Source organism: Bdellovibrio sp. HCB2-146, assembly GCF_047345725.1.
Classification (GTDB): domain Bacteria; phylum Bdellovibrionota; class Bdellovibrionia; order Bdellovibrionales; family Bdellovibrionaceae; genus Bdellovibrio.
In genome coordinates this window covers 682,955-740,625 of sequence record NZ_JBLEQP010000001.1, presented here as the reverse complement: position 1 = coordinate 740,625, position 57,671 = coordinate 682,955, and the positions used below count along the sequence as shown (strand labels likewise).

Annotated in this window: 51 protein-coding genes (2 of these 51 running past the window's edge); 31 read left to right on the top strand and 20 right to left on the bottom strand. The window is 45.3% G+C overall.

Going from position 1 to position 57,671, the window contains the following annotated elements; genetic code table 11:
• Positions 1 to 687 carry the beginning of a protein kinase domain-containing protein gene (locus tag ACLWOR_RS03655; protein ID WP_413939311.1) on the bottom strand. The gene continues 1,263 nt to the left of window position 1, outside the view, so 687 of the gene's 1,950 nt are visible here — the first part of the coding sequence; it begins with the start codon at positions 685 to 687; its stop codon lies off the left edge, out of view.
• A gap of 64 nt (positions 688 to 751) precedes the next feature.
• Between ACLWOR_RS03655 and coaE the strand changes: the two genes are divergently transcribed.
• The gene (gene coaE / locus ACLWOR_RS03650) at positions 752 to 1,354 is read left to right on the top strand and encodes a dephospho-CoA kinase (protein WP_413939310.1); all 603 of its coding nucleotides are present in this window, start codon (positions 752 to 754) and stop codon (positions 1,352 to 1,354) included.
• A 100-nt stretch (positions 1,355 to 1,454) separates the two neighbouring features.
• Complete coding sequence (locus tag ACLWOR_RS03645) at positions 1,455 to 2,474, top strand: hypothetical protein (RefSeq protein WP_413939309.1); 1,020 nt, start codon at positions 1,455 to 1,457, stop codon at positions 2,472 to 2,474.
• Here ACLWOR_RS03645 and ACLWOR_RS03640 read toward each other — a convergent pair whose 3' ends face one another.
• The 4 genes from ACLWOR_RS03640 to ACLWOR_RS03625 all read right to left on the bottom strand — a co-directional run bounded on the left by ACLWOR_RS03640 (position 2,475) and on the right by ACLWOR_RS03625 (position 5,983).
• Complete coding sequence (locus ACLWOR_RS03640; protein WP_413939308.1) at positions 2,475 to 3,503, bottom strand: alpha/beta hydrolase; 1,029 nt, start codon at positions 3,501 to 3,503, stop codon at positions 2,475 to 2,477.
• Positions 3,504 to 3,642: 139 nt separating this feature from the next.
• Positions 3,643 to 4,602, bottom strand: a complete 960-nt coding sequence (locus tag ACLWOR_RS03635) for an HNH endonuclease (protein ID WP_413939307.1) — start codon at positions 4,600 to 4,602, stop codon at positions 3,643 to 3,645.
• A 411-nt stretch (positions 4,603 to 5,013) separates the two neighbouring features.
• Positions 5,014 to 5,298 carry a hypothetical protein gene (locus ACLWOR_RS03630; protein ID WP_413939306.1) on the bottom strand — a complete coding sequence of 95 codons (285 nt, stop codon included), beginning with the start codon at positions 5,296 to 5,298 and terminating at the stop codon, positions 5,014 to 5,016.
• 121 nt (positions 5,299 to 5,419) lie between these two features.
• Positions 5,420 to 5,983, bottom strand: coding sequence for a hypothetical protein (locus ACLWOR_RS03625; RefSeq protein WP_413939305.1), 564 nt, complete (start codon positions 5,981 to 5,983; stop codon positions 5,420 to 5,422).
• 125 nt (positions 5,984 to 6,108) lie between these two features.
• On the opposite strand from ACLWOR_RS03625, the gene ACLWOR_RS03620 reads away from it, so the two are divergent.
• Genes ACLWOR_RS03620 through ACLWOR_RS03600 form a run of 5 tightly spaced genes read left to right on the top strand, consistent with a single transcriptional unit; the run spans position 6,109 to position 14,957 of the window.
• Entirely contained in the window at positions 6,109 to 7,194 is a 1,086-nt protein-coding gene (locus ACLWOR_RS03620; protein ID WP_413939304.1) for a hypothetical protein, read from the top strand.
• Between the two features lie 18 nt (positions 7,195 to 7,212).
• A complete protein-coding gene (locus tag ACLWOR_RS03615) occupies positions 7,213 to 8,073 on the top strand; it encodes a hypothetical protein (RefSeq protein WP_413939303.1) in 861 nt (286 codons plus the stop codon).
• Positions 8,074 to 8,082: 9 nt separating this feature from the next.
• Positions 8,083 to 9,198, top strand: a complete 1,116-nt coding sequence (locus tag ACLWOR_RS03610; RefSeq protein WP_413939302.1) for a hypothetical protein — start codon at positions 8,083 to 8,085, stop codon at positions 9,196 to 9,198.
• A gap of 6 nt (positions 9,199 to 9,204) precedes the next feature.
• On the top strand, positions 9,205 to 11,937 hold the full coding sequence (locus tag ACLWOR_RS03605) for a PD-(D/E)XK nuclease family protein (RefSeq protein WP_413939301.1): 2,733 nt from the start codon (positions 9,205 to 9,207) through the stop codon (positions 11,935 to 11,937).
• Entirely contained in the window at positions 11,913 to 14,957 is a 3,045-nt protein-coding gene (locus ACLWOR_RS03600; protein WP_413939300.1) for a UvrD-helicase domain-containing protein, read from the top strand. The genes ACLWOR_RS03605 and ACLWOR_RS03600 overlap by 25 nt, the downstream gene beginning before the upstream one ends.
• On the opposite strand, the gene ACLWOR_RS03595 is transcribed toward ACLWOR_RS03600, so the two are convergent.
• Both ACLWOR_RS03595 and ACLWOR_RS03590 read right to left on the bottom strand, forming a co-directional pair.
• A complete protein-coding gene (locus tag ACLWOR_RS03595; protein ID WP_413939299.1) occupies positions 14,954 to 18,835 on the bottom strand; it encodes a zinc-dependent metalloprotease in 3,882 nt (1,293 codons plus the stop codon). The two genes, ACLWOR_RS03600 and ACLWOR_RS03595, sit on opposite strands and share 4 nt — an antisense overlap.
• Before the next feature lie 243 nt (positions 18,836 to 19,078).
• Positions 19,079 to 19,927 carry a hypothetical protein gene (locus ACLWOR_RS03590; protein WP_413939298.1) on the bottom strand — a complete coding sequence of 283 codons (849 nt, stop codon included), beginning with the start codon at positions 19,925 to 19,927 and terminating at the stop codon, positions 19,079 to 19,081.
• Between the two features lie 287 nt (positions 19,928 to 20,214).
• Here ACLWOR_RS03590 and ACLWOR_RS03585 point away from each other — a divergent pair, with 287 nt between their 5' ends.
• The 5 genes from ACLWOR_RS03585 (at position 20,215) to ACLWOR_RS03565 (ending at position 23,919) form a co-directional block, all read left to right on the top strand.
• A complete protein-coding gene (locus tag ACLWOR_RS03585) occupies positions 20,215 to 20,565 on the top strand; it encodes a hypothetical protein (RefSeq protein WP_413939297.1) in 351 nt (116 codons plus the stop codon).
• A 122-nt stretch (positions 20,566 to 20,687) separates the two neighbouring features.
• Positions 20,688 to 21,443 carry a ribonuclease HI gene (gene rnhA / locus ACLWOR_RS03580; RefSeq protein WP_413939296.1) on the top strand — a complete coding sequence of 252 codons (756 nt, stop codon included), beginning with the start codon at positions 20,688 to 20,690 and terminating at the stop codon, positions 21,441 to 21,443.
• Between the two features lies 1 nt (position 21,444).
• The gene (locus tag ACLWOR_RS03575) at positions 21,445 to 22,221 is read left to right on the top strand and encodes an SDR family NAD(P)-dependent oxidoreductase (RefSeq protein WP_413939295.1); all 777 of its coding nucleotides are present in this window, start codon (positions 21,445 to 21,447) and stop codon (positions 22,219 to 22,221) included.
• 89 nt (positions 22,222 to 22,310) lie between these two features.
• Positions 22,311 to 23,102 (top strand): substrate-binding periplasmic protein, encoded by a 792-nt coding sequence (locus tag ACLWOR_RS03570; protein ID WP_413939294.1) that lies wholly within the window; start codon positions 22,311 to 22,313, stop codon positions 23,100 to 23,102.
• A 16-nt stretch (positions 23,103 to 23,118) separates the two neighbouring features.
• Positions 23,119 to 23,919: a substrate-binding periplasmic protein gene (locus ACLWOR_RS03565; protein ID WP_413939293.1), complete on the top strand. Its 801-nt coding sequence runs from the start codon at positions 23,119 to 23,121 to the stop codon at positions 23,917 to 23,919.
• On the opposite strand, the gene ACLWOR_RS03560 is transcribed toward ACLWOR_RS03565, so the two are convergent.
• From ACLWOR_RS03560 to nadB, 3 genes are read right to left on the bottom strand one after another with little or no spacing between them, the layout of a single operon-like run.
• Positions 23,914 to 24,498, bottom strand: a complete 585-nt coding sequence (locus tag ACLWOR_RS03560) for a hypothetical protein (protein ID WP_413939292.1) — start codon at positions 24,496 to 24,498, stop codon at positions 23,914 to 23,916. The two genes, ACLWOR_RS03565 and ACLWOR_RS03560, sit on opposite strands and share 6 nt — an antisense overlap.
• Positions 24,498 to 25,349, bottom strand: coding sequence for a lysophospholipase (locus ACLWOR_RS03555; RefSeq protein ID WP_413939291.1), 852 nt, complete (start codon positions 25,347 to 25,349; stop codon positions 24,498 to 24,500). Before ACLWOR_RS03555 ends, ACLWOR_RS03560 begins: the two co-directional genes overlap by 1 nt.
• A 56-nt stretch (positions 25,350 to 25,405) precedes the next feature.
• Complete coding sequence (nadB, locus tag ACLWOR_RS03550; RefSeq protein WP_413939290.1) at positions 25,406 to 27,019, bottom strand: L-aspartate oxidase; 1,614 nt, start codon at positions 27,017 to 27,019, stop codon at positions 25,406 to 25,408.
• Positions 27,020 to 27,137: 118 nt separating this feature from the next.
• On the opposite strand from nadB, the gene ACLWOR_RS03545 reads away from it, so the two are divergent.
• The 14 genes from ACLWOR_RS03545 (at position 27,138) to ACLWOR_RS03480 (ending at position 42,750) form a co-directional block, all read left to right on the top strand.
• On the top strand, positions 27,138 to 29,243 hold the full coding sequence (locus ACLWOR_RS03545; RefSeq protein ID WP_413939289.1) for a sensor histidine kinase: 2,106 nt from the start codon (positions 27,138 to 27,140) through the stop codon (positions 29,241 to 29,243).
• Positions 29,244 to 30,743: a GGDEF domain-containing protein gene (locus ACLWOR_RS03540; RefSeq protein WP_413939288.1), complete on the top strand. Its 1,500-nt coding sequence runs from the start codon at positions 29,244 to 29,246 to the stop codon at positions 30,741 to 30,743.
• 10 nt (positions 30,744 to 30,753) lie between these two features.
• Entirely contained in the window at positions 30,754 to 31,953 is a 1,200-nt protein-coding gene (gene alr / locus ACLWOR_RS03535; RefSeq protein WP_413939287.1) for an alanine racemase, read from the top strand.
• Positions 31,950 to 32,777: an MlaE family ABC transporter permease gene (locus tag ACLWOR_RS03530; protein ID WP_413939286.1), complete on the top strand. Its 828-nt coding sequence runs from the start codon at positions 31,950 to 31,952 to the stop codon at positions 32,775 to 32,777. The genes alr and ACLWOR_RS03530 overlap by 4 nt, the downstream gene beginning before the upstream one ends.
• The gene (locus ACLWOR_RS03525; protein WP_413939285.1) at positions 32,777 to 33,544 is read left to right on the top strand and encodes an ABC transporter ATP-binding protein; all 768 of its coding nucleotides are present in this window, start codon (positions 32,777 to 32,779) and stop codon (positions 33,542 to 33,544) included. The genes ACLWOR_RS03530 and ACLWOR_RS03525 overlap by 1 nt, the downstream gene beginning before the upstream one ends.
• Complete coding sequence (locus tag ACLWOR_RS03520; protein ID WP_413939284.1) at positions 33,541 to 34,902, top strand: MlaD family protein; 1,362 nt, start codon at positions 33,541 to 33,543, stop codon at positions 34,900 to 34,902. The genes ACLWOR_RS03525 and ACLWOR_RS03520 overlap by 4 nt, the downstream gene beginning before the upstream one ends.
• A gap of 3 nt (positions 34,903 to 34,905) precedes the next feature.
• Positions 34,906 to 36,675: a tetratricopeptide repeat protein gene (locus ACLWOR_RS03515; RefSeq protein WP_413939283.1), complete on the top strand. Its 1,770-nt coding sequence runs from the start codon at positions 34,906 to 34,908 to the stop codon at positions 36,673 to 36,675.
• Positions 36,675 to 37,340, top strand: a complete 666-nt coding sequence (locus ACLWOR_RS03510; RefSeq protein ID WP_413939282.1) for a hypothetical protein — start codon at positions 36,675 to 36,677, stop codon at positions 37,338 to 37,340. Before ACLWOR_RS03515 ends, ACLWOR_RS03510 begins: the two co-directional genes overlap by 1 nt.
• Positions 37,340 to 38,305 (top strand): 3'-5' exoribonuclease YhaM family protein, encoded by a 966-nt coding sequence (locus tag ACLWOR_RS03505; RefSeq protein WP_413939281.1) that lies wholly within the window; start codon positions 37,340 to 37,342, stop codon positions 38,303 to 38,305. Before ACLWOR_RS03510 ends, ACLWOR_RS03505 begins: the two co-directional genes overlap by 1 nt.
• Entirely contained in the window at positions 38,302 to 38,808 is a 507-nt protein-coding gene (gene cysE / locus ACLWOR_RS03500; protein WP_413939280.1) for a serine O-acetyltransferase, read from the top strand. The genes ACLWOR_RS03505 and cysE overlap by 4 nt, the downstream gene beginning before the upstream one ends.
• 75 nt (positions 38,809 to 38,883) lie before the next feature.
• Positions 38,884 to 40,674, top strand: a complete 1,791-nt coding sequence (locus tag ACLWOR_RS03495) for a monovalent cation:proton antiporter-2 (CPA2) family protein (RefSeq protein WP_413940747.1) — start codon at positions 38,884 to 38,886, stop codon at positions 40,672 to 40,674.
• Positions 40,671 to 41,201: a hypothetical protein gene (locus ACLWOR_RS03490; protein ID WP_413939279.1), complete on the top strand. Its 531-nt coding sequence runs from the start codon at positions 40,671 to 40,673 to the stop codon at positions 41,199 to 41,201. The genes ACLWOR_RS03495 and ACLWOR_RS03490 overlap by 4 nt, the downstream gene beginning before the upstream one ends.
• A 20-nt stretch (positions 41,202 to 41,221) precedes the next feature.
• Positions 41,222 to 41,779 carry a dihydrofolate reductase family protein gene (locus tag ACLWOR_RS03485; protein WP_413939278.1) on the top strand — a complete coding sequence of 186 codons (558 nt, stop codon included), beginning with the start codon at positions 41,222 to 41,224 and terminating at the stop codon, positions 41,777 to 41,779.
• A 374-nt stretch (positions 41,780 to 42,153) separates the two neighbouring features.
• Positions 42,154 to 42,750, top strand: coding sequence for a hypothetical protein (locus ACLWOR_RS03480; RefSeq protein WP_413939277.1), 597 nt, complete (start codon positions 42,154 to 42,156; stop codon positions 42,748 to 42,750).
• Between the two features lie 91 nt (positions 42,751 to 42,841).
• Here the strand turns inward: ACLWOR_RS03480 and ACLWOR_RS03475 are convergent, their stop codons facing one another.
• Positions 42,842 to 43,912 carry a linear amide C-N hydrolase gene (locus ACLWOR_RS03475; RefSeq protein ID WP_413939276.1) on the bottom strand — a complete coding sequence of 357 codons (1,071 nt, stop codon included), beginning with the start codon at positions 43,910 to 43,912 and terminating at the stop codon, positions 42,842 to 42,844.
• Positions 43,913 to 44,076: 164 nt separating this feature from the next.
• Between ACLWOR_RS03475 and ACLWOR_RS03470 the strand changes: the two genes are divergently transcribed.
• Positions 44,077 to 44,868, top strand: coding sequence for a substrate-binding periplasmic protein (locus ACLWOR_RS03470; RefSeq protein ID WP_413939275.1), 792 nt, complete (start codon positions 44,077 to 44,079; stop codon positions 44,866 to 44,868).
• Here ACLWOR_RS03470 and ACLWOR_RS03465 read toward each other — a convergent pair.
• The 3 genes from ACLWOR_RS03465 to ACLWOR_RS03455 all read right to left on the bottom strand — a co-directional run bounded on the left by ACLWOR_RS03465 (position 44,858) and on the right by ACLWOR_RS03455 (position 47,019).
• On the bottom strand, positions 44,858 to 45,439 hold the full coding sequence (locus ACLWOR_RS03465; protein ID WP_413939274.1) for an SRPBCC family protein: 582 nt from the start codon (positions 45,437 to 45,439) through the stop codon (positions 44,858 to 44,860). The two genes, ACLWOR_RS03470 and ACLWOR_RS03465, sit on opposite strands and share 11 nt — an antisense overlap.
• A gap of 301 nt (positions 45,440 to 45,740) precedes the next feature.
• On the bottom strand, positions 45,741 to 46,586 hold the full coding sequence (locus ACLWOR_RS03460; RefSeq protein ID WP_413939273.1) for an EamA family transporter: 846 nt from the start codon (positions 46,584 to 46,586) through the stop codon (positions 45,741 to 45,743).
• A gap of 76 nt (positions 46,587 to 46,662) precedes the next feature.
• A complete protein-coding gene (locus tag ACLWOR_RS03455; RefSeq protein ID WP_413939272.1) occupies positions 46,663 to 47,019 on the bottom strand; it encodes a hypothetical protein in 357 nt (118 codons plus the stop codon).
• Positions 47,020 to 47,231: 212 nt separating this feature from the next.
• Between ACLWOR_RS03455 and rpsD the strand changes: the two genes are divergently transcribed.
• Complete coding sequence (gene rpsD / locus ACLWOR_RS03450) at positions 47,232 to 47,858, top strand: 30S ribosomal protein S4 (protein ID WP_413939271.1); 627 nt, start codon at positions 47,232 to 47,234, stop codon at positions 47,856 to 47,858.
• Positions 47,858 to 48,082, top strand: coding sequence for a hypothetical protein (locus tag ACLWOR_RS03445; protein ID WP_413939270.1), 225 nt, complete (start codon positions 47,858 to 47,860; stop codon positions 48,080 to 48,082). Before rpsD ends, ACLWOR_RS03445 begins: the two co-directional genes overlap by 1 nt.
• 1 nt (position 48,083) lies before the next feature.
• Here ACLWOR_RS03445 and ACLWOR_RS03440 read toward each other — a convergent pair whose 3' ends face one another.
• The 6 genes from ACLWOR_RS03440 to ACLWOR_RS03415 all read right to left on the bottom strand — a co-directional run bounded on the left by ACLWOR_RS03440 (position 48,084) and on the right by ACLWOR_RS03415 (position 56,140).
• A complete protein-coding gene (locus ACLWOR_RS03440) occupies positions 48,084 to 48,788 on the bottom strand; it encodes a hypothetical protein (RefSeq protein ID WP_413939269.1) in 705 nt (234 codons plus the stop codon).
• 8 nt (positions 48,789 to 48,796) lie between these two features.
• Positions 48,797 to 50,488, bottom strand: coding sequence for a DUF1501 domain-containing protein (locus ACLWOR_RS03435; RefSeq protein WP_413939268.1), 1,692 nt, complete (start codon positions 50,486 to 50,488; stop codon positions 48,797 to 48,799).
• Positions 50,489 to 50,502: 14 nt separating this feature from the next.
• Positions 50,503 to 52,098: a hypothetical protein gene (locus tag ACLWOR_RS03430; RefSeq protein WP_413939267.1), complete on the bottom strand. Its 1,596-nt coding sequence runs from the start codon at positions 52,096 to 52,098 to the stop codon at positions 50,503 to 50,505.
• A 131-nt stretch (positions 52,099 to 52,229) separates the two neighbouring features.
• Positions 52,230 to 54,743 carry an ATP-dependent helicase HrpB gene (gene hrpB, locus ACLWOR_RS03425; RefSeq protein ID WP_413939266.1) on the bottom strand — a complete coding sequence of 838 codons (2,514 nt, stop codon included), beginning with the start codon at positions 54,741 to 54,743 and terminating at the stop codon, positions 52,230 to 52,232.
• A 9-nt stretch (positions 54,744 to 54,752) separates the two neighbouring features.
• A complete protein-coding gene (gene rsmI / locus ACLWOR_RS03420) occupies positions 54,753 to 55,409 on the bottom strand; it encodes a 16S rRNA (cytidine(1402)-2'-O)-methyltransferase (protein ID WP_413939265.1) in 657 nt (218 codons plus the stop codon).
• 2 nt (positions 55,410 to 55,411) lie between these two features.
• Positions 55,412 to 56,140, bottom strand: coding sequence for an HAD family hydrolase (locus tag ACLWOR_RS03415; protein ID WP_413939264.1), 729 nt, complete (start codon positions 56,138 to 56,140; stop codon positions 55,412 to 55,414).
• A 95-nt stretch (positions 56,141 to 56,235) separates the two neighbouring features.
• On the opposite strand from ACLWOR_RS03415, the gene ACLWOR_RS03410 reads away from it, so the two are divergent.
• Positions 56,236 to 57,129: a phosphate/phosphite/phosphonate ABC transporter substrate-binding protein gene (locus ACLWOR_RS03410; RefSeq protein WP_413939263.1), complete on the top strand. Its 894-nt coding sequence runs from the start codon at positions 56,236 to 56,238 to the stop codon at positions 57,127 to 57,129.
• Positions 57,129 to 57,671: the 5' portion of a phosphonate ABC transporter ATP-binding protein gene (gene phnC, locus ACLWOR_RS03405; RefSeq protein ID WP_413939262.1), read on the top strand. Its footprint extends 231 nt past the window's final position; only the first 543 of its 774 coding nucleotides appear in the window; it begins with the start codon at positions 57,129 to 57,131; its stop codon lies beyond the right edge, outside the window. Before ACLWOR_RS03410 ends, phnC begins: the two co-directional genes overlap by 1 nt.

Below are 57,671 nucleotides of genomic sequence, written 5' to 3'. Positions count from 1 at the left end.
TGAAGTGAAGAGGCGGTCATTGGCAAGAAGCTCCCACAACACGATACCCAAAGAGAAAATATCCGTGCGCGGGTCAATGTTCTGACCGTCGGCCTGCTCGGGACTCATGTAGCCGTATTTCCCTTTAAGGGTTCCAGCTTTTGTGGCTTCGATTTGGGTTTCGGCTTTGGCGATACCGAAGTCGATAATTTTAACTTCGCCTTCAAAGCTGACCATGATGTTTTGTGGACTCATGTCACGGTGAACGATATTGAGCGGCTTACCAGTAGTACCGTCTAAAAGACGGTGAGCGTGGTCAAGACCTGCAGCAACTTCCTTCATCATGTAAGAGATTTGTTCAATGGTGAATTGGGTGTTGGCTTTTTTTAGTTCATTCAAGATTTGGCGAAGGTTACGGCCTTCCACATATTCCATAACCAAGAAGAACTGACCTTTTTCCACACCGAAATCGTAAATAGAAACAACGTTCCCGTGATTCAAGTTCACGGCGATCTTTGCTTCTTCTTTAAACATATCAATAAACTCAGGGTTGTCTGAGAATTGTGGGAGGATACGCTTGATGGCAACGAATTTATTAACGCCGACCGCACCTGTCGATTTCGACAGATAAACTTCGGCCATGCCGCCTGCAGCGAGTCTCTCAAGCAGAATGTATTTTCCAAAATGCTCTACTGAAGATTGAGACATGAAATCCTGTTCCCCTTTTGTGAGTCTATCGGTAAAATAGGAAGACTTCTTAAGGAGATAGCATATGAAATGGATAGGACTGACCGGAGGTATTGCTTGTGGCAAAAGCACTGTGGCCCAGCTCTTAGTCCAGCAATCCTATCCCTTGGTCGATGCGGACCGAATTGCTCGCGATGTCGTTGCCCCAGGAACTCCAGGACTTGAGTCTGTGATTCAGGCTTTTGGTCCAGATATACTGGCCCCCGATGGTTCCCTAGATAGAGAGAAACTGGGAGCAAAAATATTTTCTCTTCCTGAGCAGCGACGTAAACTCGAAAGCATTTTGCATCCCTTGATCAGGACTGAAGTCCAGCGTTTGCGTGAGGATCTGGAGCGCGCCGGTCATGTTTTGGCGTTTTACGATATTCCACTTTTATTTGAAACGAAGGCGCAAAGTCAGTTCGATGAAATCGTCGTGGTGACATGTAAACCTGAACAACAGCGCGAACGTCTGCGTAAGCGCAATGGTCTGAGTGGCGAGGAAATTGAGAAGCGCTTGGCCTCACAGATGCCGATGTCACTGAAAGAGGAACAGGCCAACTTCGTTTTGCATAACGACGGCGATCAAGCTCACTTGATGAAAGAATTTCAGCGTTTGGTCGACTGGTTGAAAACTCTCTCTGTCTAAAGTTTTGACGATCTGATCATTATTTTCAGTTTATTTTCGCTCGGTTCCTCTCGAGGAATTTCTGCGATATACGGTGTCCTTCAATCCTGGGGGATTCCAAATGAATAAAGCAATTCGCGTAACACTCTTTGTGGGAGGATTCGTTACAGTCATGGTGGCAACGGCTCCGACTGTTCTTGCTGCTCCTAAAACTGTAACTGATTCTTTGGTGCGTGGTTTGAGCTGTCAAAATCTGTCGGTGAATTCGATTTATAAAGCCATCCGTGAAGATGCCTTTGATGAATCTCGCAATATGCCCATCACAAATTGGGAATACAGCCACAATGGCATTCCGCTTGGCAATTGCTGGGCACTTTCAAGCACACAGCGTATGTTTTCTTATTTGGCTCGTTACAATGAATCAAACTCATTGAGCAATGAAGCGCGTGTGCAACTTGTTTTGGATATGGTTCGTCGTAGTACGCCCAAATTGGTTGAAGACTCCACTCAATCTGTTGAACGCGGTCGCAGTTATGTTAACAAACCGCAAGTGCGTGTCGTGAATTCGCCACTTAAAACTTATAAAGTTTTTGAAGTGGAAGGAGATTCGGTTAACAAGTCTTATGACTTCTGGTGGGCCTTGCGTGATGGGTTCGTTGCAACTCTGGCTCCGAAGCGTACTGTGAAGCGTGCTTTCCGTGATGATATTCAAGTCAATCAAGGCAACCACTTTTTCCGCGCGGGAAATTTAGGAATGGGATTAGGTGGCAGTCCGACGAGTGCTAAAGATAACTATGAGACCATCAAAACTTTGCTACGTAATTTGGATGGCAAACGGTTGACGTTGATGAATCTTCGTATGGAAAGAACGAATCAGCACATTGTGATGGCAAAATCTTACGTGAAGAATTCAAATGGTTTGATTGAGATCAAAGTTTACGATTCCAACCAGCCAGAGAAAGATCAAATTTTGACTTACAACAGCCGTACCGGTGTTTTCACATCTGAAGATATCGCGGGATTGTTCTATGGTCGCACCAATGCGAAATCTCGACCGCTGGGTGTTTTCATCGTGGATGAAGAAGAGCGCGGCGCTTTTGAACAAGCCATGTTGGCTCATTACCGCACTCGTTGTAACTAGTTAGTTTACAAATCCGCGGAGGAATTTAACCACGCGGATTTGCATTGTTCCCCATTTCAAATTGTAATCGCCAGTCTTTTTCTGATAGGCGTCCCCTGGGAATTTGGTGATATTTCCGTGATGGACCAAAGTATTTTTGGGGAAGTACATCACGTCTTTAATGCCTGCAATTGCGTGAGCTGCGCGAGTCAGTTCGTCGGTATCAATGGCCGGATCTTTTTCCGCATAAGCGAGAAATGTCGGTACGGTGATTTTGCGATAGACGTTCACCATGTTACCACCGCCGAATTTATTTGCCGTATAGTCGATCAACTTTTGAATTTGTTTGGAAGCATGAGGCGAATACAGCGGCGTCTCGTCTAAGTTTGCCGAACCCATCACGATATTGCCGTTCAAATGCAAGAAGCCACCAATGGCCATACCCACCGAAGGCAGCGCGCGGAGGTCAACTGCTGGCGCCCATAGCATGAGGGCTTCGGTGATTTCTGGATGCGAAAGAGCCGCCCAAATGGAGAGCAAACCGCCTGCCGAGTGACCTGCGAAAATGATTTTCTTGCCGAAACACTGAGCCATTTTGATGTTGGTGTTGATCTCTTTCATCCAGTCGCGGAAGCTCACGTTTTTAGCGCTGCTCCAGTCGCCTTCCCAGTGACCAGGAAGAAGAATACTGAGTGAGATATAGCCTTGTTCTTGGAACGTCGAATTGATGCCTTTAAAGAAATACGGCGATTCAAACATGCCATGGGTGAAGATCACGACGGTGTCTTTAGGAGTGCCATCGGGAATAAAGAGGCGGGGAAGGTGTTTTTCAGGAACCTTGAGTTTGATTTTCGCGTTCACATGCTCTGTGTATTGATCGACACAAGTCCATTGTTCCGGAGTTAAGACCGCTTCAGCCATAGCCGTCGAACCAGCAAAGACCATGATCAAAGCCGCTGCCAAGCCCTTACTCAAAGCGCCCTTATTTGTCGTCACACGAAGGCTCGTAAAAGCCCCAAAACGCCCTAAATACGCCATAAGCCGTAACATAAACACTCCACCTGTAATGGCTCGCTAATAAGCAAAACGAAGACCAGACGAAGTGTTTAAAGTTTTGGCGGTCGATGAGGGGAGATGATGGACGGGAAGTTAGATAGGGAGGGTTGCCAAAACAGGAGTGATTATCAATCTATCTGGCGGTGAATTCCCATTGCTTTGCTGCCAATAAGTTGTGCGTGCGACAAAGTATACGTAAATTCTGACTCTCATTAGTTCCGCCAAATGCGACTGGAACTTTATGATCGACTTGCAACTGATAGGTGCTATTGCATTTGTGTTGAGTTTTCGGATTGATATATTCGCAGCAGCCTTGAGCGTTTTTATAGATCATTCTCTTCGTTGTGATTTTAATAGCTTTGCGCTTCCGCGCAGCCGTGAAGCTTGGTGTCGATGCAGCGGCAGCTAGATTCCCCTGAAAGCTATCTGATGATTCACTTCGAAGGACTTCTTTAGAAAATGTGCTTGAAGAATCTTTGCCCAAAGACTTTCGAACTTGTTTTTCGGCTAAATGAGTGAAAAGTTCTGCCCAGCATCTGTCAGGAACTACGTGTGACAGTAAATCCATTGCTTGTTCAAGGATTTTCATTTGTTCAGAAGTGATAGTGAACTCCAGACGGATGGTATCATCGCGCTGAGGCTTCATCACTTCATGCTTTTGAATAGGTTGATTGAATTCCACAGCCAATACTTTTTGAGTTTCAAAGGAAGATTTGTCCTGAATTTGTTCCAAAATTTGCAGTGTTTGTGCCGGAGCTATTTGATTTCCATTTTTGGATTCTTGGCGAATGCACTTCTGAACTTGGGTTAGCTGGGTTAAGTTCAAAGAGCCATCTTCAATTTTCCCAGCAGCCTGAGGAACTGATTTTAGTAAACGCGCCGCTTGAAGCCTGCGATATGCACTATCCTCGCCATAACCCAAATGTTGAGTCAGGTATTTGAACACCGAATCAAATCCCATTTCCGCGTAAAGCTTCCGGGACTCAAATTCATTGATATGACAAAGTATCAAATGAGTGATCTTTCGTTCTGTGCGAACTAATTTTTCCAAACGTCCCAATAATTCAAGATTCGAAATTTTTGAAAGATCCATTTGTGCTCCTTTGTTGGAGAAGTTGTATCACGGATTTTAAAAGCTATTTTTTACGGTTTTTCAGAGGAGAATCTGTACTTAGGAAATCTAATTTATTTATAGATGATTGTGGCTATTGAGGCTTGAGGGCGCACTAACTGACGGAATAGAGAAGGATCGCGTATTTCTAAAAGTCGTTGAGCGAAACCAATTCTGGTGCGCCACTAATTACGTCAAGGAATCAATTATTACAATTAATTGAATGACATTGTGTTTCTTGGTAGCGCGGATTTGTTCTGCTTTGTTAGCGGAAGAGGAAACGATAAAAAGAAATTTATTATGCGGAGGTTGTCCGTTCTGAGAGTTCCCGGCCTTCGTAGCCGGGAAAAGTGGTTAGAGGGATTTGATTTTTTTGGGCGGGGACGAAAAGAACTATTTTTCCAAAGCTTCAATCAAGATGTCGAGAGCTTCGTCTTCTGTTAGTTGCGAGTTGATTTCTTGCACTGTTTTGATGGCGCTTACAAGATTGGCTCTTACTTCTTGGCCGTCTGTTGCTAAGTACAAATAAATATCTTCCTGGGCTTGGTGAGCAGCCATTTGGACTTTGTTGTAATCAGATCGGAAAGTCGACATTTGGAAGTTTGAACCAGAGTAAGCTTGAGCAACTCCAGAGAAAGCGAAGATGGCGAATAAAAGAACTTTGGATACTTGTTTCATATAAACCTCACGAGTTAGGTGTTTTCGATGAGGTGATATTAGATCAAGCTTGAATAAGAGACGATTTTTGGGAGGCAGAATCGTTCGCTCTAAGAGAACGGGGAAAAATTAGAAGAGTCGCCTAGAATTTGAACACGTATCCAGCTTGGATATAGAGATCAAAGCCATTTAAAGCGTAGCCGACGCCCGCTTCAGTCGTAAAACTCTGCCCCAGCCCCAATGAACCACGTACGCGCCAACGACTTAAGTCAACAAAACCAGCAAGCTCGCTAAAGCCATCCACGAAAGTTCCTACCGAGACACGAGCATAGGGATCGAACTTATCGCCCGGGCAGCAATACCAGCGGCGGCCCGCAGACAAGCCGACGATGTTTTCTTTGTTCACTTCAAATTGATAGTCCCACTCAATCACATCATGCGGAATGTGGGCATAACGAACAACGAAAGAATAACCATTGATCCATTCGTCGGCGTCGACGTAACTTCCACCAGCGTACCCCGCCGCGAGCAATAAAGAATGACGGGGAGGCTTCACCATGCTTTCCACGGCAGCATTCGTTAATAAAGGATCGGGCTCGGTAGACAGAGGTGTGGTCTCGTAAGTTGTGCTGGTATTTGGGGCAGCCACCGAAGTAAGAGGAAGCGCAGCCAACAGAGAGCAAATAATAAGTCGAGTGATAGACATATAGGATCAATTTAAAGTCTGCGCGAGAAAATTGTTACTGGACGAAGGACCTTAATTGCTCAGAATGTCTCAATGTGAGCCTGTAATCCGCCGATAGAGCAAATGGATTATTAACCGAGGTCTCTATGAAACGGATTTTGTGGATCGCCCTCATTCAAATTCTCATTTGGCTGAGCTTCGCAACAGAAGTTCAAGCACGCGAGCGGCGTAGTTTTTATTCAGGTGCACGATGCCTAGCAATGGGCGGAGCGTGTATAGCAGTAACCAATGACGAAACAGCTTTGATTGTGAACCCAGCGGGTTTAGGTCGTCTCCGTGATTTTTACGGAACGATTTTCGATCCTGAATTAGAGCTGGGCTATCTCACTCAAGACTTCTATCAGGCATCGGCATTTTCCAATCCATTTGAACTTTCAGATGTGAAGCCCGCACTTGATGCTAATAGAGGATCACACTATCACGCCAAGGCGCAGGTCTTTCCTTCATTCGTTGGCAGAAACTTTGGTATTGGGTTGTACGGCAATTACATTTTGGATGCCGAGATGAGTGCAGATGGTTCAACCATTGATACTTTCTATCGCAACGACTTGGCGGCAGTTCTTGGATTTAATTTTAGATTTTTTGATGGGCGTATCAAGTTGGGATTTAATACGAAACTCATCAGTCGTATCGAAGTCGACAATCCAACTTTAAGTTCAGCTGGCTCGATGGACTACAGCAGTATCGCCTCTGAGGGGCTGGGGCTTTCAACTGACGTCGGACTTATCATGACGGCGCCGTGGAAATTCCTCCCTACAATATCAGCAGTGTTGCGTGATGTGGGCGGCACTAGTTTCGATAAAGCCACAGGTGTCAGAATGGACACCGCGACTCGTCCCAATATGATAGAGCAGGATTTAGATGTCGCCGCTGCCATCTTTCCTATTCACACCAATTACGTTAGATCCGCTTGGACGGTAGAGTACCGTGGACTTTTAACATCAGCTGATGAAGAAGATAAAGCAAAGTTAATTCATGGCGGTCTCGAATTGAACTTCGGGGATGTGCTCTTCCTTCGGGCAGGGTATAATCAAAGGTATATCACAGCTGGCTTTGAGTTAGCATCTGAGCGCTTTCAATGGCAATTCGCCACATACGGCGAAGAGATCGGCACCGCAGACGACCCACGAGAAGATAGACGTTATACACTGAAGTTTGCGTATCGTTTTTAAGGACTTTAAGGAAGAAGTATGAAGTTTGTAAGAAAGCTTTTTATCATAACGATGGTTTTGTGCATGACAACCTCATGCGACAAACCAAACGTATTGACGGATTTCTCGCAAACCGACACGGATGAAGCATTATATTTAGAAGCGAAAAAGAAAGTCGATGACCGCGAATGGGACGATGCAATTGATATTATCAATAATGATATCAGTGCGGCCTATCGGAATAACAATGTCGAAGTGAAAGAAACATTAGCTGGCGCCTATGCAGGGAAATGCGGATTGGATTTCGTAAGTCTCGTGCAAAATCTGGGCATGAGTTCCAGTGCGAAGCTTATGACATTTTTTATGAATGCCATGAAAAATCAAGTGGTGAGCCCGGCAGATTGTGATAACGCGAAGGCAGTCATGGACACAATCGCTGTTAAAGACGCGGATCAAACTTTATTCTATACAATTTTAGGAATGGCCAAATCAGGCGCGTGGTTACGCGCTAAGGCCGATCAAGACAACGGTGGCTTAGGTGATGGAGCACGCGATGCGGGTTTTCAAGCTTGTAAAGTGGCGCAGTTGCCAGACGAAAACGTTATCAAGTCTATCGTTGGGTTGGGTATGGTGATTAATAATATTTCGTCTGTCTCAAGTAAGTTAGACCCGAGCAGCGTGACGGATATTACGAATTTTACCAGTTCGTGTGTAACAGCTCTCAATGCTTATTTGGATATCGTCAGTCCTGGGCATCCAGTTTTGACGACGTGTGATCTTTCCAACGAAACTTTTGTAACAACTTATAAAGATGCATTCCGACTCTTAATTGACGATGGAACGTCATTCGGTATTGGCGCATGTATGAATCCTTTGTTTCAGCCATGCGCGTGTCCATAGGGAAGTGTGATGAAGTATTTGGCTCTGGTTCTTATATTAACAACGACTCTGACTGCAAAAGCGCAGGAGATGTATGAGTCCGCACGATCCATTCGCTCTCTGGGAATGGGAGGAATGTATATTCCGATCGTCAGGGATGCTGATGCGTTGTTTTATAATCCAGCGGCTCTGAATCGTCTTGAGGGATTGAACATCCTTCTTGGTAGTATCGGCGTCGGTACAAATTCAATCGACGAACAAACCCTCCAAGTTCTCCAAGGTATCGATCCCAATGATCCAAGTACTTTCAATGATCTTTTCGGTGAAAGATTCTGGGTGAATGCCAACGGCCGTGCGGCGATTGCAATGCCTCACTTCGGAATCGGTTATTTCACTGATTACAGTGTTTCCTTGGAACTGCATAATCCAAGCTTTCCCGAATTTGACACTTACTTTGCCAATGACTCTGGGTTTGTTGTTGGAACTTCTTTTGGAATTGGACCGGGGAGTTCCGTTGGTATTAATTTAAAGCGCCTCAATCGGTGGGGCGGTTACTCTCAAGATTTGGGACTCTCGACTGTTGTCGACGGCGCTTCGATGGAAGAGATCGGCGAGAACTTCAATCGTAAAGGTGTTGGGTACGGAATGGACTTGGCTGTGATGACCGAGATTCCAGCGCCGTTTAGTCCGACGATTGCAGTGGTATGGCAGAACGTCGGTGATGTGGCGTTTACAAAAACAGACGGTGACGATGCGCCTCCTCACATTCCACAAAATTTAAGTGCTGGTGCAGCGATTGGTTTTGATTTGCCAGGACTGGATTGGACTTTTGGTGTTGAGGGACGCCATCTTTTAAATAACGACGTTCAGCTGGGAAAGAAACTACACGTGGGGACAGAAGTCTCATTGCCATTCATAGACGTGAGAGCAGGTCTGAATCAGGGCTATATGAGCTACGGAGTCGGCCTCAATTTCCTTATTTTCCGTCTTGATGCTGTAAGTTATGTCGAGGAGCTCGGCGTCTATCCGGGTCAAACCGCCGACAATCGTTACATGGTAGGGCTCACCATTGATTTAAGCTTTGATGCTAACTTCAATTTCCAGGATAATAACGGCAAGAAGAGAAAACTCAAACAGCGCCGGTAAGAGTAAATGCTAAAGACAGTTTCCCTGGAAAACCGATCTCAACTCTCTGAGATCTTTGCGACCTATAATCCTAAAGAGACCACGTGGTTGGTTTCGGATTTGCGCACAAAATTTGAGTTGCAACAACGTGTACTGGAACGTGATGGTCAGTACATCGACGAATCCGTTCTGCGCGCCAGTGATCTTTGGAAGATTCTTTTAAAGCGTTTAGACCCGCAAGTTCGTCTGGTGAGCAATCCCTTTGCTCGCTCTTTGCTTCGCACGATGATGGATGAGCATGCGGAAGTTCTTGGTGTAAACTCTTCAGCTGAAGAAACTGTTTTCTCTTATATCGATCAGTTAGCTCCGATTTTATTTCATCCAAATGGCCCGGCCCAATTAGAAGAATGGTTTGAAAGCCATCCTGAAGCCAATGGTCGTTGGCGCGAATGGTATCTGCGTGCGCGCTTTTGTGCTTTGAAGCTCGTGAACGAACACCATGTGATCACGGCAAGCTGGATTACATCTTATCTGCAAAATTTTAATGAGCTTGAAAGGGTTTGGACATTTCCATTGATCGTGGATCTGAGCGGTGAGATGTCACGTTCAGAAGCGGAGTTATTGCGAGTTCTCTCTCGATCTGTAGATGTCACAATCCTTGAACCGGTTCCGACGTGGAAAGATGATTTCTCTTACTTGCTTCGCCCGTATTCAGATCTTCGTCAGCAAAGTCAGGAACAAGTAAAATTGAAACCTGTCGCTCGTGTGGAAAAGAAGATTGAAGTGAAGCGTTTCTCAGGAATGCTTGCGGAAATTAAACACGCTGTCGGTCAAGTTCGTCTGTGGTTAGAAGCAGGTCATAGACCTGAATCCATTGCGGTGATCGCTCCTGATATCGAAGTCTATTGGCCAGTTCTGCAAGCATACTTGGAAGAAGAAGGTGTGGCTGTTCAGAAGGACATCACTCACAAGGTGCAAAGTCTTCCTTCAATTACGCGCTGGCTATCTTGGTTACGCTCGAAAAGTGGACGCCTTTCAAGTTCTGATTTGGAAATTTCTTTTTTTGAACGATCTGAAGCGCAAAACGTGCGCTATGAAGAATTCAAGGCTTTGTTTAAGAGTCTTTATGTTGAAGACGATCTCAAGCGTAACGAATGGGTTCATAAGATTTTCCACGAACAAGTCGATGTGACGGGTTGGGTAAGTCGTGACGAATTCGTTGCTCAAGCTTTAAAAGGCTGGGTTTTAAGCGGTCAAGAAAGCGAAGTCGTTCAAATTATTTTGCGCGAGCTTTTGCAAAATGCCGTTGCCTCTACAAAGCTGACTTGGAAAGAATGGCTGAGTTACCTCGAGAGTGTCGTGGCGGCGAAAGAATTTTCGTTGGCAAAAGGGGACTCTACAGGAATTCTTGTCACCAAGTTGATGTCAGCAGATAGCGAGAAGATCCGTTTCCGTATTTTCTTAGGTTTGACGGACGAAGCTTTAAAGGGGCGAAGTAAAACTCAACTTTCCGGACAAGATTTTTTTGAGCTTGCAAAAGACATTGGTTTTTATCTGGAAAATCCCGATCAAAGTGATTTGGAGTTTGAGCTCCGTTTGTTAGCAGAAGCCCATTCTGAAATTGATGTCTATTGCTTCGGGGCCACAGATCTCTCGGGTTCCTTGTGCTCACCCTCGACTTTCTGGATGAATTTGCAAGGTGATCATCACTCTCTTCATATTCCGTTAGAAACTCGTTGGGATGAAGTTCAGCACTCAGACCTAAGGGGTCGTCGCGCGAGCATGGAAAGTCGTAAGGAAACTGTTGAGAAGGCCTTGCAACGCGATTTGGGACACAACGAGACGGAAAACCTGGAACTGCAAAATTTGCCGCGTATTTCAGCGTCTTCACTTGAAAGCTTCTTGCAGTGTCCGTTTGTCTTTACAGCCCAAAGGTATTTTAAACTCAAAGACCTTCCAGAAATTGATTTGGATGTCGACCACAGAACTCGCGGGCAATTGGCCCATGCCTTGTTTGAAAAACTCACGGAAGAACCAATGCGCTTTGATTGGTCGGGATCTGAAATTGATCAGATGCTTGAAAAAATCCGCGAAGAAAAGAAAGTCGTTTTTGCCGATGAACGCCTCTGGCTGCCTCTTAAAAAGAAACACGTGGCTTTGGCTTTGCGCTTTGTGGAGTTTGAAAAAAACTGGCGTGAGGAGTTTCAAAAAACTCGCACACAAGCCCGCGAAAAACGCTTTGAATTTTATCTGAATCCGCAAACCCAAGAGATTTCAAAAATCGCTCAGGACAATTGGTTCCGTATCTCAGGACAAATTGACCGTATCGACTCGGACGGTGAAGGAAATCTTGTTGTTCTGGATTACAAGAGTTCGGCGGGATCGACATCAGCTGCAGGGTCATGGCTTAAAAATCGTGAGCTTCAGTTGTTGTTCTATATGTGGGTTTTAGAAAAATCCTTGATCGAAGATATTGAAGGTGAAGTAATTGGTCTGTTCTATTTCTTCTTTAAGACGCTTGAGCGCCGAAAAGGATTCCGCGTGGATGAATTAGCTGGAAAGCTTTATCCCTTCCCGAAAAAGAAAGACAAGAATTATACACTCGAAGCCAAAGAAAAGATGATGGCGGAATTTAGTCAGCTTTTGATGGAGACCCTGGATCGCATTCGCTCCGGAGAAGCCTCGCCAAAACCAAGTGAATACGATGATTGCAAAAAATGTGAGTGGAGAAGACAGTGTCGAGCGCCTCATCTGAACTAAAAAATACCATTCTACGGGCGGGTGCGGGTGCTGGTAAAACAACTCGTCTCACGAACGACTTTTTGCAGTTTGCCAACGATTTTAAAGATCGCAATGGGCGCTTTCCGCGCATTGTGGTAACGACGTTCACTCGTAAAGCCACTCAAGAATTAAAAGAACGTTTGTTATCAAAATCTTTGGAAAAAGGTCGTCAGGATCTTTTCCATTACGTCAGTTCAAAGTCCCAAGTTCAGATTTCGACAATTCACGGAGTTTTAAGTTTATTCTTGTCTCGCTACGGCTCCGCGATTGGGTTGACTCCGGATTACAAGATCTTGAGTGACTTGGAAGTACGTCGCCATGCCCGTCGTATTTTGCGCAAACACGTGCTTGAGAATCCGGCTCTTCAAGAGTTATTGGAGGAGTACGAGTTTGCCGTTTTAGAATCCGCTCTTATTCAGTATTTTTCTGAAAGCCTTGTTTTCCCCGAAATGAAGTTCGTGGCAAAAGAAGACTTGCAGAAAATGACCGAAGCGCATTTTGCAGGGTTGAAATCAGAACTTCTGCGTGTGGCGCGCGTGATTCAAACAGAGTCCGATAATGATAAGTGGCAGGAGTATGCGCAGGCTTTACTAAGTTTTGCGTGGAACTCTTCCACTTTGGAAAATATCCGCTCGTTTTGGGATAATCTGGACAAGCCTGCATTCCGTAAGGCGCAGGCTCCGTTCTCTTTAGAAGTGAACGATGACTTAGAAGACCTTCGCAAAAAAGTGACAAAGTTTTTGGAAGAGCCACGATACCTGGAGGCCTTCCGGGAAAAACATCAAAAGAACTGTGAACTCTTTGACGAACTCGCTCGCCGTTTTAGCGCGGACTTCTTAAAATTGAAATTAGAGCAAGGCCTGCTCGCCATGAGTGACCTTGAGGCCTTGTCGCTGAAGGCTGCTAAAGAAAATCCGGAAGCAGCAGCGCGTTTTTCCGCTGACTGGGATTTCTGGATGATCGATGAATATCAAGATACCAGTCCAATCCAAGTCGATCTTTTACGTCGCCTTGTTGGCGAAAAACCCGTCTTTATTGTAGGGGATCCGCAACAGAGTATTTATTTATTCCGTGGAGCGCGCTCGGAAGTCTTTCAAGAAAAAATTGAAGAGATCAAATCCGAAAAAGGAAATGTTGAATCTCAACTGACGAACTATCGTTCTTCACCTGAGGTTTTGGAATTCTTTAACTATTATTTTACGCGCCTGGGGCGTCAATTCGCGGCCATGACTCCAGCTCCAGATAAAAAAGTGTCTGAGAGTAGGGACCCGGTTGTGAATGTGATTCTGTCAGAAGAAGAACATCAGGCGACGGTTGCGCGTATTCAGGAATTGCTTCAATCAGGCGTGAGTCCAGAGCAAATCGTGGTTCTGGGAAGAACACATCGAGTTCTCGAAGAAATCGCGAAACTTGCAAAAGACCATGGCGTTCCTTTGCAGTTGCATAGCGGCTCAGGATTCTATGAAAGAAGAGAAGTGCTCGATGCTCTTTCACTTCTGAAATTCCTGTTAAACCCACATGACAATGCCAATTTGATTTCTCTTTTACGGTCTCCGTGGTTCTTTGTGCCAGATAGTGAGATTGCAGAGTACTGCCATCATTCACAACATTCTTATTGGCGTGAAGCTCTTAAGAAAATAGAGGGACTTGCAGAAAATCATCCTCTCAAAGTGCTACGCGCTCTTATTGGAATGGCGGAAGAAAAAGGTCTGACCTACACATTGAAGCGCGCATTAATAGACTATGGCCTTTTTGATTACGCGGCTTATGTTGATTCGTCCGGTCGTAGAGAAGCCAATCTTTGGAAAGTCGTTTCATTGCTGAGCCAAGAAGAACGCCGTCCCGGATTTAACTTCCTTGATTTCTTAGATGCGAGCCTGGAAAGTCTGAGTACCGATGAGGGGAGTGAAGACGCGGATGCGACTCCTGTTATCGAGCCTCAACGTGTGAACTTTATGACAGTGCATGCTTCGAAAGGTTTGCAGTTTGAACATGTGCTATTGCCTGGCATGGGACAAGATCCTCGACAAGCAAATGCACCTCTTTTGACGGTGGATGAAAAAACCGGAACATGGTCACTGAAAGTGCGCGATGAAGAATCGCAAGCCATGACCTATAGTGTGTTTGCTGAAAAATGGGTCGAAGAAATGCGTCAGCGCGAATCTGAAGAGTTCAATCGCGTCTTATACGTGGCTCTGACTCGTGCGAAAACCGGAGTGACATTGCTCTGGGGCGCAAAAGTTGGAAAAAATTCATGGGCGGCGCACTGTCCTTTGATTTTAGAAGAAGGCTTGCACGAAACAGATAAATTTTCTTACGTCGTCAGACGTGATGAATTAAAGCCCGTGGCCATGGAAGTTCATGAGCTGGCGTCAAAAGATGTCAGATCCCCATGGCAAAATAAGAAAGCTGAAAACAAACGCAAATACGTCTCCGTGACAGAGCTTGTGGCTCCTGCGGGATCAACGGAAGGAAGCAAAGGTCCTGATCGTCCATCAAGTGGTGAAATCTTGAGCCGAGGACTTGCTAGAGCTCAGCAGGGAACAGAAGCGCACAGACTTTTTGAAGCTTTGAAATATGCTTCCTATGAAGATCTGCAAAAGGTCTCTGAAGAAGCTCTTAAAAAGCCTTTGAAATTTATTGCTGAAACAACTTCAGCTCCAATTAAAGAGATCATCGAGAAAGGATATGTCGAGTGGGGTTTTGCACTTTCACTGGGCAATTCGCTTTTACAGGGACAGATCGATTTGTGGGGGCAGTTGGGAGAAACACTGTGGGTGGTCGACTATAAGACTGGCTCGCAACGGTATTCCGACGCTGCCTTTGCCCAGCTTGAGATCTATGCCTGGGCTCTTCATAAAATGGGATATGCACCCGGGGCAAAAGAAGTGTGCCTGGCGGTCGTATATCCGATCGATGAAGTTGTGAAAGTTCAAAAAAAGAACGGACCCGCAGAGTGGGGTCCGTCCATTGAAAAAAAGATTCTAGAAAGCAATTAGCGACTAGCGCCTCTTGAAAGAATAGCGAAGATCGATTCAATTTGAGCGTCGATCTCAACTTTGTTTTCCTGATAGTAAAGAACATTCGCATTATTTGCTTCAATATTCTTATCAAGAGTTTCAGCAGTTGGATACGACGTGAGCTTCATAAGCTGTGTTAAAACAGCTTTAAACGGAGCGGCCAAGATTTGCTCGACTTGTTGTTTTGCCTGAGGGTTATCCGATTTTTGAGCGCCTTCAATTTGATCAGCCAATTGGAAGATCGCAGCACCTTCTTGCAAGATACCTAAGGCCATATCTCTGTTGGCCTCATCCATCGTCGCAAGTTTTGATTTCAGAGCATCCATTTTCGAAATCATATCTTTCACCGTGATAGTTTCGAGTTCTTCCGCCGTTGGCAAAGAAGCTTTTGCCGATGCCACAAAGTCAACAATGGAAGCATTTTTCGTGTCAATCAGCTGAGTCTCTCGCAAAGCAGAGAGTTTCTGATAAGTCGACATCAGCGCGTAAGCACCGCTAGTCGCTTCAGGCACGGCAATATAGCCGCCATTCCCAGCGATATAAGATGCAAACTGTTTCAGTGCAGCAGCTTGAGAGAGTGGTACGAATACGGTTCCAACAAAAGCAGTTCTGACTGTAGAAACTTGAGGCTTACCAGGAATTCTCAAACCTGCTTTGTAGATTTCAAAGAAAGTAGAATTGAGCTCTGACTCTGCAGAAAATACGGGGAACGTGTTCTTTTTTAATTTTTCTTTGAGAGCTTCATCTCCACCTTTTAGATCAAGGGCTACGTATGAACCCGGTACGCCTCCGATAAGACGACCTAATGCCCAACCTTGAACGACTTTGCGGAATTGTGGTTCATCCATCATTGACGGCGTGAAACCGCGAGACATGGCATCGTAACCAAGAGGCAAGCGTGCCGCAAGGAACGCAGATGCATTCAAACGGTCACCCATTGTGCCCACGACATCCAAAGGTTCTTTCGCCGCTTTATCAGATAAATCAAAGCGGAAACTATTCAAGAAATGACCGGCCTCTGTGACCAGTTTCAAGCCTTTTTTATCCCAATATCCTGCTTTTGCGGCATCTGCACACGACGAAACCGAAGTCGCAGCGTTGAAGTAGATATCAGAGCGAACTTTTTCAAGTTCGTTCAAAACAAGGTCAGAACCTTTTTCTAGAACACAGTAGCGATTCGACATTGTCGCCGTGTGGAAGAAGAAGTTGAAAATCGCCTTAGAAACCGGCTCGTATTGCGTGACAAAATCTTTCCATTGATTGTCTGCCTTCATCTTATTGATAACGGCTTGAAATTGTTTCTCAGTTAAATTCTCAAGATATTGATTGTCCTCGCCTAAGAAGCGAGCCAAACCAGATCTCCACTCAACATAAAAACGCATAAGTGGGATGAAAGTACGAACCATAGAAATCTGTGCAAGATATTCGGGTGGTAGAACTCTGATACCATCGCCACGGAAATAACGTTTTTGCGTGAAGGCTTCGTGGTCTGCGATAATATTTTTCACCACTTCAAGTGGAGTCACACCTGCGTCGTGACGTTGACACATCGGAGTTGTTGAGTAAGCAACGTCTTCGTCCGTACAGAATTTAAACGAGCGCGCTTTATTGCTACCAAGGTTTTGCGCAATATTTTTTGTCGTGTCTAACGCTACGACTTTACCGTCATTTAATTCTACCGAATCAGCATAGCCAAAGCGAATAGCGGCGATGTCATACGGACCCGGACGAACCAAGCGATCTTCATTGAAAGAAGAGTACTCCATCACAGAAGAGCTACGAACTTGGTGCTTAGTTTGTGTTTCTTCAACAGACATAAAGTTTGCTGAATCGTTGGAAGCGGTAAAGTTATGGCGCAAACCAAAGTTATGACCCATTTCGTGAACCAATGTGCCTAAGAACTTCGTCGTCACGAGTTTACGCGAGCAAGAGTCAAGAACTGAGTTTTCTTTTTCGTTATGAGTTAGACCTTGAGATTTGACTTCTTGGATATAAGCAGTCAAATCAGGACATTGAGCTTCGATTTCAGCGTGAATGTTCCCTGACGCAATTGCCAAGTCAAATTCGCGCGGATTTTTTGCATCTCGAGCACGGAAGTCTACATTTTTAAGATGAAATGTTTTTGGACTTTTCGCGTCTGGAAGATACATTTTCAAACCTTTAACAGACGGGAAAAGGTCTGAAATAGCTTCGATGCCATCTGCCGTCTTCTTATTAATGATCAGATTCATAGAATCGATCATTCCAGCAATACCAGCGCTGCGACCCTCTTCTAAAAGGCCCAACTTCATTTTGATATATTCTTTCATCTCACTGATAAGTGCTTCGCGAATAGGAGTTAGATGCACATTTGTTGTCGCAGAAATAATTTCACCCGTAAAAGGATCTGTCACAGACGGACCGAAGCCAAATAAGCTGGAAGCTGTTAGATTTTCAATAATGTTAATAGCGTTGTAGCGTAAGTCACCAAGTTCAACGTCATGCTCTTCATCTAATACGATCGCAAGGTTTTGTACGCCGGCTTTCGCGAAAGCCTCATTCCAGGACTCAACAGCTTGTTTTACGCTTGGACGAATCCATTGCGGCGTTGTTTTTGTAAAGTTAAATACAATTTTACCTGCTTTTGGATTGAAGCGAGAGATGAACGTATTTTTTTCGATGTCTTCTTGGCGAGAAATTTCGAAGTTATTCACGACTGATTTTTGTGTCGTAAAGAATCCATACGTGCGTCTGTCGTCTTTGAAAAGACGTTTCGCAGTGTAGTTTCTTGGTTTCACGCGCAAGAAAGAGTAACGAACACGGCGTCCTTCTCCATCTTCTGTGGCGAAAGAAAGATAGTCGTCTTTCACTTCCAAAGCAACAAGGCGAGATCTTCCATTGTTGAAAGTGGACAATGATTTATCGAAGTCCACTTGGATAAATGGACGTTTGCTCCAGTGAACTTTACCATCTTCGGCTTCAGACATCGCTTGACCGTTGTTGTTCACTTTATAGGATTTCCATGAAACTGGAAGTGTCAGAGCTGTTTTAAAGTTCGCATCTGCTTTTTCAGCCAGGCGTTCGTCAATATTCAAGTTTACTACTTTCATTGACGTTTCGTTTGAAAGGAATTTAATACGTGTTGATGGAGTTAAAGCAGAGTCATATCCGCCGACAAATCCAAGGTTTTCAGACTCTTCTTCCGGAGCTGCTGTGACCGTTTCAGTAAAGAACCATTCACCAGAGAAATAAGAAGCCGGCAAGACGTCAGTTTTCAAAACTGGTTCAAAGATTTCACCTTTAGACATATCAAAGCGGAAGAAAGCCGCATCTGAAATGTTCACTTCATTTTTTTCAATTTTAGTAGAACTTTTTTCGCCGTATTCGTTCTTCGCACGGTCAATTGAAACGCGGCTTGTGATCGGGTAACCAATAAGAGGAACTGCGAGTTCTTCTTCATTGAGTTTAACTGCATAAGTCGTTTCGCTCAGCGGAAGGTCTGAAGCTTTACCAACTTTGTAAACTTTCAAATAATTCTGTTCAACTTTGATAAGGCCTTTGTATTTCGTATTCGCTTTACCAACGATTGGTGTATCGCCAAGAAGCTTTTTCGCTAGCGGGTCATTGACTTCGTAACTTACAACCGAGAACGACTCATCACCGATGCTTTTTGATTTGATGTCGAGTTTTTGCGCTTTTGAAAAGCTTTGTGTGCGGCCTTCAATCGGAGCACCCGTTGTGATCTCAAAAGTTTTGCCGTTATATTCTGAGACAGTGAGTAAGTTCTCACCTTGACCCTGAGCAAACTCAGCATCACGTTGCTTCGTACATGCAACCGTCAACAGAAAGGCGAATGAGATTAACAACAACTTGTACATAGGTCCTCCCGAGGTTCATCACCCCTTCATATAGAAATAATGCATAGGGGGTGCCATGATCGGAGGGCTGAAAGTGCAATGTATTTGAGATCAGCGAAGGTTTCCCGTTAGAAATCTAACGGCGCCGATAAACGGCAGCACTGTGTAAAGTCTCATCATGAGACCGAAAGAATCTCACGATCTCGCATACTTGCATCTTTATTTTGGATTTATTTTTTGCTGAAAAACGAAGAGCTAAAAGGCTTAGAAAATAACAGTCATCGAAGCGTAAACGACTGACGTGTTTTCGTTGTAGGCGTCGAAGCTATAGTCTTGTCCATTCGGGCGAAGGGCATTACCACTGTTTGAGTGGCCCACGGCGATTCCGAAATTTGAATTCACTTGGTAAGAAAGCTCTTCTGAAATTTCATAGGCCTCTTTGAGAATGCCCTGATAGCTAATTGCATTTTTGTGAACAATATCTGCTGAAATCGAGAAATTGCGAGGGAAGTCATAGTTCAAACTCAAACTTTGCGTAGAAGAATACTGGTTATTAACAGCACCTACTTTGCTGGTTTCAAATTCGTGAAAGTTGCGTGCAACGACGATAGAAGAAACGGCAGAAAATCCCTTAATGAGACGATTTGAATTAATCGCAAGGACGGCTCCCGCGCGAGCAGAGCCATACATGCCCTGAACTTCAGAAGAAACTTTGGAAGTGGGTGCCGCGAAGCCCGCATTGTATGAGAATAAAAATGTTTTTCCCAAATTCATCGGTGTGCTTCGCAGAGAAATAACTGTATCTGCGAAATCATTCTTGGTACTGTCTTTGAGATCTTGGTTATAACCGCCATCCACTCTCAGAGTGAAACTGCTGCCTAAGTTCGCATTCAAGCGGCCTAGGTACGCAACCCCATCGCCACGTGTTCCATCTTGGAAGTCATAAAGATTCGTCGAGCGAGCAACGTTGAAAAAACCACTGAAAATGCTCGTGTCTTTCTTTGGACGCTGGACCAGCGTTGTTGAGGAGTTGATAGACGCATTCGCCAGTGCTAGCGATGAGCACAAAACTAAACAAGCTGAAGTAAGCAAATGGCGGGCAGTGAAAAACATAGTCTCTCCTCAGCTTGGTTAATTGCAGGCAAGATGCCATGGCCGTTCAGTTCTGTAATGTAATGGGTTTCAGCTGAAGCCTAAAAGTTGTCGAGTTTTTTGACAGTGGACGTTTTGAGCTTAGCACCTGAAAACCCTCTCGGTTTTTTTGGGCACAGTGACGGAGAGAGGCGTTTGTTTAAACCATAGGCGTTGAATCTATGTTTCTGCGAAATAAATTCGTTTTAAGAGGGCATATGAATTGCTCTGTGAATCGCGAAACCCAAAAACATACCCCAGGAGTTCTTATGAAAAACGTGTTTGTAGTAGCGGTCATGATGATGTCTTCATTTGCGGCAGAGGCTCGTGTGATCTTGAACGCAATAAATAAAGATTCAGGTGAACGCCAAAAGCCAGTTGTTCTTGAAATCAAGAACATTGCGTTTTCAGGCGGCAATCTGGTGATTCAAACTCCGCAAGGCAACTATAATTTGATGGTTCACCTTATGAGAGGTATTTCTTCGAAGGAAATCTTCGACCTTCTTGTTAAGTATAATAAATCGAAATCTTCTGATTTGGAAATCAACGCGGACTATGTCAACTACCCACATTGGTCTGCAGCGGAATTAACGAATATTTCATTTAGCGCAAAACAATAGAAAATTCGGTCATTTCCTTTTCTCGAAGCGCAGGCGTAAATCCTGTGCTTTTTTTATGCCCAAAGCCCTCAGCCTGGGGCTCCGAGCGTTGACAGCTGATATGTCCGGGTTAAAAATGGCGTGTGTCACAAAATATCAAACGCGATTATATCATGATCTATTCTGACGGAGCTTGTTCGGGAAATCCGGGACCTGGTGGGTGGGGCTCTATCGTTTTGACTCCGAACAACCAAGTTCAAGAACTTGGGGGAGGCGAACGCAGCACCACGAATAATCGCATGGAGATGATGGCCGCACTTGAAGCTCTTCGATATGTGCAACATCAACCCGAGGTCATTCATTTCTATACGGACTCCACTTATCTGATTCGTGGAATCACGCAGTGGATTTGGGGCTGGCGCCGAAACGGTTGGAAAACCGCAGAAGGTCAAGAAGTTTCAAATCGCGATATTTGGGAAGAGCTTGCTCACTTCGTACAAAAGCGTGGAACAACAGGCAAGATTGACTGGCGCTACAGTCGCGGCCACGTCGGTATTCCCGGCAATGAACGCTGCGATCGAATTGCCGTGGCCTTTTCCAAAAATGATTACGTGAATTTATACTCCGGAGACTTTGACCATTACACAGTGAACCTGATGGAAGTCCCGAAAGATACAGCCTTGCCGACAATGAAAAGCCCAACAGAAAAAAAAGCGGCCTTCAGTTATCTTAGCAATATCGGTGGGCTCGTGTACCGACATCGTGACTGGAACTCTTGCCAAAAAAGAGTTCACGGACAGTCTGGTGCGAAATTTAAAAAAGCCCTTTCGCAAGCAGAAGAGCAAGACATCCTGAAGTCATGGGGACTCAGTGCCCAGACAGAAATCAAAGAGGCCTAAGATGGAAATTGCAAATCGCCATATCCTAGTCACTGGAGCCACACGCGGAATTGGTCGCGCTTTCGCAAAAATGTGCGCGGAAGATAAAGCGCATTTGCATTTGGTCGTTCGTAAAAAAGACGATGAATTGATTCAGGAAATGGAAGCTGCTGGCGCCAAGTCAGTGACTTGCTGGGAGGCTGATTTAAGTCAGCGCGCAGAAATTGAAAAGCTTATATCTCAATTGAAAGAAGCTCCTATCGACATTTTATTTAACAACGCGGGGATGTTGACAGGTGGTCTGATCGAGGAGCAGCCAATTGATGATATCTACAAAATGTTTCAAGTGAACGTGAATGCGCTGGTGCATTTAACTCATGGGTTGTTGCCAGGAATGCTGCAAAGAAAACGTGGCAAGATCATTAACAACTCCAGTGTCTCAGCTTATATGCACTTTCCCTGTGCTTCCACTTATGCGGCTTCAAAAGCAGCTGTTCTAGCTTTCACTGACAGCATTCGCATGGAGTTGAAAGGAACAGGAGTCACCACACTTTTGTTAGTCACACCCGGTGTTCGCACACGAATGTTCGATGAGATCGACGTACTGTATTCTAAAAATTTCCAGGTTCCATCAGAAGTTATTTCGCCGACAAAGTATGCCCAAATGATCAGGGAAGCGATTTTGCACGATCTGGAAATCCTTGAACCGTCTGGCTTAACAGGTGTAGGACTTAAGATCGCTAAATTCGCGAAGCCTCTTTTTGAGTTGGAATTGGCTCGCCGCTTTCATCGGTCTTAAAAATAGATTCTCACATTTAGGGGCTTAAAAGTCTGTAATCCTTCAGCTTCAGTGGGCATTTCTTGTTGGACGTCATTAGACTATATCTTATGAAGAAAACTCTGTGGACGTTGGCTGTTGTGCTGTTTTTCTCATGGCAGGCATTCGCTCAAAATCAAGTTTGCAATCGTCGCTATCAAGTTGCTGTGAACAACTATGCTCCCTTCTTTTCTCGGGATAAAAATAATCATCCCGAGGGAATTACTCACGACATGGTCCTAGATCTGCAAAAACGCTTGGGATGTACCTTCATGGAAAAAGAACTTTTCAGGCCAGCGGCTGTTGAGCATATGAAGGGCGGGCGGCTGGACATGGTCTTACTGGTACTGCAGGGGGCTGAGTTTGGAAGTTCTGCTGAATTTGTTTCTCTTTATAAAGTAAAAAGGGAAGTGGTCGTTTTGAAGGATCACTATGCGAAAGACCGGAATGTAGAAAGTTATATCAACGACAAGAAAATGATCTTTGGTAACATCATCGGCACTCGAACTGCGTTGACTCAGGACGAAGAAAAGATGCTGCTCAAGTCACGACGTCTGATGGAGGCGGTGGATTATCAATCGCTCTTTGAACTCTTAGGGAAAGGCCGAATTCAAGCGTTGGCCCTGACTTCGTTCGTCAACTCCCACTATTTGAAGAAAAGTAAAATTGAAGACAAAGTCGTTCGCATTGTCGATGAAGACAACGTGACTGAGGTTGGAGTTTATTTCTCGATTCGCAGAATGGATGCAGAAGAGCGACTCAAAATACAAAAAGCTCTTCAAGATATGGTTGAAGATGGATCTTTTGCGAAAATGTTAGCAAAATATATGTCGAAGACTTCGTTAGGAGAAGTCACTCGCTAAAAGGAGCAATTGATACATGAACAAAGCCATTCTTTGGATTGGGCTCAGCCTTTTCCTTGTTTCAAATGCTGTGGCTGGTGGCAAAGCTTGTAAAAGACGTTTTGAAGTTGGTGTCGCAAGTTATCCTCCATTTTTTTCAAGAAATGCCAGTAACCAACCCGAAGGCTTCACTTATGAGTTAATCGAAGGCATGCAAAACCGTCTGGGAATATGCTTTATCATCAAAGAACTCAGTCGTCCCGCACTCATGGAAAATTTGGCGACACATAGGATTGATGCTGTGATGTTGGTGGCGCAAAACGCTGCCTTTGAAAAGTCAGCAAACTTCATTCAGCTCTGGAATGTCAGTCGTGAAATTGTTGTAGCGAAATCCATTTATTCAAAAGATAAAAAAATTCAGAGTTATATAGACGACAAAAAAGTAATTTTCGGAAATATCATCGGAACACGCACATCGCTGACATCAGACGAAGAAAAAGATCTATTTAAAAACCAAAGGTTGCTTGAAGCGGTAGATATAAAATCCACATTTGATTTGTTAAGCAAGGGGCGAGTGCAGGCCGTCTTATTATCGCCGCTTTTAAATAACTATTATCTTAATATGCTGCCCAATAAAAACGACTTCGTGCGAGTCGGAGATCCCGATGATAAACATCGAGTTGACGCCGGAATCTACACATCAAAGATCAGAGTGAAAGACGAGGATCGCGAAAGCATTCTGAAGGCGATTGAGGAGATTCGCAAAGACGGAACTTTAGCGAAGATTATTAAAAAGTACTATGGCGAAGATGCCACCGAAGCAAACCTCCAATTATAGAGGTTTGAACGTTAGAATTCCTGAGCCGACAGGTCCGGTTACAGTCATTTTCATTTCACGTGTTTCGATAGATTTGATCGCAACCGGGAAAGTGATTTGATAAGGCGTATAGAACCGGTTGTGATAAGGGTAAAGAGCAATCAGTTGTGGAAGCTGCGTTTTCAACTTCACAACTTTTCCTTCAAAGCGTCGGCCGTCAACATCCAAGAAAACGCGCCATACTGTTTTTGGTTTTGAAGCATCGTCGTTTTTCTTGTCAGGAGTAAAAAAAGCCAAGAAAATTTCTGTCTCTTTGCTCATGCGCTCTTGAGCTTTGACTTGCTCGTCTGCAAATTTCTTTTCATCCCACAAATAAAGGCGAGTCATTTGATCCAATTGATCGGCAATGACTTTGCTGTTTAGAACCGTGCCTTCCATATCAATTAAGTTGTAAAGACCGGAGTAACGACGAGTGCTGTCTGAGTACTTATCGATCGTCATGAAGTATTCGCTTTCAGTGCGAAGGGCACGACCGGATGGAGTGACTTCGTAGGAGGCACAAGCGGAAAGCAAAAAACTCAGCAGCAAAATATATTTCATTACTTGGACTCCAAAACTGAATCGAAGAATTTCTTAATGTCGGCAAAAACTGTCTGACGATTGATGTCGTTGATCAGCTCATGTTTTGCTTCGGGATAAATATAGATCTCTTTGCGTGAACTTCCAAGTCTTTCATAGAAGGATTTCGAGACCGGCGTGCTTACGATTGGGTCATTTTCTGGCAAAATAAACAGAGCTGGTTTTTTAATTTCATTCGCACGCGGCACCACATAGTCAAAAGACTCTAGGAAGCCCAAAAAGGCACCTGGTGAAACACGTGTGTGGCGAAGAGGATCTTGCTCATATTCACGAATCACATCTGGATCGCGTGTGAGCATTTTATTTTCAAGCTCGTTATCCATGGTGATCGTTGGCATCAGTTTATTCATCAAGCCTGCACCTTTGGCCTTAATCATCGGCACTGGCATTGAAAGGCCCAAGAAAGGAGCGCTGATCACAATCGCATCGCATGGAATATCGGGATTGCGAAGCATGGTTTTAAGTTGAATTAATCCACCCATCGAGTGGCAGTACAAAATCACAGGTCCTTTGCGAACTTTTTCTTCGCTTAAAACTTGATCCAGGAAAATTTTGTAGTCCTTGCAGTATTCGTCGAACTCACCAACGTAACCGCGTTTGCCACCAGAGCGGCCATGACCACGAAGATCCCAACCATAAAAAGTCCAAGAGTCGTTTTCAAAAGCTTTGATCAAACGGTGATAGGATTCCGAGTGCTCGCCATGACCATGAGTGATGATCACAGTTCCGCGCGCTTTTGGGTTTTCCCAAATTTGAAAAAACAATTCGAGATCTTGATAACCTTTAAAAAAACCTTCTGATCTATTGTACATAGACTTTAGCTTGCCCCTGCCTCCAGGGATGATCAAGCCAAAACTCGTCCCTGCGCTTAGACTAGGCCGCGGACGAGAATGGTGTCTTGTGCTTCCGTCTGGGTTTGCAAGTGGTCCAAATTGTAGTGGATACCACGGGACTCGTGCCGACGGAGGGCGCATTCAACGGAAAGATCGGCCACAATTGCGATATTTCTCAGTTCTAGAATATCGGGGTGGATTTTCATATTTGAATAATACTCTTTGGTCTCAGAAAGAATATTTTTAAGACGGTGCTGTGCCCGAGCCAAGCGTTTGTCGGAGCGAACAATTCCCATATAGTTCCACATCAAACGGCGGATTTCGTCCCACATGTGGTTGATCACGATCATCTCATCGTCATTGGATTCTTGCGGGTGAGTCCATGGTTTTGGCTCTTGTGCCATGAACTGATATTCGTTCCAGTGTGACTTGATTTGTTCAGAGCAGTTATGAGCTGTGGTCAGACATTCCAACAGTGAGTTCGATGCCAGACGATTTGCTCCATGCAGTCCTGTGCAAGCTGTTTCGCCAATGGCCCATAAGCCTGGAATATCGGTTCGGCCATCAGCATCGGTGACAACACCACCGCACAGATAGTGTGCAGCAGGGACCACCGGAATGGGCTGCGTGGCCATGTCGATTCCGTATTCCATGCACTTGTTGTAAATCGTCGGGAACCTTTGCTGCAAAAATTCACGATCTAGTTTCGTCATGTCGAGGTAAACGCAAGCGGCGCCCGTTTTTTTCATTTCGTTGTCGATCGAGCGAGCGACAACGTCACGAGGCGCAAGTGATCCGAGCTTGTGATACTTTTTCATGAAGGCGTTGCCTTGAGCATCGATCAATTCGCCACCTTCACCACGCAAAGCTTCGGAGATTAAAAAATTTCGCGAGTCTTTGTGATACAAACAAGTCGGATGGAATTGCATGAATTCAAGATTGGCGATTCGGGCTCCCACTCGATAAGCCATGGCGATTCCGTCACCAGTCGCGCCACTCCAGTTTGAAGTGTAGAGATAGACTTTTCCTGCGCCACCCGTCGCGAGGGCGGTGTTTTTAGCAAGGAAGGTGCGGACCTCGCCGGTTTGTTTGTTCAATGCATAACAACCGACACAGGTGACGGGTTCCATGTCTGAGGGATCGACCTCTTTGTTAACGATAAGGTCGATGGCGTAAAATCCTTCGAGCAGCTCAATATTTTTATTTTCGCGGACGCGGGCTAAAAGAGTGCGGTGAATTTCTAAACCGGTTTGATCTTCGAAGTGTAAAATGCGTCGAAAGCTGTGTCCGCCCTCGCGCGTCAAATCAATTTCTTCGGTTTCTTCGCCGCCTTTTTTTCGAACGTCGAAATGAACGCCCCAGTTTATTAAATCCTGAATACGTTCAGGGGCTTGCTCCACATAGTCACGAACTACAGTTTCTTTGCAAAGCCCTGCTCCGGCGACCAGAGTATCCTGAATGTGAGATTGAAAACTGTCTTCCTCCGACATGACGGCAGAAATGCCTCCTTGGGCCATCGCGGAATTCGAACCTTGGGCCTTTTCCTTCGCAAGAAGGGTGACTTTTCCGTGGGAAGAGAGCTTAAGAGCGAGAGCGAGGCCGGCTGTACCGGAGCCAATAATCAAAACATCACTGCGGTGAGTACTCATAGTGGTGATCTTCTAATGCCTTTTTCTCACTTTGGCAAAGGAGTCTTGCTTGATTCTTACCACTTCCTAAAACTACAATGAAATCAACGACTAAAGTTACAGGGAAGGAACTGTGTCAATGAAGCTAAAATTAATCGCCGTTCTGATCGCCGTGGCCCTCGTATTTATGGGCTCCGTCTTATGGCGAACGGATAGTTTCGTGTATGGAGATCGCATGAGTTGGGTGGAGGCGCAAACGCGCACTCAAACTTCCGCGATCAATCATGCTTTGGCCGTCGAATTGAAATCTCTGCAAAGAATGGTCACGCAATTTGGACCAGAAGGTTTGCAAAAAAATAAAATCAATTGGCCTTCTGTTGCTCCGTACTTTGCCGTTGCTTCCCTCAACGTGTCGGGTGCGAATTTAGAGCCTCAAGTTTTTGTGGCTCGTGATAATTCCAAAGCGGCCAACTGGGGCATGGAGTTTGTGAAATCTGCTTTAGGAAAATTACCTTCAGCAGGAACGGATCTTCGATATTTTGTAAAACCATTCCAAGACAATCAGCGCGGTCGTTATGTCGCAGTTGTCTTTATCGAAGGTGGAAAAGCTTACGCCCTGTTCGGAACAGGTGAAAATTTCCAAAGTTTGATTGATGCTCAACGTGGCTCATTGGGGTCGTTCTCAATTGTCACCACGACAGGTCTTACAGTGGGTCACTCGATTCCTGAATACTTGGGCACTGTGATGAAGGATGATCCTTTGTTCCAACAAGCCTCAAAGGGGGCGGCGTCGCAGGGCGGACAAGTTATTAAACTTTCTAGCGGCGAAGATCTCTACGGTTTGTTTGAAGAAGTGCCACGCAGTAATTTGTGGGTGATGAGTTCTGCGACGATGAAAGAAATCATGAAAGGTCGCACAGGTCTTATCTGGCAATTTGCATTGCTTGGTGTGGGTTTGGTGTTGGTTGGACTTGCGGGACTTCTTTGGGTGGTGTTGCCTGCGGAAAAAGAAAAAGAAGATTTACTTGCCAGCTTGGCGCTAGCGCAATCAAAAGCGCAAGCCGCGCCTGCAGAGAAAAAAGCCGTCGCAGCCGATCCTGAAATTTCGCAAAAAGAAAAACTCGATGCTTCTGTGCGAGTGGCGTCGGCCCTGGCGCACGAAATGCGCGGACCGATGACTGCGATTATGGGCTATTCGCAAATGATCATTGCGCAAGCTCCGGGTGATGAAATCGTGAAAAACACGGAATCTATTTTGCGCGAAACTCGTTCTGCTCGCGATATCCTCGATAAACTTTTGGGCTATGCGGGAGAGTCGGTTCAAGAAAAAATCAATATGAAGATTGAGGGTCCATTGGCAGTGGCCTTAAAACCTCTCGATCCTTTGTTTCAGCAAAAAGGAATCAAAGTTACCAAAAATCTTCAAGAGACGTCGACGGTGGATTTGCATGTGGATGCTTTAGCAAAAGCTTTCACGCATATTTTGTCGAACTCCGTGGAAGCACTTGAGCGCATGCCGAAAAAAGAAATCTCGATTGATCTTTACGAAGACGCAGCGGGAATTCATTTGGATATGACGGATTCAGGTGAAGGCATTGAGCCGGGAAATGTGGAAAAGATTTTTGATCCTTTCTTCACGACAAGATCTTACCAGCAACACATGGGATTAGGTCTTTCGCTGGCGTACGGAATTTTGAAAGAACACGGCGCAACTGTGAAAGTTGAATCAGAACGCGGTAAGGGCACGAAGGTTTCCATTTTGTTCGTTGTTACAAAACAAGAGCAATTGGCAGATCTGGTGGCGCCGAAAGCGAAAGCGGAAGTCGAGGAGGAAACGGTTGTGGTGATGGATTTACCTCAATTGAAAAAAGATTCAGAGCACCGAGTGGAAGCAGAAGCCGAATACAAAGCTTCACAACCGGAACCAAAAGCTCCCGAGGCCGCTTCGCCATTGAACGTGAATATCGATAAACTTTTAGAGTTTCCGGATGAGTTGCAATTCATTGATGGATTCAACTCAGAAAAAACTGTGATGGCTCCAGCGCCAGATGAAAAAACAACGATTGCGTCAGCAGCTTCGCAAGAAACTGTTGTGATTCCGCAAGAAGTTTTGGAATCAGAACCGATCGAAGAATCTTTCAGTTTTGGTAACAATATTGTTCCACCAAAAGGACCGGCTGTGCAAAAAACTTCGAAGCTGGATGGATATCACGTGGAAATTCGTCGCCCTGGAAAGAGGATTTAATTGAATATTCGCGAGCATAGTTCTCAGTTTACGATTTATATCTTCACGCAAGACGTGGATGCGGGTGCTGCTGCGAAAGTTCAACTTTCACAGGCAGGCTATGACGCCTACTTCTTCCAAGATGCAGATATGCTCGAGCAACGCTTGCGTGATACGCCTCCGCACATCTTGGCTTTTTCAACAGCGGGGTTGCAGGGTGCTTTGAATGACTTTGTCACTCATGTCTTGGGATTTAACGATGACATCAAGTTCATCGCGATCTCAGATCTTTCGCAGTTTAATATTTTAGCTCAATACAACGAACACGGATTTTGGGACGTGATCTCCGAAAAAGGCGAGTCGTTGGATCTTCGTATCTTATGGGCGGTTGAGCGAATTTGTGAAAAGTTATACCTCACGTATCAAAACGAACAACTCTTCGATGATTTGCAAGCCGCAAAAAAGCAAATCGATGAGGTTCATGCTGCAGCTGTTGCCAGCATGAAAAAAGCCGAAGATGCAGCCGCGGCAGCAGCACGCGATGCAATTCCAGTATCAGCGCGTTTGGGCGAATATCGCGCAACCGAGAGCAAAGAAGATTTGGTACAAAGATATCTGAACAATATTTCCGATATTCACTGCATCTATTTCAAGTTTCTTCCGTCGGTTCGTTCTTTCGTGGCAACTCATGCCAATGGAATTCCGTCCGATAAAATTCAAGGTGTGGGCGCCCAACTGGACTCTGGCGAGATTCGTGACTTGGCTTCACAACTGGCATTGGGTTTGGTGCCGCCTCATTTTTCGCAAGTGTTGGTCGAGGCTTTTCATTTCAATCCGCCGAAGATTTTGCCGGTTTACGCGAATGGCGGCCTTGAGGGTGTGTTTGTCTATAGCGGTACTTTAGATGAAGTGCGCCGCCATCATCTTACCGAAGAATTTAGTTTGTTTTCTTTGTGTTACTCACATTTCTCTCTCGAGAAAAAGTTGGATGCGGTGGAGGTTCAAGACTTTGTCACGGACCTTTTCAATCGCAACTACTACATGAAAACGATTTCAGAAGAGCTAGAGCGCGGTCGTCGCCTGCGACAGCCTCTTTCCGTTGTGAAAGTGGCGATGGATGATTTTTATGAGATTGAATCATCTTTGGGTGAAGCAGTGAGAGATGAGTTGCTCAAATCCCTTGCAAGCGTCATCACTAAGACCAGCCGAACTAACGATGTGACCTGCCGAACTGGCGTAAACGAGATGGCGATGATCTTGCCTCACTGTTCCCGCAAGGGAGCTGCTCTCCGGGCTGAACGTCTACGTCGTATTGTCGAAGGCACAAGTTTTTTGAATAATGGAATGAAGGTGTCAATCAGCTTGGGAATTAGCGAATTCCCGACTCTGTGTGATTCCGTACAAGCTTTGGATGAAACGGCAACAAAAGCTCTGCTTCATATCTTGGATAAAGGTGGAAATAAAATCTGTTTGTTCAAAGCGCAAGAGAATCACAAGCCCGAGTTTGAAGTGACTGAGTAGGAAATCGTTAATGGATATGTTCCGTCGTACTTTTGCAGAAATTAATTTGGATCATCTGGCGCATAATATCCAGGTGCTGCAAAAGGCTTTCCCTAAAACGCCGTTCTTGTGTCCGATGGTCAAAGCCAATGCCTATGGTCACGGTGACGTGCAGTTAGCACTTTTCTTAGAGCGTTTGGGAATTCAACATCTCGGTGTGTGTTTGATCGAAGAAGGTTTGCTGCTTCGAAGTTCTGGCGTTAAGGCTGAAATTTTGGTCTTCCGCGGTTTTGATCGCGAAGGCGCGGAAAAAATCCTCGAACACGGAATGACTCCGGTTGTGACGACGTGGGATCAACTGAGCTACCTCGAAGAAGTGGCCAAATCTCCGGTTTCCATTCATTTGAAGTTTGATACAGGTATGAATCGCCTGGGCTTCCATGCCGATGAAGCGCAAAAGCTTTATGATCGTTTGTGGCAGAATAAAAAAATCCGTCTCAAAGCATTGGTTACGCATCTGTTTAATGGCGAAGATGCGGTGGATGCAAATGGAACGAGTGCTGAGCAACTTAAAAAATTCCATCAAATCAGTCAGGTGTTTAAGCCTTTTAATATTTTCAGCCATGCTTTGAATTCCGCAGGTATTCTCAGTCGCATGCAAATGGAACAGGATGGTAAACCCGCTCAACATCCCTTGTTCTTGCAAGAGTGGGGTTTGCGCCCTGGTCTGATGATTTATGGATATAATCCTCTGACCAATCGTTCGCAGGCGCAGTTAAAACACGTGATGACTTTAAAATCCACGGTGAATACTTTCCGTCATCTGAAAGCGGGCGAAACTGTTTCTTATGGTGGCACATGGAAAGCTCCTAAGGAGTCCATCATTGCTGTTGTGCCAATTGGTTATGCTGACGGTTATCACCGCGTTTTATCGAACTTAGGTGTGGCCCTGTTCGCGGGACACCGCGTACCTGTTGTCGGTAACGTCTGCATGGACTATTTGATGTTGGACGTGACGGCGGCTGTGCAAGGCCGAGATCTCAAAGCTTTGCAAGATGAAGAGGTCATTTTATTTGGTCACGATGCCCATGGAAATTTCCTCTCACCAGAGGAGCTTGCACAAAAGGCCAAAAGTATCACTTGGGAAATGCTCACCAGTGTGGGGGAGCGTGTGCCTCGCGTGTATGTAGGACAGGAAGCGGAAACGCTTCAAGGTGGAGGAGTTAAATGACGCTTGCAGAACGTGTCGCGGAGGGAATTGCCGATCTTGGCGCCACCGTCATCAATCCCATCAAAAGTGCGGTTCTCGATGTTGGCAAGCTGATGATTTTTTTTAACGAGAGTGTGCGGCTGATTTTTGCAAAGCCGTCTCGTGTGAATGAAATCATTCGGCACATGGAATTTATCGGAAATCAGTCGGTCGGTATTATATGTTTGACGGGCGGATTCACCGGCCTTGCGCTTTCGTTCCAAATTTATCTTGGCTTTAAACTTTTCAACGCCGTGAACTTGGTGGGGCCGGTTGTGGCTTTAGGTATCACGCGTGAATTAGGTCCTGTGTTGACCGGTTTGATCGTGGCCGCTCGTGCTGGTGGCGCGATGGCGGCGCGCTTGGGAACAATGCGCGTGAACGAACAAATCGATGCTCTTGATGTCATGGGAGTGAATACAAAACAGTATTTGATCTCTCCGCGTTTGGTTGCAGCTTTTATTTGTATGCCGCTTCTGACTGCAATTTTCGATTTTGTCGCGATGCTGGGAAGTTATTTCTTGGCTGTAAAGCTAATGGATCTCGATGAGGCGATCTTCTGGCAGAAAATCAGCGATTTTATTGAGGTCAAACACATCAATGAAGGCCTGTTCAAATCCATGGTCTTTGGTATTTTCTTCGCGTTGATTTGTTCTTATCGCGGTTTCAATACGACGGGTGGAGCGAAAGGTGTTGGTGATGCAACCAACCAAGGCGTCGTTCAATCTATGGTTATGATTATCGTCCTTGATTACTTCCTGACGAACTTTATTCGTCTCTATTACAATCTTTTGGGGATCGTCTAATGCTTCGTAAGCAATCAGCTGTGATAATGAAAGATGTGAAGAAGTCCTTTGATGGTGGAAAAGAATTCGTCTTGAAGGGAATTGATCTTGAAATTCCTAAGGGTTCGTTGACAGCCATCATCGGTTTTTCGGGAACGGGAAAGAGCGTGATGCTCAAACATCTTTTGGGATTGTTTAAGCCAACCTCGGGTTACATCGAAATTTTAGGTCAAGATATCAGCAAATTTACGCCTGATGAACTCACAGCATTTCGCTGTAAGTTTGGAGTGCTCTTTCAATCAGCAGCTTTGTTTGATGATATGACGGTTTTGGAAAACGTGTGTTTTCCGCTCCTTGAGCATCGGCGAGATCTCAAAATGCCACAGGTCCTTCGTATAGCTGAGGAAAAGTTGGTTCAGGTCGGTCTTGAATCCAAGCACTACCATAAATTACCGAGTCAAATCAGTGGCGGAATGCAAAAGAGAACGGGTCTGGCGCGAGCTCTCGCCCTAGATCCAGAAATCTTGATATATGATGAGCCCACCACGGGTTTAGATCCCATTCTGACTGAAATGGTGGATAATTTGATACTGAGTACCCATAAATTGAGAGAGGGATTAACCTCAATCATGGTGTCACATGATTTGTCCGCTGCGTTTAGAATTGCCGATCATATCGCGATGTTAGATAGTGGGCGGGTTTTGTTATTTGGGACTCCAGACGATTTCTTTAATACCGATATCGAACTGGTGAAGAAATTCGTCAATAAAGGGATGAAGCATCAATGAACTGGCTCCGAACCGCCGAATTTAAAGTAGGTTTATTAGTTATTGTGGTGGGATCACTCATTGCGGTTATGTCTATGCGCGTGAGCGACGATCCATCCTACTTGGGGCGAGCAAAGAAAGCTTGGTTCCTTTTGCCGAATGCCGCTGGACTGGTGAAAAATTCAGCAGTTCGTTCTGCCGGTATTCCAGTCGGTATTATCAAAGACATCAAATTGCAAGACGGCATGGCGCGAATCGACATCACAGTTCGTTCCGATGTTCCGTTGACGACCTCAGCTGCAATCGAAATCAAATCTTCCGGTATCTTGGGTGACAAGTACATCGAAGTTTATCCCGGCTCACCAACGGATTCGCCGCTTCCAGATGAATCGCAAATCTTGACCGTCAAAGAAGGCGGCGGGATGGAAAACTTGATGGCTCAAGTTTCCGAAGTTGCAGGATCTCTTAAAAAAGTCGCAAAGAGCTTGGAAGAAGCGACCACAGAAGATGGAACTCGTAAACACGTCTTGGGTCGTATCGTAAAAAATATCGAAACTTTGACGGGTGACCTTGCACAGGTGACGACAGAGAACAAAGACAAGATTGGCGATATCGTCGACCAAGTTCATAGCATCACGTCTTCTTTGGAAGAGGTTATGAATGACAAATCCGATTCAGGTCTTAAAGAAACTTGGAAGAAACTTTCCAAAACAGTTTCAAACTTGGATGAGATCACGACAAAAATCAAAAACGGCGACGGTGCCTTGGGTAAGTTGATCAGCGACGAAGATACTGCCGAGAACCTCAGTTCCGCAATCGAAGGCGTAAACGATTTTGTGAGTGCTGGCAGCCGTATTCAAACCGCATTTGATTTCAAAACTGAATACCTCGGTGAAGTGGGAAGTTGGAAATCGTATATCGGTATCCAAATCCAACCAGGTCTTGATCGTTACTACTACCTAGCAGTTGTCGACGATCCAGCTGGCGTGGTTGAAACGACTCGCACTCAAACATCAGGCTCCACAAGCTCTGACATCACGGAAGTCAAAACGTATCAAAACAAAATCAAGTTCACGATTCTTTTCGCGAAAAACTTCTGGGATCTTACAATCAAAGGGGGTTTGATCGAAAACGGGGGCGGTTTTGGTATCGACTACCACTTCTTCCGTCGTAAGTTGAAAGTGTCCATGGAGGCTTTCGACTTCACTCGTACAAATGTTCGTGGATCGGTTTCGTATAGTTTCTATCGCGGACTTTATGTCACTGCCGGTATCAACGATGCTTTGGATAAAAATAATGCTCAGTCCGGATATTTGGGAGCCGGTCTTCTGTTAACGAACGACGACATCAAATTCCTTATGACGAGTGCGCCCTTCTAACCTATGAATAATGAAGCCCTTAAAAATCCAGACAAAAACTGGTTGATCAAATCCTCGACGAGGATTCTGGGGCCCTTCACTCTGTTAGAAGTTACCGAGCTACTTAAAACCAAACATATTTCGATCATTGATGAAATCCGCCAGCCCTCAGGGCGCTGGTCGTATATTCGTGAAAATAAAATGTTCTTAGAGATCGTACGCAATATCCGTGATGAGTTGGATGCGACGGCAGAGAACACCATGACGCAAACTCTGGGACAGCAAACATTTACGAAAACAGCTGATGCTGTGACGTTGTCTGACGAGCTGACGCCAACACCTCCACCTCGCGACATTCCTGCACCGATGAAAGATGTGAAGGACGTGACTTCGACAGGCGAAAGCTCGATTCCTCGCAATATGGGCGCGCGCACCAGCCCACGCTCTTACGGGGCGACGGGTGATCGTCGTTTGCAACATGAGATCGCGAGAAAATCAAATACCTGGCGTTGGGTTGCAATTGGTGTCGCAGCAGTAGCGGCAGCCGTTGTAACAACAACTTTCATGACTCGCGAAAAAAACAAAAACCTGGGTTTTGATCAATTGGTGCAAAAAGCTTTGCGCTATAAAAGCCTTGGTATCTATGAAAGTTCTTTAAAATATTATCAAAAAGCTCTTGTCCAAGGCGAACCTGATTTCGATGCACAAGTGCAGATGGCACCGGTGTTGATTTCTGAAGATCGTCAAACCTTGGTGGGGCGTCGAATTTTTGAAAAGGCTCTGTTAGGCGAAGCAGGTCAAAAACGCGCGCAAGCGGTTGAAGCTTATTTGGGAATTGCCGTCTCTTACATGATGGACGGCGATCTGAAACAAGCTGAAGACACTCTTCAAAAAGCTATCGGTCACGATCCTTCGAATATTTCAGTCTTGCTGAATATGGCCATTGTTGAGTTCAAAAAAGGCAACTATGCCGGAGCGAAAAAAGGATTTGAAGAAATCTACCGTAAAAACCCAACTTCGACGCTGGCTCTTTTAGGCAGGGCAATGGCGACAATCGAGTTTGCAAAAGCAAATAACGATTGGAGCGCAAGTCGTGCTTTAAGTGAAGACTTAAAAGTCGCAGTTCAAAGAACGGGATATCTTCGCCAGGAGCTCTCACTTCTGCTTTCATATTTGCAAGCAGAAGTTAAAGATACCGATGGTTTTGCTCAGGCGTTGGGTGTGTTTTTAAATGAAACTCCCGGCCAAGCCTCTTTGTATACGCATCCACTTTTTGTGGATTGGCGTTTTTCTCAGTGGGACTACATGGAAAAGTACTGCGGAGAAATCTTTATCAAGCGTCCGCCGACTCCGCATTTAAAGGCTTTCCGTGCCGTGTGTTTGATGGAAATCAATCGTGATTCAGAAGCGCAAAAACTTTTGCAAGAAGCCTTGGCGGAAGCGCCATCGGATGCTTTCGTACTGATCACGCAAGCGAGTTACTTGAAAAAAGTCGGCATGATTCCAGAAGCCATGACCATCTTAAAAATACCGGCATTGAAGTCGTTACCTCTGCATGATCATCTTTTAGGTGACATCTGTATTGCGACACAGGACCTGGTTTGTGCTCAAAATGCCTTCACCGCTCTTTATAATAAAGATCAACGTGACGTCGAAGCTCTGTACGGTCTTGCGTGGGTTGTCCTTCGTAAAAAAGAACGTGCGATGGCTTATGACTATGTTCGCGCTGGTTTGCAAGCAGAACCAAATTACTTACCTTTGCTAGAGCTGCGCGATCAAATGGAGTCTGAGTAATGAATAAGCTCATCCTGGCAGCAGGATTGTGTGTTCTATTCTTAGGTGCTTGTTCCAAGCACTCTGAAGAAGCTCATGAAGATATTCGCACTCTCAAAGTGGAAGATCTTCCTGATGATATCCGCATTCCAGGAAAAGCTTATACAGAACTTCAATTTGTTCCTCCTCATGAAGAAGGCGGGCATGGCGGGGCTCCTGCGGCGACACCAGCTGTGGTGTTTGCAGAAGTCACGGTCACTTTAAAAGAAAAATCACCAGGAACTTTGAAAGACGGTGATATTAAAATTAAATTCCCACGCGGCGGTGGGCAGGTGAATTTGGCCGATTACGTGACTGATCAGGCCGGAAGTTTCTACGTGAATTTTGAATTTCCTGATTTTGAAAATGCGACCCAAAAGAAAATTCTTTTTGTGAGTAAAGCCCGTAAGCGTCGTTTAGATAATCAAATCTATGGCGGTGGTTGCAATCAGTTTTTCGATATTACGAAGAAAGCTGAGAAAGCAATGACGGCTGATGGAATTAAGGTGAACACCGTTCGCGAACGTTATACGAGCGTCTTGGGTGGTCATTTCTTGTTTTCAGCTTTGAAAGAAGGCTCAGTTTATCTCGCGCAAGTGACTTTTAAAGATTCCGCTCATACTCATTTATTCTGTGAGGATTTCTAATGGATCAACTGAAAGTTCAGAATCTTCAAGATAAAGACACTGTTGAATTGCTTCTCCTTGTTAAAGAAAGAAGCATTGCCACTGGAAAAAACGGTCGCCCTTTTATGGGGATGACGTTAAGTGATGCGACAGGAAGTATTGAAGCGCGCCTGTGGGATCGTGTTGAAGAACTCTCTCGAGCTTTTGAAATTGGTGACATCATCAAGGTCAAAGGACTTGTTCAGCTTTTCCAAAACCGCAAGCAACTGATCGTGCACCGACTTGAAAGAGTTGAGCCCGAGTCCGTGAACATGGATGATTTCTTAGCGAAAAGTTCTCGTAATCCGGATGATATGTTGGCTGATTTGACTCAGCTCGTTCGTTCTATGAGAAACGATCATCTTCGCCAGTTGGTCTTAGATACATTAGAAGATCCCGAAATCAGACCCATGATTTTACAAGCACCTGCTGCGAAATCCATTCATCACGCCTGGCGTGGTGGCTTGATCGAACATATTTTGTCAATTTGCCACATCATGGATTTTATGGGAAAACACTATCCTTTCTTAAATCGTGATCTCTTGCTTTTCGGAGCGATTTTTCACGACATCGGGAAGTTGTGGGAACTCTCTTACGATGCGGGAATTTCTTATACTGACAGAGGGCGTCTGTTGGGACATATGGAAATTGCCTGCGAGTTGATTGATAAAAAATCGCAACGCATTTTAGGTTTCTCGCAAGAATTGCGTGATATTTGTAAGCACATCGTTTTAAGTCATCATGGGAAGCTGGAATACGGCTCTCCGAAACGTCCGAAGTTCTTAGAAGCTTTGGTTGTGGCGATGATTGATGATCTTGATAGCAAGATCACAACAGTTAAAACGATCATGGATAATGAACGAGGAAGCGGCGAGAAATGGTCTCGATACAATGAGCTCTTTGACCGCTATTTCCTCTTAGATGATATGAATGAGAAGTTGAAATGATTGAAGGATGCCTCGAGCTCTTGCGCACATATAAGTCTTACGATCCGGCAGCGAAATCGCTCTTGGAAATTGCTTTGCTTTATCCTGGGCCGAAGGCTTTATTCTTTCATCGTATTGCCCATGTTCTTTATAAAACCCATTTGTATTTTTTTGCGCGTTTGGTGTGCGAGATTTCTCGTCTGCTGACGGGAATTGAAATCCATCCCGGTGCAACCATTGGTCGCCGTCTGGTGATCGATCATGGTATGGGTGTGGTGATTGGGGAAACAGCTGAAGTCGGTGATGACTGTGTGATTTTCCACGGTGTGACTTTAGGTGGGACAAAGTTCGATCCTGTAAAACGCCATCCTACAGTGAAAAACAAAGTGATGATCGGCACAGGCGCAAAAATCTTAGGTCCCATCACCATCGGCGAGAACGCGCGTATCGGCGCTAACGCCGTTGTCGTGAAAGACGTTCCTGCAAACACGACTATGCTCGGCCCAACTGCACAAGCTCGATAACCTCCCAAAGTTCAGTGTCGAAATTCAAATCTCTTTCTTTTGTTCTCATGATGAAGAATTGTGAGAATGAAGGGAATGAACACGGATGTGAACTCTCTTGATTTGGTGAAAGTGGTCGCCCTCCTGGGATCCGCTGTGATTCTGGTGCCACTCTTTCGTCGAATCGGCCTGGGGTCCGTCCTAGGATATTTGGTCACCGGACTTATCATTGGTCCCTTTGGTTTAAGATGGTTTGCAGACCCGCGAGCTATTTTACATGTCGCTGAATTCGGCGTCGTCATGTTCCTTTTTATAATCGGACTTGAGATGCGACCGTCCTATTTGTGGAGCTTGCGCCGACAGATTTTTGGATTGGGTACCTTTCAAATTTTAGTCTGCACCGTTGCTCTCACGGCTTTAGGCATGGCCTTCGGTTATCCTCTGATCGTTTCGTTCATCGGGGGGATGGGATTTGTGCTGACCTCCACGGCTATCGTTATGCAGGTTTTATCAGAACGTGGGGATGTGGCATTGGTGCGAGGCCAGAAAATGGTCGCGATTCTTTTATTCGAAGACATTCTAATCGTTCCACTCTTGGCATTGGTTTCTGTTTTAACCTCACAAGCAGGGGGTGGAGCTGAAGGTTCGCAGTGGGCGAGTTTCTTTACCGGTGTGGCAGGACTTGCTGTTTTAATTTTACTTGGCGTGTGGACGTTGAATCCCTTGTTTCAAGTTTTGTCGTTTGTAAAAGCGCGCGAAGTGATGACCGCCGCCGCTCTTTTAGTTGTCTTAGGTGCTGCGCTTTTGATGCAGGTATCGGGACTTTCGATGGCCATGGGGGCCTTTCTCGCCGGCGTTTTTCTGGCGGAGTCGACGTTTCGTCATCAAATCGAAGCTGACATTGAGCCCTTTCGCGGAATTTTAATGGGTTTGTTTTTTGTTGCCGTGGGGATGTCGCTGGATCTGCGCGTGGTCTATGAAAACACCGAGGCGATTATTTTTGGCGTCTTGGCAATGATGCTTGTGAAAGCACTGTGTATATATTTTGTCGCACGTCTAATGAAGTCCAATCACTTTGAAGCGCTGGATCGAGCATCGTTAATGGCACAAGGGGGAGAATTTGCCTTTGTTCTTTTTTCTGCGGCTGCTGCTGGTGGCTTGATCGATGCTGCTGCCAATGCGAACCTCACTGCTATTGTTGTGCTCTCGATGGTCTTCACGCCGATTGTGTCGGGACTTGTGCGTAGATTTACTCACTCCAAGGTTGAATCATTTGCGGATATTGAGGAAGCCCATGGCTTATCGGGTAGCGTTCTGATGATTGGCTTTGGTCGATTTGGACAAGTGCTCAGTCAGTTGTTGTTAGCTAAAAATGTGGATGTAACCATTATTGATCTCGATACCGAGATGATTCGAAGTGCCAGTGGCTTTGGGTTTAAAATCTATTATGGAGATGGTTCGCGTTTAGATGTATTGCATGCTTCGGGAGCTGGAACCGCGAAAGTCATTGCTGTCTGTATTGATGAAAAAGAAACGGCAACGCGAATCGTGGAATTGGTTAAAGTCGAATTTCCACAAGCGAAAGTTTTGGTACGCGCTTATGACCGCACGCATGCGCGCGAACTTTTAACTGCAGGTGCTGATTTTCAGATACGAGAAACTTTTGAGTCTGCTATACTTTTTGGTGAAGAGGCTCTTCGTCAAATTGGTGTCGGGGATTTGGAAGTTTCCGAAATTTCTGAGCGCATTCGTCTCTTGGATCTTGAGCGATTCGAATTAGAGATGGCGGCAGGTGCCACCGAGGCCGGACGAAAGCTGATGTTAGGCAATATTACAAAACCGGCTCCATTGGTTGAGCCGCAACGACCAAAAGAGGTTCATCTATGATGCGCGTTGTTTCTTTGATGTGCGTTTTGTTTTCGTCGATCGCTTTCGCCGATAGTTTTGAAATCAGTGCAAATTCAGAAGTGTGGGCATTACCAGCTTCTGCAAAAAGTTGCGTCGCTTGGAAATCAGGGCAAGAAGACAACGATATTCCAGGAAAACACATCAATCTCGGAAATCTGATGGTGTCATGGACCGATTCAAGCAAATCACTTGAAATCACGTCAGTGCGCGTCTCTTTAAAAGACAACCTTTTGCCAAATGGTGAACACGAATGTGTGATCAAGGGGGCTGAGTTGCAAGCCTTGGGCTCAGAAGGTTGGACAAAAATAGCAAAAGCCACTCGCGGAAATGCCAGTACGGCTGACACCGACTGCCGTTTGATTTGCGGTGGTATTACCATCACTCCTGATATCTCGGCCACACTCAATGGAAAAATTGAGGTCACTGGCATTACTACCGACTCAAAAGGACAGCATGAAACTGTGAAAGCAGGGCTTCCAATTCTCGTCGACAATGTGATTTTCTAAAGATCTTCAAGGAGCGTCTTATGGGCATCGTCAGCATGTTTAATTATGTGACCTTGGATGGATTCTTTGCGGGGCTTAACGGAGACATCAGCTGGCATAATTTTTCAAAGGATGAAAATGAAGTGGCTGAAGATGGTCTGCAATCCCAGAATATTCTTTTATTTGGCCGAGTGACCTATGATTTGATGGCTAGCTACTGGCCAACGCCGGAAGCTCAGAAGAATGATCCAACCATAGCCGCGGGAATGAATAAGGCCGAGAAAATCGTCTTCTCTAAAACTCTGAAAAAAGCTGAATGGAATAACACGCGCGTCATCAGCGGCGATATCGGTGAGGAAGTTCGTAAACTCAAAAACGCCGGCAAGAATATGACAATACTGGGGAGCGGAACGATTGTGACTCAGTTATCAGAGTTAGGTTTGATTGATGAATATGCTTTCATGGTGAACCCTGTTGTTTTAGGGGCGGGCCGTACTTTATTTGAGGGCATCAAAAAGAGTCCTCAATTCAAAATTAAAAGCAGCAAAATACTTTCCAGTGGAAACGTCATGCTGTCCTATGTAGTTGATAATTCATAGTTTGGAATTAGCCCTGCGTAAGAGGTACCGAGGTGATCACAAAATTAAGATCAATATCTTAAAAAATGTGATCATCTCAATATGAGATTTTTATATAAAATCAAATAGATACGTTAATCATAGAATTTAAATATAAATTATATTTTAAAATATACGTGATCATGTTTTGAGCGTTGTTAAGGCTCTAGACATCCTCAATATAGCCATGAAATTCTCGATAGTTAGCGAACTCTTTGGAAACTACCGACCAAGTTCTACGCGTCTTAAAATGCATCACAGCTTTCTAACTAGTGAAAACCACATATGCCGATCAGATGGCCCCACGCTTGCAATGCTATCAAGGTACAACAGCAATGTTACAAAAGGGGTTCATCATGTTTTCACGTATTAATGTTTTGGCGATGGGTGTGGTTCTTTCAATGTTTGCAGCACAGACGACAATCGCAAAACAAGGCGGCACCATAGATAAGGCAACTCAAGACGCACAAAAAGCCGAACAGAAAGCTGCTAAAGAAGCTGAGAAGTCGACAAAAGAAGCGGAGAAGGTTGCAAAAAAAGCGGCGCAAGAAGCTGAGAAAGCAGCGAAGGACGTGCAAAAACAGGCTTCGAAAAATCGCATCGAATTAATTGCGAAGATGAAGGAAGCTGAGGTCGGGGAAGAGGTTGACGTTGCTGAAAACGAAGCGTCGTTAAAGTTCCGTTCAAAAAACGGCGCACACAAATTAACAGCCGAAGTCGAAGGCTTTGCTGATGGCGATATCTTCCGCATGTATGTTGTGGTGGGTGGTGCCGAAGTTCTTGTCTCCGAAATGGAACTGATTTTGGAAGGTGATATTCCTCGCCAACAAGTGGAATTCGACGATGCAACTTGGCCAACAGGTATTCCACTTGAACTAACTGAAGGTACGATCGTAAGACTTCGTGATTCAGCTGGTGAGTTGGTACTTGAAGGTTCAATGTCTCTTAAATAATAAATTAATCAGCATCACGTGATGGCAACGAAGTACGGCAACAATCTGAAAACGGCAGCGGAGGCTTTTGGGGCCTCCGCTGATTTTTTATCTAGGGCTCTAACGACGCCTTATGGCCGGTGTGCAAATCCGGTTTCAAGAACTCAAAGCTCTTCGACGGTTTAAATTTTGAATTGATATTTCCAATCAGATCATAGTTACGCGCCAGCTGAATTTTTTGCGTCAGTGCGTTCTTTGCAAAGTTCAATTTGTCGAGTTCAACCCAAACAACATTGGGACTCAGCGTACTTTCGTAAAAGTAAATTCCACGAGTGAGATCCGCGACCGTACGCCAACGTGTCGTAGAAATGTAAGGTCGAGCTGGATCCGGTTTGCCAAAGGGTTGTGACACGTTTCTGAGAACGCTTAACACTCCTGCGACGGCTTCGCGATAGTCTCTGGGTTTCGGAAGATGTTCGGCATAATAGGCTGTGCGCACAAAACGATCGGCAGCAGCTGTGGTGCCCGGTAAGTCCTTGGTTCCACCAAATCCCTTGTATTGTTTAAGCGACGCCAGTTGTTCGTTAAATGGAGGGGAGTTCGTCATCACTTTATAATTGCGATCATGATAAATTTGGGCCTTGCCGTTGATATATTCAATAACTGCGGTATCACCTGTTTTATCAGAGAGCGATAGGTGCACAGTTCCTTCTTTATCCCCGGCCGATGTTTTTACGGTCGAAGTTAGAACTTGCATTTTATTTTTCTCAATTTCGCGAATGGCTTCAGAAACAGTGGCAAAATTATCTAAAAAATATTGCGCCCACAAGCTTACTGCGAGACCTGGACGGTTTTCATCGCGAACGCCAAAGTCGCTCTCGGTAAGAAATAGAATATTGGCAGTCAGACCTTTTTCATTCAACCCATCCGAGGTGCCGATATCATACATGGATATAATCACGCTTCCGTATTTCGAAGTCCATTTGAGAGTGTTTTTTTCAGCCATTCCATCACGAACAATTCCTCGAGGGAAAAGCCACATATTTGAACCTGTATCTTCGACCCAATCCATATTGCGGCCGACGATCACGTCTTGATTGGGCGCCTGCCACAGAACACGCGAGCAGGGGTAGCCAGGCATTGATATGAGGAGAATTAGAAAAGTGAGAAGTGTTGTTTTCATGGTGCTATTTTAAACAGATAAAACTTTGAGCACGGAGCTGTTTTATCGCAGAGGCCGACTCAGATCTGATCGTTTACAGAGTCCAGTTTTTTGTTTGCAGGTGCAAAACATAAGACACTCGATAAAATTGTGATGAGAGGTGTCTTATTAAGTTCACGTGCATCTTGCTATCGCTATTTTTCTATTTGCCAACTTACGCTCAAGAGCGGTTGCGAATCACAACAGGTGAGTGGCCGCCCTATGTTTCGGAAAAACTTGAGGGGCAGGGGTTGATGGTTCAGCTTGCCCGCGAAGCCTTTGCCGTCAGTGGTATTCAAATGGATTTAAGTTTTTTCCCCTGGTCGCGCGCTGAAAATCTTTCGCGCATGGGGGATCGTGATGGAACGATTGCTTATTCGCATACCGCTGAGAGGCAAAAATATTACAACTACAGTGATGCTATTTACCGCGGAACTTATGCTTTGTTTCATCTTAAAGATACGACTTTGAATTGGAAGCAATTGTCAGACCTCAAGAACATACGAATCGCCGCCACGCGCGGATTTGGTGGAATGGGAAATGCTTTTTTAGAGGCAGAAAAAAAATGGGAGCTTGATGTTCTGCGCCTCACGTCGAGCGAGCAATGCTTTAGTATGTTGTTGAATAAACGAGTGCAAGCTGTGCCGATTGATTTAGAAGCGGGGTATGCTTTGCTAAGAGCTTATTTTGGCGAGAAGGCGATTCTGTTCACTCACAGTTCTCATTATTTGAATCAGCCGACATATCATTTAGTGATTTCAAAAAAGAACAAACGTGGACCGGAGATTATTCGGAAATTCAACGAAGGACTTGCGCACCTTCACAAAAGCGGACGTTACACTGAAATTGTCAAATTTTGGTATCGCCAGCCGATCTATAAAAATGCGCTGCCCGCTTCCTACTTGCAGCAGCGATTGCAACAACCGATTATTGACTAGATAAGGGTGTTGATTCCACTTTGGTTTTGAGATTCGCTAAGCTTTTTTCGAACGTATCGCCCATCATCTTATCCATCGAAAAGGCCATGTACCGATAAAACGGATTTTTTCCGACATGACCCCAATCGCGCCACGTGACCTTGGTTCCATCAGTCGTTGGATCAAATCGAATTTCTCCGTAAAGAACGAAGTCGGTGTTATCCATACGAATTTCAAATTCAATTCCTTCTTCAGGATTGGCTTTGGTGATTTTTTGCGAACCATTTCCGTGCTCAGAGAGCCAATAGCGTTCTGCTCCCACGCCTTCATCTGGCCCGGCATAGGAAAATTGAATATCGGGATCTTCGAAATCAAAACTGCTCCATTGGGGCCAGCCGTACTTAAAACTCACCAAATAAGGGTAAATTTTTTCCCGAGGGGCCTTAATTATGACGGACCGTTCCACTTCCCAGTCCGAGGGCAAAAGATAGCCAATCCCAACGACCGCACCGAAAACCACCAAAAAAGAGATCAATAATACTTTAAGCAATCTCATGGCTTCCATCAGAACAAAGGGGATCTCATTTCGCAATCCCCCCTCCAAAATAGCAAATTGACGCCAATGGTCATTATTATCAGGCCATTTTCATGATCAAATTCTCACACTAAATGAATAACTCAACGCTACGCTTCCATGAGACACTAAGGGAGTTCTTAATCTAGCAGAAAGGAGTTCGGCTATGAACAAGACAGAGACACAGACGACGCCAACTTCGAACACTCATCAGGAAGGGAGCAAGGGAACAGACACTCCAATCCGAAAGAGAAATCGTCGTCGACGTTTACCAGCTTGGTAAACCAAAGAAAGAGAGCGGAGACCCCGCTCTCTTTTTTTATGCCCGGGCCGTAGCTGTCGCGCCAGCCGAAGCCACCATAATACAGGCGATGGCAAAAAGCTGAGGTAAAGACAGAGACTCATGTAGGAATAAAAATCCCGCCAACGCAGCCATCGCAGGTTCAAAGCTCATCAAAACCCCGAAAGTTTTAGTCGGGATATTTTTAAGAGCCATCATTTCAAACGAGTACGGCAGTGCACTTGAAAGCACACCAATCAAAAGACCCATCGGCCACAACGAAACATTGATCAAAGCTTCGCCATTTAAAATCACCGCAAAAGGCAGTACCGACAGTGCCGCTATCGTCATTCCGACGGCCGTCACGTGACCACTGCTGTGACCGCCGCGACTCGCGCGCTGACCAAAGACAATATATAGAGCCCAGAAAAATCCCGCGCCGAGCGCCAGCAAAATGCCGACGAGATCCAAGGCTTCAGAACCCTGATTGTGGGGGAGAATCATGTAAATCCCGAGACCTGCAATCACCGCCCATACAAGGTCAATCCACTTTTTCGAGCTTAAGAGTGCCAGCACCAATGGACCGGTGAACTCCACGCCGACGGCAATTCCCAGCGGGATTTTTGCGAGCGACAAATAGAACAAGATATTCATCAGTCCCAGTGAAATGCCGTAAAACAAAATATCGAGAATTTGAGTTTTAGAAAAACGCACTCGCCAAGGGCGCCAAATGGCAAGTAACACCAAAGCGGCAAAGCCTACGCGCAAACCCGTCGTACCAGCGGGACCCGCAACCGGGAACAGCTGTTTTGCTAGGGAAGCACCAGATTGTATGGAAACCATGGCGAAGAACAAATAGAGAAGAGAGAGACTCATTGAGTGCATGACCCACTTATTCGCCGAAATGACAGAGGGGTCAAGAGAAGAGCGGGAAACCCCGCCCTTTTATGTGCAGAAATGATTAAAGATCAAATTCTTCGCAATCGGCTCTTGAGAACAAATTCTCATCACCGATCATAGAGAAAATTTCCCAGCCATCTGCTTGGCGGATCAAGTAGCGTTCAGCTACGTCGTCATTTGGAAGTGGGATCCAACCTTCGTTGAAATCTTCATCAGAAATCACAAGGTCTTTTGATTCGCCATTGGCGTTGAACAAAGTCATTTCAAGAACGCCAAGGTCTTGGTTTTTTTCAGACGTCGTCACGATTATAGAACGAATGTCACCTTGATCAACGTTTGAACATTGAAGAACTGTTTTTGGGAGAGCCTGAACATTGATAGCAGACATCACGACTAAAGCGGCGAAGATGGATTTCATACGAACTCCTTAAGGTTTTTTCAAATCGCTCGGGTTCTAGCAGGGCGGAAAGACGATGGCAAGCGGGGCATTTTCAATTTGCTTGCAGTCTCAGTTGTTTCTCAGCAGGTTTTCGCTCCTCTTTCATTTAATGCGTTTTAAGCAGAATTTCTGTTCAGAAAGCCCATCTTGCCGTATTCGGGAAAGCGAACTTTTTATAAGGAAAGAGACCCATGAAACGTAAAGGTAAAGTAGCCCGCTTTAAAAGACAAAGACGACTTCTCGTCGAACTTCCAGGTATGGGTAAAGCTGGAGCTCTAGAACGCCGTCCGTATCCACCGGGACAGCATGGTTTGCAACGTCGTAAATACTCTGAATTCGCTCTGCAACTGGAAGAAAAGCAAAAGCTTCGTTTCCACTATGGTGTGCGCGAAGAACAATTCCGTCGCTTGATCAATAAAGCCAAAGGATCCTCTGCTCCAAACTGGGTTGAATCATTAGTGAATCTTTTGGAACGTCGTTTGGACAACGTGGTTTTCCGTTTGGGTTTTGCACCAAGCATTCCGGCGGCACGCCAATTGGTTTCACACGGAAAAATTTTAGTGGATGGTAAGAAGGTGACGATTGGTTCCCAAACAATTCGCGTGGGCCAAAAAATCACCCTGAAGGCTGAAGCACTTCAAAACCAAGTTTACTTACAGGCCAAACAAAATCCTCGTCTGCCACTTCCAAGCTTCCTCGCCAAAGAAGAAGTGCAAGGACAAGAAGTCGGCCGTTTGACTGATGAACCGAATTTGGAAGCAGTTCCATTTGCTTTCGAACCAGGCTTGGTCATTGGTTACTACTCAATGAGGGGCTAATGAAAAAGAATCGCTTCGTTGAAGCTGAAGACATTACTTTAGAAGAAATCTCTGACGATTGGGTCAGTGTAGGTTTTGGAGCGGAAAAGTTCGTGATCGACACGGATACTTTGTATGATCTGTCTTTCCGCTTTGCAGCCTTCTTGGCTTATTTGGAAAATAAAGAAGAAACAGCTGCTGAGGAAGGCACATGTGCTTGTGTTTCCTCAGCGAAGCTTCACTAGTCTAAAAGAGTTGCCAAGCGGGCGACTCGCAAATTTGCGAGAGGGCGGCGCGCCATTTGTCGATGGGTGAAGCACTCTTTGCAGTCAGTGCCGTATTTAAATCAAGCAAAGTTGCAATTTCTAATTCTGTTGGTGGGTGGGCTCGATAAAAGAGTCCATAGGCCGCTGACAGAGTTTGCGTGTTGATCGCAGACGCCGACGTTAATCCAATTTTTTCTAATGCGGCATGAACTCCCGCATCCACACCCAGTACGTTTTCACAAAGCTGTACGTGGAAAGACTCACGCACTGTATTTGACTCGGTGAAATGGTTTAAATTGGTGTTTGCCGTCGAACCGCTGCAGTCGCGGCCCGAATAGCTTGTATAGTAGTTACACGCACCACCGAATTGCGCTCCCTTGTACAGGACCCATTTGTCGATAAGTCCCTCTAAATTTGTAATTGGATACTTTGTGGATGTGAAAATCTCGCGGAAAGTTCCCGCGACAACTGTTTTATTCACCACCAATTGTTTTTGCGAAGGGCGTGGCTTTTCTGTCGTATCAACAGGGTGAGAGCCCGAGCCGCTTCCCATATCATGTCCTTCGGCTTCAACTGAAGTTGAAGAGAAGTCATTCATCTGCATCGGCGCACAGTTTTGATAAGCCTGTGTCGTCACGATTCCAAGAGCTAATAAAAGCAGAGACATTTTTGTTTTTTTCATCATCTTGTCTCCTACGCCACAATCTTCGCTGTCGCGAGTGCACGCAAAACACCATTCTTCAACTCAACAAGAGGAGCCGCCGTGTTTTGGTACGGATTGTGTTGAACACCTAAAAGAGCCGTGACCGTGGAAGCGGCCATCGCCGGAGATGGAGCGCCCTTCTGATTGTAACCGCTGATTGCGGCCGCAATGCCTTGCGTGCCATCGTAAGCAGCACTGTGGCCTGTGCGTTGGATATTCCCAACAACAACAGGTCCGTTCGTAAAAGCTCCAGAAAATACGGATGTGACCATTTGGTTATATCCGTGATCACTTCCAGTTCCGTTACTGCGCGCTGTTCTTCCGAAGTCACCTTGGATTTGCACCACCGTGTTTTGCCAATGAGCACCCAAAGCATCTTTCAGCTCCAAAAGACCTGCGGTGATACCGCGATAATAAGAAGTCATGAAAAGAATCGCAGAAGCTGCACCTGTGGCATGCATATCAAGTGCAAGATTTCTTGAAGCATTTGAGACCACGCCCGCAGCGTTCACTGACGTGATATTCAGAGCTAACAAAGCATCACCACGAATATCAATCGAGTAAGCCAGGCCTTCTTTGATTAAGTACTCTGCAAGCGCCAAACTCTCTGCATAGTTTTGTAACGAAGCACTTTTGATGGCTTCACGGACGTCTTGAGTTTTACTGATCTTGATCAAGTCGCCAGAACCAACGACCCATTGACCAGTTTCATCAGACGTCAGAGGTTTATCGCTGATATTTGGTAAATTAATTTCGCGCATGGAAGTTTCAATAGCGGCTTTATAGCGGGCAACGGCTGCGGTCCAGTAACCATCAATGTTCCCGACACCTTTTGCCATCATATCACTGGCGTTAGAAAGACTTTGCGAAACAATTTTTGAACCACTGTTTTCAGAGCGGCCATAAGCTTTTAAACGGGCTTGCGCCAGTTCCATGGCTTCTTTGAAGCTGGCTTTCAGATTGCGCACGCCTTTATTTGTCGGTGCACCAAAACCTTCCATCAAAGTCGTCAGAGGTTTTGCACCAGCCACTTTGGATTGAGCTTTTCCTTCGCTTGAGAAATAAGCACTGTTCGCCCCACGATCTGGCCATTGAACAGCATCAAATGTGGTCTTTGTTGCTTCCGCAACAAGACCGGTGATTGTTGAAACACCACCGATTGGACTTTGTTGTGCGACCATATTGAATTGGTGACCGTCAAGCCCGCTGCCATAACCGCGAATGATCAGCATGTTATCCAGCAATTCAGTGAGGGGTCTTTTTTGACCTTTGCTATTGTAAACGGATTGACTAAAAAGATGCGGAGCCAAAACATTTTTATAAGTGAAATTTCGATAAGCCGGTGTCGCCATTCCTTTTGAGTCGAAATCAAAAGAGTTGCAGATCATCGGATTTAATTTCCCGGTTGTTGCCACCGACGCCAAGGTTTCAGCCGAATTGATTTTCAACCATTGGTCGAATTGATAGCGAAGGGGAGCACCCGCCAACTGAATATTAATATAGTTGCGCGAAATTTGAGTGCCGGAAGCTTCGGCATACGCGCGCATAATAAGATTGTCAGCAATACCCTCTGAAAGAGCGCGAACTGGATCAAAGATAAAAGTTCCCGCCCCAAGAGTGAGCGCACTTCCGAGAAAATTTCTGCGAGAGAGATTGTTTTTATTTGAAGAATCGTCACACATATTTCATCCCTCCCTTATCTGTAGTTCTCGCGTGAGTAGTACGGTGATTTCATTATGTCTTCCACCATCTGAATCACGGATTGGGAAGAGCGAAGTCCTTTCGCCAGATCTTCGACAAAGACGCGATCGGCGATGGCTTCTTTGCTGAGAGATTGGTTGAGTTCCGCATTGCGGGGATCGGTCCGGTCATAGAGAGGAACTTGGATGCCCGTCATGAATTCAAAATATCTTTTAGCAGCACATAAATAGTAATCATCAGTTTCGCTCATGGCTTTTCCAAGACCTGCGATATTCGCAACCGATCTATCGATCAAAGCCCCAGTTGAAGAGCGGAAATACAAGCGGCCCGAAGGTTGTTGCAAGTGGAAATCAGCCACATCAGCCGATGGCCAGCCTGTGATTGAGGCTTTGCTTGGTTTGTAAGTTGTGATTGCCACAGCATTGCGCACAAAGAATGCGGGAGGTTGAATAGCGACTCCATTGGCATCCATCGTGACATCACCGTTTTGGAACGGACGAATGATATCGAAAGCACCCACTGTTACATTTCGAGCCGTGTATGCCATTGGATCCAAAGTCGCATGGCACATCACGCAGCTACCAGAGTTACGAAAAGCGTACGCTGATTTAGTATCGATGAAGCTTGCTATATCAGATTCACGTAGAGCAGGAAGGCTTGCGCACAAAAATGATTGCATATTTTGCTGGGACCAGCGGCGAGCTACTTTATTAGATCCGTTAAACTTCATATTAAAGCCGTGGCCATAATATTGAAGCATATAGATCGGAGAACCCAGAACACCACCACCTTGGGTTTTAAAAAAATCGTAAGTATAATTTAAACCCGGAGCTAGAACACCTTTGTCAGTGTTGCGGTCGCCGGAAGGTTTCAACGAAATATTTGGGACGATGAAACTTTCTGTCGTTGGACGAATTCCAACGAGGTCACCTACGGTGAGTACGGGCATCGATGTCAGGACAGAAACGTGTTTGTTAATGTTTCGGCTAATTGCCGTCACTGCCGGAGTGGGATCACGGAAAGTGAATGGTGAATTTTGCATGTCCAATGAGTTTGATAAAAAGCGGCCCGGGTGCGAAGCCACGAAGCCCAGACGAGTTTTTACAGCTGCATTTTCCACGCGAATAGCGCGGACTCCGGTCGTTCTATTTAACGTATCAGAATATTTTTGGCCTGCTCCAAACATCGTATACGTCAAAGAAAGAGCCGGCTCTGTTGCATCATAGATATCAACGGTCCCGTTGTGTTCGCCGGAGTTGTAACCACTCACAGTATCGAGAAAGTTAGATGGAAACCATGTTCTGTGAAAACTATAAAAATTGTTGAGCACAGCCTTGGCTTCAGCATCTGATGTGTTCGTAAGCTGTCCCGCCGCTGACAATTGAGCTTTGCGAAGAATTTGTGAGCAGGCTGCTAACGCCGTTTTTTTACCTGCTTTCACTTCATTCATCAATGCGTGACCGAGTGGCACAGGTTGACCTGTTAAATGAACATAACAACGATTAAAAAGACTTTGTTGTGAGAGTTCTTGCGCGACCGAACTTTGCGAAAGCAATAGCGCTAAGGCAAATCCCCAAACATAAATTCGCATGTCATTCCCCCCGGAACGCTCTTAGAATACCTTCTCTATTCGGAATATCAGAGGAAAAGTGCAGGGTTTTCTCAAATTGAGACAGTGTTTCTGATGCCAAAAGCATGAGAATAAAATTTTATTGATGTTCGCTAATGGCGACGGCGTCCTTTTGCTTCTGGCGTGCCATCGGCGGGGTCTTCCGGCCATTGATGCTTAGGGTACCGAATGCGAAGTTCTTTTCGGACTTCAGCGTATCCAGTTTTCCAAAAGCTTTCTAGGCTCGAAGTGACTTGCACGGGACGGAAGTTCGGACCAAGCAAATGTAAGGTCAAAGGAATCTTTCCATAGAGGAGTTTCGGTGTTTCTTGCATACCGAAAACTTCTTGAATGCGAACTTCCAAATAGGGTGCTTTATCTACGGGATAAATCACCGGGATCATGCTGCCGCTTGGGACTTTGATTTTTTCTGGAAGTTCTTTTCTTAAGGTCTCAACGATTTCGCTCGGAAAAACGCTTTCAAAAAAATACTTCAGATCTTTTTCGTAAATCGCGGTCATTTTGCTTTCGCCAAGGGCCGCTTGCGTGAAAGCTCCTTTTTTGAGTTCTTCGATATTCGAAATTTCAACGGGCTCGTGACGTTGTAAAAACTCAAAACGCGACCACCAATTGGCAAGTCCGTCATTGTTTTTTAAAACCAGATCCCATTTCTCACAGAGAATCTGCGGGAGTTTTTCTTCAACGTCTTTGGCTTGTGCTGGGGAGAGGTTGGGCTCTTCTAAAGGCAGGCCAAAAAGAGATCGGTACTCTCGAGCGAAGAATTGTCCCTTGTCTTCAATAAACGTGACATCTTTGATTTTTTGGATCTCTTCTTTGAAATGACCCAAAATAAAATCCTTAGAAAAACCGCAGGCCAGGCTCACCATAGTTTCGGCATCGGAGCTTCCCTCAACGCCGTTCAGAGCGATAAAGAATTCAGATGTTTTAACCAAGGACTCGTTATGGAGTTTCACGCCACGACCACCGACCATCAGTGCGCGCTCGCTTTGCCCACGACGGCGACAAAGACGATCTGGAAAGGCTTTTAATAGTAAAACCCTTAACTCGTCACCTTCGGATTCAGTCACTGTCGCAACTTTGTTCTTTTTGGCGAGGTTGCGGATTTGCTTTGCAGATTGATCTACGGTTTGCAACGCCATAAAGGAAGCCTCGCGGGGAGCACGTCCTTGTTTTCGGAATTGATGCAAGATTTCCAAGCGAACTGTGAGGTCGCATTCGGTTTTATCGCCAAGGAAATTCGCAGAGCCGTCGCGACGTAAAAAATCGCGTTCCTGTAAAATCGCGGAAAGATCTGATCCCAGTTCCATTGTTCCACGAGACTGTGACACTAACATCAGTTTTGCCAGTCGCACTGGCAATGGATAGTGCAGAATTTCTCTTCCGAGTGAAGTGATTTTATTGGCGCTATCCAAAGCTTCCGCCAACTTGAGATATTGCAGAGCTTTTTGAATCGCGATGCTGGACGGTTTTTCAAACCATGAGAAGTTTTCGAAATCGCTCACACCTTGAGCGGCCAAGAAGAGCAAACTCTCGGTCAGGTCCACTCTTTGAATTTCAGCCGTTTCGCTTTTACTAAAAGACAATTCATCCATTTTATTCCACAGACGGAAGCAAATTCCGGGGAACTGACGGGCGGCGCGACCAGATCTTTGAATCGCACTGGAGAGGCTGATACGTCCCAGTTCCAAACGGGAAAAACCGGTGCGGTAATCTTGCTTCATATTTTTAGCGAGACCCGAATCAATCACGGTGTTTACACCATCAATGGTGACGGAGGACTCTGCGATATTCGTGGAAAGTATAATTCTTTGGCGTGATCCTTTTTGTAGAGCTTTTCTTTGGTCCTCAAGATTCAAAGAACCATGCAAGGGAATCACATCAATATTTTGGGCCGTAGCCCATTCAGATATTTTATCTTGAGTGCGATCAATTTCTCCGACCCCTGGAAGGAAAACCAAAATGTCATTCTTTGTTTGCAGTTTGGCGTCTTTGATAGTTTGAAAGAGCTGATCAAAAAACATCGGCGAGGTTTGTAAAACCTGCGATGATTTTTGATAGCGCACATCCAGCTCAAAGAGTTTGCCAGGAACTTGCACCACAGGACATTTTCCCAGGTAAGAAGCAATCTTTTCGGCTTCTAATGTTGCCGACATCACAAGAATCTTAATATCGCGACCCAACTCTTGAAGCTCACGCAAAAGTCCCAGTGCCAGATCGACATGCAGAGATCTTTCGTGAAACTCATCCAGAATCACCAAATCGACATCCGCTAATTCCGGATCATCCAACATTTGACGAGCCAAAAGAGCTTCAGTCATAAAGACCAATCTTGTGGAGTCTTGGGTTTTATTTGCAAAACGAACTTGATAGCCAACTTCTTTACCGACTTCCCAGCCTTGCTCTTCGGCGATTCGATGAGCAGCCGCAATGGCCGCCATTCGGCGCGGCTCAAGAACTAGGATTTTTTTATTGGTGATTTTCAAAAGAGCAGGTGGCAAGCGCGTGGTTTTACCAGCGCCAGGAGCTGCCGTAATAACAAGATTCATTCCGTCTTGCAGACTTTTTTGAATACCGGGAATGAATTCATCAATAGGCAACTGAATCACGGTGCAGCCTTATTTTGGATATATCAAAAGCATGAATTCGGCTTTTTCGAATTTAAGGCCAGAAATAATTTTATCAATCGCTCCTTCAAGAACTGTTTCATCTTCTTGGGACAGATTGAGCGTTAAAAGAAATTTTCTGTTCGAGAAATGTTCTTTCATATCGTTCAAAGTTTTTTTCAAACGATAAGGCGTGTCCATAACGATGATCGCGCGATGTTCTTTAGTGAGTTCTTTAAGAGCTTTCCCGCGGGATTCGGTTTCAGCAGGCAAAAAGCCTCGGAAAACAAACTCATCCAAACGTTGACCGCTTAAAGACAACAAACCCATGAGGGCTGATGCGCCCAAAACCGATTTCACCGGCACGTTTTTTTGACGGCACAGGCGAACCAGATCTGCACCTGGATCGCAAAACCCAGGTGTTCCACAGTCCGTGACCAATGCGACTTTGTGATCGGCACACAGAGGCACCAGAGCCGCCTTATCATCCGGAGTGGAGTGCTCATCCAGGACTTCATATTTTTTTCCGGAAATACCGTGAGCACGCAAAAGTTTCGAAGCTTCTTTGGTACTTTCGCAAATTATAATCTCAGCTTCTTTAAGCACTTCGAGCGCGCGAAGAGAAATCTCACTGGTCTCACCAATTGGAGTCGCCACAAGATAAAGCATTTCTAAGACTCCTTTTGATTGAGCAAGAAATTCATAATACGTGGAATGTCTTCTGGTGGAATAGCTTTCCCCGCATGGGTGCTTTCAAAGAAAATGATTTCTACTTGTGGGCAGCGTTCGCGCAAATGCACCACGTTCACAGGTTCGTTCTCAAAGAAATAGATCTTCTCAAAACCTTTTTTGGCCGCTTCCACAAACCAGTTTGTTTTAAATTCAGCATCATCCATGCTGCGATGAGGTTTCAAAACCAAATGCGAAGTTTCATCAACGGGGAACTCCCATTGGCGCATGACTTCTTCTGTGCCAATTCCCATACGCTCAACATCTCGACCTGTGAGGTAAGCAATTTCCGCCCCAGCCTTTTGGACAGCTTGGACGAATTCGATCGCGCCTTCGTAAGGAGCATCAAATTGCAAATAGTGATTCGAGAAAAAGTTCTTCAACCAGTATGCTTTAATCGCTTCTTGGAAATCCATGTGGTGACCATCTAGACCTGCGCGAGTGAGGGCACCTGTGATTCCCCAGTCGCTGCGCAAAGTTTTGATGTTTTTAAGAAGAGCGACTTGTTCAGGAAATCTTCTGTGATTCAATGGCATGGCCGCGAAGTCTAGAAGAATACGTTCTAAACGAGGGCTGACATCAAAGAGGGTCGAGTCCAAGTCGAAAACAACCAGGGATCTTTTTTGTAGGGATGACAAGCTTTGAATCTTAACAAGAATATCACTAAGCATATGGGGCCATATAGCCACACATGGGAGCCAGAGGTAAAGACTTTTCTTGCTCGACGCCAGTGAATTTTTCATAATGCGAGGAGGGGGCTTTGAGTATGAAATTTCTGTTGTGGATCTTGCTCTTGAGCGGACTTTTTTCGAGCATTGGATGTCATCTGAAAAAGGACATTTTGGGGACCACTGAAAATCCAATTAAGCTTCATCTTGTTCCCGCAGTTGATGCCAAGGTCTTGGCCGATAATGCCAAGAAACTCCAAGAGTACCTCGAAGCGAATACACCCTATAAGTTTAAAATCACCATTCCTCAATCTTATGTGGCGGTTATTGAAGCCTTTGGGACGAACCGCGCCGATATTGCTGCCATTAATACATTTGGATATTACAAAGCTCATAAAGCCTATGGGGTGGAAGCGCGCTTGACTGTCATTCGCTATGGACTTGCAACTTATCAATCTCAGTTCTTAGCGCGGTCGGATAGTTCCATTAAGACTCTTAAAGACTTGGCAGGAAAAAAGATCGCTTTCGTCGATCCGTCGTCGACGTCGGGCTATTTACTGCCATTAAAGACTTTAAAAGACCGTAAGATCGAACCCAAAGAAGTTGTGTTTGCGATGAAACACGATGCGGTTGTGACAATGATTTATCAACGTCAAGTTGATGCTGGTGCAACTTATTATTCACCACCTCAAGACGGTAAATTAGAAGATGCTCGTCGCATGGTGAAAACTCAGTACCCGGATGTTGAGCAAAAAGTAAAAATCATCGAGCTCTCTGATCCCATCCCAGCAGACCCCATCGTTTTCCGTAAGGACATGCCGGAAGAAATGAAAGAAAAAATCGTCGAAGCACTTTTAAAGTTCGTGGCGACCGATGACGGAAAAAAATCTTTGGATTTGATGTTAGGCGCTTCGAACTTCAAACGTTCGACAGATGCTGATTATGATTCGGTTCGTGAAATGTTCCGTCAGTTATCTGAGGAAAAACCTTAATGGCTCTGCTTTCAGTACGTAATTTAACTAAAACTTACCCCAACGGAACGCGCGCGCTGAGAGGCGTGAGCTTTGATGTCGAAGAGGGTGAGTTCTTGGTCGTCATTGGTTTGAGTGGTTCAGGAAAGTCCACCTTGCTTCGTTGTTTAAATCTCCTGCAAGAGCCCACCTCTGGTGAAGTTCACTTTGAGGGACAAAAAATCTCTGCTCTGCAAAAGTCCGAACAAGTGCGCAGCGTGCGCCGACGCATGGGTATGATCTTTCAGCATTTCAATCTGATTCCACGACAGAGCGTTCTTAAAAATGTTCTGATGGGATGTTTGGGGAAGAAAAAAACCTGGCAAAGTCTTTTGGGCTTGTTTTCGGCTCAAGAAAAACAAAGTGCCCTTGAAAATTTAAAGCTCGTTGGGATTTCAGATAAGGCCTATTTACGAGCCGATTCGATGTCGGGTGGGCAAAAACAGAGAGTCGCCATTGCCAGAGCTTTGATGCAAAATCCGGTTTTATTATTGGCGGATGAACCTGTTTCGGCTTTAGATCCG

Bases quoted from the DNA above. Each gene is read 5' to 3' on its own strand.
- ACLWOR_RS03620 (WP_413939304.1), top strand. From the start codon at position 6,109: ATGAAACGGATTTTGTGGATCGCCCTCATTCAAATTCTCATTTGGCTG.
- ACLWOR_RS03560 (WP_413939292.1), bottom strand. From the start codon at position 24,498: ATGAAATATATTTTGCTGCTGAGTTTTTTGCTTTCCGCTTGTGCCTCC.
- ACLWOR_RS03625 (WP_413939305.1), bottom strand. From the start codon at position 5,983: ATGTCTATCACTCGACTTATTATTTGCTCTCTGTTGGCTGCGCTTCCT.
- ACLWOR_RS03570 (WP_413939294.1), top strand. From the start codon at position 22,311: ATGAAGAAAACTCTGTGGACGTTGGCTGTTGTGCTGTTTTTCTCATGG.
- ACLWOR_RS03520 (WP_413939284.1), top strand. From the start codon at position 33,541: ATGAACTGGCTCCGAACCGCCGAATTTAAAGTAGGTTTATTAGTTATT.
- ACLWOR_RS03455 (WP_413939272.1), bottom strand. From the start codon at position 47,019: ATGAAATCCATCTTCGCCGCTTTAGTCGTGATGTCTGCTATCAATGTT.
- ACLWOR_RS03555 (WP_413939291.1), bottom strand. From the start codon at position 25,349: ATGTACAATAGATCAGAAGGTTTTTTTAAAGGTTATCAAGATCTCGAA.
- ACLWOR_RS03525 (WP_413939285.1), top strand. From the start codon at position 32,777: ATGCTTCGTAAGCAATCAGCTGTGATAATGAAAGATGTGAAGAAGTCC.
- ACLWOR_RS03490 (WP_413939279.1), top strand. From the start codon at position 40,671: ATGATGCGCGTTGTTTCTTTGATGTGCGTTTTGTTTTCGTCGATCGCT.
- ACLWOR_RS03510 (WP_413939282.1), top strand. From the start codon at position 36,675: ATGAATAAGCTCATCCTGGCAGCAGGATTGTGTGTTCTATTCTTAGGT.
- ACLWOR_RS03430 (WP_413939267.1), bottom strand. From the start codon at position 52,098: ATGCGAATTTATGTTTGGGGATTTGCCTTAGCGCTATTGCTTTCGCAA.
- ACLWOR_RS03630 (WP_413939306.1), bottom strand. From the start codon at position 5,298: ATGAAACAAGTATCCAAAGTTCTTTTATTCGCCATCTTCGCTTTCTCT.
- nadB (WP_413939290.1), bottom strand. From the start codon at position 27,019: ATGAGTACTCACCGCAGTGATGTTTTGATTATTGGCTCCGGTACAGCC.
- ACLWOR_RS03495 (WP_413940747.1), top strand. From the start codon at position 38,884: ATGAACACGGATGTGAACTCTCTTGATTTGGTGAAAGTGGTCGCCCTC.
- ACLWOR_RS03590 (WP_413939298.1), bottom strand. From the start codon at position 19,927: ATGTTTTTCACTGCCCGCCATTTGCTTACTTCAGCTTGTTTAGTTTTG.
- ACLWOR_RS03415 (WP_413939264.1), bottom strand. From the start codon at position 56,140: ATGCTTAGTGATATTCTTGTTAAGATTCAAAGCTTGTCATCCCTACAA.
- ACLWOR_RS03640 (WP_413939308.1), bottom strand. From the start codon at position 3,503: ATGTTACGGCTTATGGCGTATTTAGGGCGTTTTGGGGCTTTTACGAGC.
- ACLWOR_RS03635 (WP_413939307.1), bottom strand. From the start codon at position 4,602: ATGGATCTTTCAAAAATTTCGAATCTTGAATTATTGGGACGTTTGGAA.
- ACLWOR_RS03480 (WP_413939277.1), top strand. From the start codon at position 42,154: ATGTTTTCACGTATTAATGTTTTGGCGATGGGTGTGGTTCTTTCAATG.
- ACLWOR_RS03545 (WP_413939289.1), top strand. From the start codon at position 27,138: ATGAAGCTAAAATTAATCGCCGTTCTGATCGCCGTGGCCCTCGTATTT.
- ACLWOR_RS03610 (WP_413939302.1), top strand. From the start codon at position 8,083: ATGAAGTATTTGGCTCTGGTTCTTATATTAACAACGACTCTGACTGCA.
- rpsD (WP_413939271.1), top strand. From the start codon at position 47,232: ATGAAACGTAAAGGTAAAGTAGCCCGCTTTAAAAGACAAAGACGACTT.
- ACLWOR_RS03595 (WP_413939299.1), bottom strand. From the start codon at position 18,835: ATGTACAAGTTGTTGTTAATCTCATTCGCCTTTCTGTTGACGGTTGCA.
- ACLWOR_RS03475 (WP_413939276.1), bottom strand. From the start codon at position 43,912: ATGAAAACAACACTTCTCACTTTTCTAATTCTCCTCATATCAATGCCT.
- rsmI (WP_413939265.1), bottom strand. From the start codon at position 55,409: ATGCTTTATCTTGTGGCGACTCCAATTGGTGAGACCAGTGAGATTTCT.
- ACLWOR_RS03515 (WP_413939283.1), top strand. From the start codon at position 34,906: ATGAATAATGAAGCCCTTAAAAATCCAGACAAAAACTGGTTGATCAAA.
- alr (WP_413939287.1), top strand. From the start codon at position 30,754: ATGGATATGTTCCGTCGTACTTTTGCAGAAATTAATTTGGATCATCTG.
- ACLWOR_RS03440 (WP_413939269.1), bottom strand. From the start codon at position 48,788: ATGATGAAAAAAACAAAAATGTCTCTGCTTTTATTAGCTCTTGGAATC.
- ACLWOR_RS03585 (WP_413939297.1), top strand. From the start codon at position 20,215: ATGAAAAACGTGTTTGTAGTAGCGGTCATGATGATGTCTTCATTTGCG.
- ACLWOR_RS03485 (WP_413939278.1), top strand. From the start codon at position 41,222: ATGGGCATCGTCAGCATGTTTAATTATGTGACCTTGGATGGATTCTTT.
- ACLWOR_RS03410 (WP_413939263.1), top strand. From the start codon at position 56,236: ATGAAATTTCTGTTGTGGATCTTGCTCTTGAGCGGACTTTTTTCGAGC.
- coaE (WP_413939310.1), top strand. From the start codon at position 752: ATGAAATGGATAGGACTGACCGGAGGTATTGCTTGTGGCAAAAGCACT.
- ACLWOR_RS03460 (WP_413939273.1), bottom strand. From the start codon at position 46,586: ATGCACTCAATGAGTCTCTCTCTTCTCTATTTGTTCTTCGCCATGGTT.
- ACLWOR_RS03445 (WP_413939270.1), top strand. From the start codon at position 47,858: ATGAAAAAGAATCGCTTCGTTGAAGCTGAAGACATTACTTTAGAAGAA.
- ACLWOR_RS03575 (WP_413939295.1), top strand. From the start codon at position 21,445: ATGGAAATTGCAAATCGCCATATCCTAGTCACTGGAGCCACACGCGGA.
- ACLWOR_RS03615 (WP_413939303.1), top strand. From the start codon at position 7,213: ATGAAGTTTGTAAGAAAGCTTTTTATCATAACGATGGTTTTGTGCATG.
- ACLWOR_RS03565 (WP_413939293.1), top strand. From the start codon at position 23,119: ATGAACAAAGCCATTCTTTGGATTGGGCTCAGCCTTTTCCTTGTTTCA.
- ACLWOR_RS03435 (WP_413939268.1), bottom strand. From the start codon at position 50,488: ATGTGTGACGATTCTTCAAATAAAAACAATCTCTCTCGCAGAAATTTT.
- ACLWOR_RS03530 (WP_413939286.1), top strand. From the start codon at position 31,950: ATGACGCTTGCAGAACGTGTCGCGGAGGGAATTGCCGATCTTGGCGCC.
- ACLWOR_RS03645 (WP_413939309.1), top strand. From the start codon at position 1,455: ATGAATAAAGCAATTCGCGTAACACTCTTTGTGGGAGGATTCGTTACA.
- ACLWOR_RS03505 (WP_413939281.1), top strand. From the start codon at position 37,340: ATGGATCAACTGAAAGTTCAGAATCTTCAAGATAAAGACACTGTTGAA.
- ACLWOR_RS03605 (WP_413939301.1), top strand. From the start codon at position 9,205: ATGCTAAAGACAGTTTCCCTGGAAAACCGATCTCAACTCTCTGAGATC.
- cysE (WP_413939280.1), top strand. From the start codon at position 38,302: ATGATTGAAGGATGCCTCGAGCTCTTGCGCACATATAAGTCTTACGAT.